We start from the raw sequence: 51,805 nt of genomic DNA on the forward strand, positions 1-51,805 counted from the left end.
CGGGCTCCCCGCCTCCCGCACGCATCACGCTGCAGGCCGTGCAAGGCCGCAGCGGCCTGCGGGTGCAGGCGGACGGACAGGCGGACGCCGGCCTGGCGGCATTCGCGTCCCAGCCAGTCCCGCCCCTGGATGCCGCTGCGCTGCTCTGCCTGGCGCGGCATGGCGGCGCGCATGTGCAATGCGGCGCAGGCTGGGTGGAGCTGGACGCGGCACCTGCACGACCAGACGTTACGCCGTGACGATCCAGCCCTCCAGCGGGTCCATGTCGGGCGGCAGGCCGTAGCGCAGGTCGCCCTGCTGCCGGCAGCGCCATGCCCATGCGGCCTGCAGCAGGCACAGCACCGCATCCAGGCGGTCGCCGCTGCCGTCGTCCAGCAGTGCCGTGCGCTGCGCGGCATCCACTGTCAGGCGCAGGCCCAGGCGGGTGTCGCCGCACTCCAGGCGGCGCAGCAGTTCCGTGCGCGCCGCGTGCCGGTCGGCCGTCTGGCGCGCACGCGCGTCGCTCTTGTAGCTGCGCCGCCCGATCAGCTCGCGCGCCAGCAGACCGGGGTAGGCCTCCAGCGCCACGCGCCGCGGGTCCCCGGCATGCAGGCCAGGCAGGTGCACGCCGGCCTCCAGCAGCAGCGGCACGCCCGCATGCAGCATGTAGGCCACGGGTGGGTTCACCCATTTCATCGACGGGCTGGAGCCCGCGGGACGGTCCGTGGCGCGGTGGGCCAGCTTGGCGCCGGCAGGGCGCGCGGCGCAGAACGCGGCAAAGGTTTCACGCACTTGCGCGCGCGTGAGGCCGCGGTAGTGCGCGATGCTGCGCGCCCATTCGAGCGGCCAGCCGAGTCCGGTGAGGAGTTCGCGGGGCAGGCCGAAGGGCAGATCGAAGCCGCCCACCCACGCGCGCGGCGCGGCCAGCCATCGGCCGAAGGCGGCGAGCGTATCCAGCGGCTGCAGGTCTTGCAGCACCACGCTGCCGCCTTGCAGCGCGCCCAGCGCCAGCACGATGGGCTTGCGCCGACTGGGACTGCTGGAAAAATCGCACCCTACCAGCAGCATTGCAGCCAGGGCCTGTTCACACTATTTTTGCCAGTGCGAAGGGCGTGAAAACCGCGCCAATCTAGGCGCGTGACGACGCCAAGGCCGGGGCCTTGGCTAGGAGGGCAAGGACGCGTGGCGCGGTTCTCACTCCGGTCCCTTCGGGTTGCGATCAAAACGGGACATTCGCGGCGTTGCCAAGCCGCGCTGGGGTCACACCCCAGCTTCGTTTGGCGCCTTGCGCCTGGCCCCTTTTGATCGCAACGCATCTGGCAAAAACAGTGTGAACAGTCCCTAGCCCAGCGCCAGCGCCACCACGCCGGCGGCAATCAGCAGCGCCCCCGCCAAGCGCGCGGCGCGGTCGCCCTCGTCCAGCAGGTGCCCGCCGATGAGCGCCGCGAACAGCATGGAGACCTCGCGCGCTGGCGCCACGTGGGCCATGGGCGCCTCCTGCATGGCAAACAGCACCAGCACGTAGGCGATCGGGCTCACCACGGCCACCAGCAGCGCAAAGCGCCACTGCCCGGCCCACAGGCGCGCCGTCTCGGCGCGGTTGCGCAGGGCCACGGGGGCGAGCACTGCCACGCGCACGAAGTTGCCCATGTAGTCCACCAGCACGGGCGACAGCAGCATGGCCTTGACGGCGTAGCCGTCCACCACGGTATAGCTGGCGATGAAGATGCCGGTCAGCACGCCGTAGCGCAGGCCCGCGCGCACACGCAGGCGCGCCTGGGGGTCGTGCGCCGCGCGTAACAGCCCGGGGCCGCCCGCAATCAGGAAGACGCCGCCCACCACCGCCACGATGCCCAGCACGCCCCAGGCGGACAGCCGCTCGCCCAGCAGCGTGACGGCCACCAGCGCGGTCAGCAGCGGCCCCGTGCCCCGCGCCAGGGGGTAGACCACGGTGAGGTCGGCCTTGCGGTAGCCGCGCAGCAGGATCACGTAGTACAGCACGTGCAGCACGCCGCTCAGGGCCACGATGGCCCACTCGCGCGCGCCCCACAGCGGCACGGCGTCGCGCCCAAGCCACCAGCCCAGCGGTGCCCACACCAGCATCATGAGCACCGAGGTGAAGAAGGCGAAACGCGCATCGCCGCCGGCCTTCTTGGCGGCGATGTTCCAGCCGGCGTGGATCAGGCCGGCGAGGAGGATGAGTGCGAAGGCGTTGAGCGACATGAAGGGCCCGCCGCCGCAGCGCCTCGCGGCCGGCTGCGGCGTTCAGGAGGTGGTCGGCGGCATCAGTGCGCCACGGCGGCACCGGCATGCGCCAGACGTGCGCCGCCCGGCAAGCGCCTGGACCGGCAGCACCGCCCCGCCATACTGACGGCGCCCCCGTCCCGCACGTCGCGCGGGAGTCGGGGACTGCGGCGCAAGCCGCTCAGGGGGCTGTCCACCCTCAGGCCCGGCCGATGATGCTGGCCGTGGCCATGAGTTCTTCGAGCAGCGCGAACGACACCTTGCCCGAGGCTGCATAGGGGTCGAACTCGGGCCGCTCGGAATACTTGAGCACGATGGAGTGGTTGAGCTTGGTCAGGTTGACCTGGCCCATGGTCCAGCCGCCAAAGCGGCGCTCGGTGATTTCCTCGAAGGCCAGCAGCTCCACGTCCTTGTGGCGCGGGTCGCGCTGGATGTGGCCGTACAGGTCGCTGACGGCAGAGCGCCCGCCTTCGATGGCCTGCAAGAAGATGCCGCCGCCGTAGCACAGCACGCCCGTGATGCCACTGGCGGGGTTGTGCTGGCGCGACTGGGTGAGGATGGCCTCGATGGCCTCGGACGAGGTATCGACGGCACGGCTGACGTAGAGAAGACGGACCAGCATGGGTCAGCTCCTTCGGGGAATGAGGGCCAGGAATTCGCGGCGCAGCGTGGGATTGGTGAGGAACACCCCGCGCATCACCGAGTTGATCATCTTGCTGTCCATCTCGCGCACACCGCGCCAGGACATGCAGAAGTGGCTGGCCTCCATGACGATGGCCAGCCCGTCGGGCTGGGTCTTTTCCATGATGAGGTCGGCCAGCTGCACCACGGCCTCCTCCTGGATCTGGGGACGCCCCATGACCCAGTCCACGAGGCGCGCGTACTTGGACAGGCCGATCACGTTGGTGTGCTCGTTGGGCAGCACACCGATCCAGATCTTGCCGATCACCGGGCAGAAGTGGTGGCTGCAGGCGCTGCGCACGGTGACGGGGCCGACGATCATCAGCTCGTTCAGGTGCTCGGCGTTGGGAAACTCGGTGATCGCCGGCGGCTGCACGTAGCGGCCCTTGAAGACCTCGTTGAGGTACATCTTGGCCACCCGGCGCGCCGTGGCCTGCGTGTTGTGGTCGCCCGCTGTGTCGATGACCATGCTGTCGAGGACGCCCTGCATCTTGGCCTCGACCTCGTCCAGCAGGCGCTCCAGCTCGCCGGGCTGGATGAACTCCGCAATGTTGTCGTTGGCATGGAAGCGCCGGCGCGCCGCGTTCAGCCGTTCGCGAATCTTGACGGAGACGGGCGTACCCTCGTCGGGCGCGGCACCGCTCAGGGGTGCTGGGGGTTCTGAAGACATGGCGGCATGGTACCAGCGAATGCCGATCCAGGCTTTATAAGCTTTTTATGCCTCTAGCGCTTATGGGGCAAGCGCGAGCAGCTATCTAAACAATAGCAATATCATCCCACCGGCAGGGGCGCGGCATTCAGTAGCGGTTGCCCGTCACCCACAGGGCCGCGCGCATGATGCCGAAGGCGATGCGGTCCAGCGCGCGCTCGCGCCAGGGGCGTTCGGCGTAGCGCTGCGGGTCAAGCTGGCGGCCCTCGTGGGCCATGGCGTGGCGCAGCCGCTTGCGCAGGTCCTGGGCAAAGGGGGCGTCGCGCACGATCACATTGGCCTCGCGCGCCAGCAGCAGCGACAGCGGGTCCAGGTTGGACGAGCCCACCGTGGCCCAGGCGCGGCGGCTGTCCGCGTCGATCACCGCCACCTTGGCGTGCAGGAAGCTGGGCGCGTATTCATGAATCTCCACGCCCGCCGCCAGCAGCGTGCCGTACACCGGCCGCGCTGCGTGGTATTGCATGAAGTATTCGTACCGCCCCTGCAGCAGCAGCTGTACGCGCACACCGCGCCGCGCCGCCAGCACCAGCGCGCGGCGCAGCTTGCCACCGGGCACGAAGTAGGCGTTGGCGATGATGACCTCATGCCGCGCGCGGGCAATGGCGCGCAGGTAGGCGCGCTCGATGCGTGCACGGTTGCGCACGTTGTCGCGCAGCACCAGCTCGGCGCGCATGCCCCGCGCACGGCTCTCGGCGCGCCGCGCCGCCAGGCGTGCGGCGCTGGCGGCGCGCAGGTCGGCCAGCGCCAGCGACAGGCGGCGCTGGCGTACGTCGCGCACCGCGCGCATGCGCCACCACAGTTGCTCCATGGTCTCGCTGGCCTGCTGCACCAGGCTGCCCTCGGCGCGCACGGCAAAGTCAAAGCGCGGCGCGGTGAGCGCGCCGTGGTTGGGGTCGTGGAAGTCGTCCAGCACGTTGATGCCGCCGCAGTACAGCACGCAGCCATCCACCACGCACAGCTTGCGGTGCAGCCGGCGCCAGCGCATCGGCAGCAACAGGCCCAGCGGGCCGAGCGGCGAATACACCTGCACGTGCACGCCGGCCTGCACCATGCGGGTGCGCCAGGGCTCGGGCAGCCGCCCTGTGCCCACGCCGTCCAGCGCCAGGTGCACGCGCACGCCTCGCCGGGCTGCGCGCATCAGCGCCTCGGCCACGTCGGCGCCCGCGCCGGTGCAGTCAAAGATGTAGGTCTCAAACTGGATATCGGACAGCGCCGCATCCATCTCGGCGATCAGCGCCGGGAACAACTCCTGCGTGCCCTGCAGCAGCTGGATCTGGTGGTCTCGGCCGGTAGCGTGCGCGCGCGTGGGGGCGACCATGGAGTCAGAGCTTGAACTCTGCGATCAGCGGCAAATGGTCCGACATGCGCCACCAGATCCGCCCACGTGGCACCTGCAGCCCCAGCGGGGTGAGGCCCCGCACGTACACATGGTCCAGCTGCACCATGGGCAGGCGGGCGGGGTAGGTGAAGGCCTGGGGCGCATCGTCGTACTCGAAGAGCCCGAAGCCCGCAAGCATGCGCTTGATCTGCAGCCCCCAGTCGTTGAAGTCGCCCGCAACGACCAGCGGGGCATCCTCGGGCACCTCGCGCGCGATGAAGCGCTGCAGCTGCGCCACCTGGCGGATGCGGCTGCCGGGCACCAGGCCCAGGTGCACCACGATGGCATGCACCCGGCGGCCTTGTATCTCCACCTCCACATGCAGCAGGCCGCGCTGCTCGAAGCGATGGTCGGAGATGTCCTCGTGCTGGTGGCCGATCACCGGCCAGCGCGTGAGCAGCGCGTTGCCGTGCTCTCCGTGGCGCGTGAAGGCATTGGTGCGGTAGATGGCTTCGTAACCTTCGGGGGCCAGGTACTCGGCCTGCGGCACATGGGGCCAACGCTCGAAGTAGCTGGCCTCCTTGCGGTTCATCCTGCGCACCTCCTGCAGGCAGACGATGTCTGCATCGAGCTGCTCGACCGCCAGGCCCAGGTTGTGGATCTCCAGCCGGCGCGCGGGGCCCAGCCCCTGCACACCCTTGTGGATGTTGTAGGTCGCTACGCGCAGGATGCCGGAATGCTCGGCAGGCAGTTCGATCGGTGTTGCGGTCATCGTCCAACGAATCGTGGCAGCCAGAGTATGGCCTCGGCATTGGAAGGCGAGTAGCAGCGGTCCGCGGCTTCGCGCCAGCCCATCCAAGCATATGCCGTGTGTTCGCGCGGATTCAAGGCCACTGGCGTCTGCGCCGGCACGCACAGGCCGAAGACACGCTCGGTATTCAGGCAGACATCCGGCGCGTAGCGGTGCTGCCATTGCGGGTAGATGCTGTAGATGTTCTCCATGCCCCAGTCGCGCAGCGCGCAGCCCGCAGCGGCCGCCTGGATGCCGGTTTCCTCCGCCGCCTCGCGCGCGGCGGTGACGGCCCAGTCCTCGCCCGCAAAATCCTTGCTGCCGGTGACCGATTGCCAGAAATCTTCGGCCGAGTCGGCACGGCGCAGCAGCAGCACGTCCAGCGCAGGCGTGTGCACCACCACCAGCACGGATTCGGGAATTTTGTACATGGCGCCGTCCCTGTGCACGCGCGCTGCGTTAGCGGCTCGGCACCGGCGGCGGCAGGGGCTTGGCTTGCAGCGCCCGCACCTGCTCCACCAGGGCGTTGTGCGTATCCAAGAAGGCGGCGGCAACCACCTTGGCTTCGTTGGTGTTGCTCCAACCTGCCCCGGATGCGCCCCCCAGCCGCCCGATCATGATGCCGCCGATGCCCAGATCGGTGGTGCGGGCCGCGCCCGTAGCGGCAGCCACCTGTTCGGTGGTTTCGTTGTCCGACAGCAGTAGCGCCGTCTGCGCCTCCTTGAACTTCACCTGTTCGGCCAGGCCGATCAGGCCGGCCAGATCGCGCAGCACCGGAATCATGCCCATGATGCCTGCCAGGCCGCGCCCGGCATCGCTTTCGCTGAAGGTCAGGCTGGGAGTGAGCGTGTACTGCGCCTCATAGCCACGCCCCTTGGCCACGGTCGAGTTGGGGCGCAGCACGCCCGATTCACGCAATTCGCTCTCCTGTACCGTACCACGCAGCCCCGCGCCACGATCCATCACGCGAAAGCAGCCGCTTTGTTGCACCATGAGCTTGATCAGGGGCACGGGCGAGGTGGGCAGGTTGTAACCACCCGTGGCATAGCCGTGGGGACTCTCGGCCAGCGCCACGGTGGCCACGGGGCTGTCGCAGCGCAGCAGCTCGCGCGCGGCGTTGCGCGGGCCCTGGGGCCCGGCCGAGCCAGTGACCACCGAACCGCCTTCGCCCAGCTCGGTTTTCTTCTCGCCGCAAGCCGATACCCCCAGCGCCACGCACAGCAGCAAACCGGTATGGGACAGCCGTCGGAACAGCATGCGCATGGTCTCCCTCCAAGAGCTTGTGGACACGTTATGGCAAACAAAAACGGCAGGCACGTGAACGCGCCTGCCGCTTAGGTGTCGGAGCCCGCGCGCCCCTCAGTGGGCTGCAGGCAGCGGGTTGCGCAGGCGGATGTGCAGTTCGCGCAGCTGCTTTTCGTCCACAGGCGAAGGGGCCTGGGTCAGCAGATCCTGGGCACGCTGGGTCTTGGGGAAGGCGATCACGTCGCGGATGGACTCGGCTCCCGTCATCAGCGTGATCAGGCGGTCCAGGCCGAAGGCCAGGCCGCCGTGCGGAGGCGCGCCGTACTGCAACGCGTCCAGCAGGTAGCCGAACTTGGCGCGCTGGTCTTCCGGGCCGATATTGAGCGCCGCAAACACCTTGGCCTGCACATCAGCGCGGTGGATACGCACCGAGCCGCCGCCCAGCTCCCACCCGTTCAGCACCATGTCGTAGGCCTTCGCAATGCACTTGCCGGGGTCGGTGTCCATGAGGTTCTCATGGCCGTCCTTCGGCGACGTGAAGGGGTGGTGCACGGCCACCCAGCGGTCTTCTTCCTCGTCATGCTCGAACATGGGAAAGTCCACCACCCACAGCGGCGCCCAGCGGTTCTCGAACAGACCATTCTTCTTGCCGAATTCGCTGTGGCCGACCTTCAGGCGCAGTGCGCCGATGGCGTCGTTGACGATCTTTTCCTTGTCGGCGCCAAAGAACAGCAGGTCGCCGTCCTGCGCGCCCGTGCGCTGGAGCACTTCGGCCAGTGCGGCGTCATGGATGTTCTTGACGATGGGCGACTGCAGGCCGTCACGGCCCTTGGCCTTGTCGTTGACCTTGATGTAGGCCAGACCCTTGGCGCCGTAGATCTTCACGAACTCGGTATAGCCGTCGATCTCGCCGCGCGACAGGCCGCCCTCTTCACGGGCGCCACCGGGCACGCGCAGGGCCACCACACGGCCGCCCTTCATGTTGGCGGCGCCGGAGAAGACCTTGAAGTCCACGTCTTTCATGACATCGGTCAGCTCGGTGAATTCGAGCTTCACGCGCAGGTCGGGCTTGTCGGAGCCGAAGCGGTGCGCCGCTTCCTGGTAGGTCATGGTGGGGAATTCACCCAGGTCCACGCCCAGTTGCTGCTGGAACACTTCCTTGATCATGCGCTGGAAGATGGCGCGGATCTCTTCCTCATTCAGGAACGAGGTCTCGCAGTCGATCTGCGTGAACTCGGGCTGGCGGTCGGCGCGCAGATCCTCGTCGCGGAAGCACTTGGTGATCTGGTAGTAGCGGTCGTAGCCGGCCACCATCAGCATCTGCTTGTAGAGCTGGGGCGACTGCGGCAGCGCGAAGAACTGACCGTCGTGCACGCGGCTGGGCACGAGGTAGTCGCGCGCACCCTCGGGCGTGCTCTTGCCCAGCATGGGTGTTTCGATGTCGATGAAGCCTTCCTTGTCCAGGAAGTTGCGCACCTGGATGGCCGTCTTGTAGCGCAGCATCATGTTGCGCTGCATGTACGGGCGGCGCAGGTCCATCACGCGGTGCGTGAGGCGCGTGGTTTCCGACAGGTTGTCGTCGTCCATCTGGAAGGGCGGCGTCACGGACGGGTTCAGGACGTTGAGCTCCTGGCACAGCACCTCGATCTTGCCGCTCTTGAGGCTGTCGTTGGTCGTGCCTTCGGGGCGCGCGCGCACCAAACCCTTGACCTGCACGCAGAACTCGTTGCGGACATCCTCGGCCACCTTGAACATCTCGGGACGGTCAGGGTCGCAGACCACCTGCACATAGCCTTCGCGATCGCGCAGGTCGATGAAGATCACGCCGCCATGGTCGCGGCGACGGTTCACCCAGCCCGACAGGGTGACGGTTTGGCCCAGAAGGGCTTCGGTCACAAGACCGCAGTAGTGGGAGCGCATGGCCATGGATCAGTCTTCCTGCGTCCTCGTGGGACGCGACGATGGTTGTTCTTTCCACCCACTCGGCGCACAGGCACAGGCGGGCGACGACGGTTTTCTTATGGAGCGGGTTCCGTGGCAACGGGGTCGGGTGGCGACACCACCCCCATCGACACAATGTACTTGAGGGCCGCATCGATGCTCATGTCCAACTCGATGCAGTCGCTCCTGCGCATGAGCACGAAGTACCCGCCCGTGGGATTGGGCGTGGTGGGCACGTAGACGCTCACATACTCGTCACGCAGGTAAGCCGCCACCTCGCCGCTGGGCGCGCCGGTGATGAAGGCCACCGTCCACACCCCCTCGCGCGGCCACTGCACCAGCACGGCGGTGCGAAAGGCGTTGCCGCTTTCAGAGAACAGCGTGTCGGAAACCTGCTTGACACTGGAGTAGATCGAACGCACCACGGGAATGCGGCTGACCAGACGGTCGCCCCACTCCACCAGCTTGCGCCCCGCGAAGTTGCTCGCCAAGGCCCCCACCACCAGCAGGATGCTGAGCGTGAGCAGCACCCCGAAGCCCGGGATGTGAAAGCCCAGCAGTTTGTCCGGCTGCCAAGAGCCCGGCAGGATGGCGAGGGTCTGATCCAGGGTGCTCACGATCCAGCTCAACACCCATGCGGTGATGACGCCGGGCACGATGACCAGCAGACCCGTGAACAGCCACTTGCGCAAGGCAGCCATGCGAGTTATCCGAGGTTAAGAGTCAGAAGTGGCCGTAGCGCTTGCTGGAGCAGCGCTGGCAGCTTCTGTTTTAGGAGCATCCGATGCCGCAGCAGGCGCACTGGCACGGCCGCTGAAATCGGTGGCATACCAGCCCGTGCCCTTGAGTTGAAAGCCCGCGGCCGTCAGCTGCTTGGAAAAAGCCGGCGCACCGCAGGACGGGCAGACGGTGAGCGGCGCGTCGGAGATTTTTTGCAGCACGTCCTTGGCATGGCCGCAGGAACCGCATCGATAGGCGTAAATAGGCATTACGAAGAAGTGCGAAGAATGTGCAAAACCTTCAATTATAGGCATGCACCCCAGGCCGCACCGTGCGCCCGTGCGTCACTCCACCCCCACCACCCGGTGGTGCGGCGCATGGGAATTGCGCACCACCTGCGGCGCAAGCGAACCGGCAACCATGCCGACCATGGCGGCCAGCAGGCCGGCGAGTTGCTGGGGGAACGCCTCATGCAGCGCGGGGGTGACCATGAACACCAGCCACACGCCAATGCCCAGCGCCACCGCGCACAGCGCGCCTTGCGTGTTGGCACGCTTCCAGTACAGGCCGAATACCAGCGGCACAAACGCCCCCACCAGCGGCACTTGGTAGGCGCTGGACACCAGCTCGTAAATGGGCGTGCCTTCCATCTTGATGGAATAGGCCAGCACACCCACCGCGAACACCAGCACACTGATGCGCATGGCCAGCAGGTTCTCGCGGTCGCTGATCTTTTCAGGGCGGAACTGCCGCCAGATGTTCTCGGTGAAGGTGACGCTGGGCGCCAGCAGTGTGGCCGAGGCGCAGGACTTGATGGCCGACAGTAGCGCACCGAAGAACAGCACCTGCATGACGAGCGGCATCTTGTCCATCACCAGTGTGGGCAGCACCTTCTGCGGGTCATCCTTGAGCAGTTCGGCCGTCTCCTGCGGCATGATCAGCAGCGCGCTTGCCACGAGGAACATGGGAACGAAGGCGAAGAAGATGTAGGCCGTACCGCCGATCACCGTGCCATGCGTGGCGGCACGCTCGGTATTGGCCGACATGACGCGCTGGAACACGTCCTGCTGCGGGATGGAGCCCAGCATCATCGTGATGGCGGCACCGAAGAAGAAGATGATCTCGTGCCAGGTGGGTTCGGGCCAGAACTGGAACAGGTCGCGGCTGGTGGCCAGCTCGATCACCTTGCCCGCGCCCCCCGCCATGTCGCTGGCGAACCAGGCCAGCACCACCAGGCCGACGACCAGAATGATCATCTGGATGAAATCGGTCACCGCCACCGACCACATGCCACCCCACAGCGTGTAGACCAGGATGGACAGCACGCCGATGGCCATGCCCATGGGGATGCTCACCGCACCGCCGGACAGCAGGTTGAACACCAGCCCCAGCGCCGTGACCTGCGCCGACACCCAGCCCAGGTAGCTGAGCATGATGATGAGCGAGCAGATCACCTCCACTGCGCGGCCGTAGCGCTCGCGGTAGTAGTCGCTGATGGTCAGCAGCGTCATGCGGTAGAGCTTGGCCGCGAAGAACAACCCCACCAGAATCAAGCACATGCCGGCGCCGAACGGGTCTTCCACCACGGCCTTGAGCCCCCCTTCGATGAACTTGGCGGGCACGCCCAACACGATCTCGGAGCCGAACCACGTGGCGAACGTGGTGGTGATGATCATGTACATGGGCAGGTGGCGTCCGGCAATCGCGAAATCAGCCGTGTTCTTCACCCGTTGGGCAGCCCACAAGCCAATGCCGATGGTGACAAACAGGTAGGCAATCACCATGAAGAGCAACACGCTGGTACTCCTGAGGAATGAGAGAGGGAAGGAAGTTAGAATATGCGCACGCGCACGAAGAGCTGCATGACCAGCAGCCCCAGCACGAAGCCCAGGCCGCCATAGATGATGCTTTGCAGCAGCCGGTTGGTGCGCTTCTGGGTGGCCAGCAGTTCCTGCAGATCGCCCCGGTTGTCATGGGGCCGCTGGCGCAGGAAGTCGTGGAGCAGGCGTGGCAGGTCGGGCAGGATCTTGGCGTAGTGCGGCGCCTCGGCACGCAGCTCGCGCCACAGGCGTTGGGGACCCAGCTGATCGAGCATCCACTTCTCCAGGAAGGGCTTGGCCGTGCTCCACAGGTCCAGGTCGGGGTCCAACTGCCGGCCCAGCCCTTCGATGTTGAGCAAGGTTTTTTGCAGCAGCACCAGCTGCGGCTGGATCTCCACCTGGAAGCGCCGCGAGGTCTGGAACAGCCGCAGCAGCACCATGCCCAAAGAGATTTCCTTGAGCGGCCGGTCGAAGTACGGCTCGCACACGGTGCGGATAGCGGCTTCCAGTTCGTTCACGCGGGTATGGGCGGGAACCCAGCCGCTTTCGATGTGCAGTTCGGCCACGCGCTTGTAGTCGCGCCTGAAAAAAGCCGTGAAGTTCTGCGCAAGGTATTCCTTGTCGAACTCGGTCAGCGTCCCGACGATGCCAAAGTCCAGCGAGATGTAGCGGCCGAAGGTCTCGGGCGCCAGGCTCACCTGGATGTTGCCGGGATGCATGTCGGCATGAAAGAACCCGTCGCGGAACACCTGGGTGAAGAAGATGGTCACGCCGTCGCGGGCCAGCTTGGGAATGTCCACGCCCGCGCTGCGCAGGCGCTCCACCTGGTTGATGGGCACGCCCTTCATGCGCTCCATCACCAACACTTCGGCATGGCAGAAATCCCAGAACACCTCCGGGATGAGCACCAAGTCCAGCCCCTGCATGTTGCGGCGCAGCTGCGCCGCGTTGGCCGCCTCGCGCACCAAATCGAGTTCGTCGTGCAGGTAGTTGTCGAACTCGGCCACGACCTCGCGCGGCTTGAGGCGCTTGCCGTCGGCGGACAGGCTTTCCACCCACCCGGCCATCATGCGCATGAGCGCCAAATCTTTGTCGATCACCGGCAGCATGCCCGGGCGCAGCACCTTCACGGCGACTTCACGCGCGTGTCCCTGCCGGTCACGGATCACCGCGAAGTGCACCTGTGCGATGGACGCGCTGGCCACGGGCTGCCGGTCGAACGAGACGAACACCTCGCCGATCGGGCGGCGAAATGCGCGCTCGATGGTGGCGATCGCCACATCGGGGTCGAACGGCGGCACGCGATCCTGCAGCAGCGCCAGCTCGTCCGCAATATCCGGCGGCATGAGGTCGCGGCGCGTGGACAGGACCTGCCCGAACTTCACGAAAATCGGACCCAGGCTCTCCAAGGCCTCGCGCAGCCGCTGGCCGCGCGGCGCGTCCAGCTTGCGGCCGAAGGTGATGACCCGCGTGACGGCGCGCAGCCACGGCTGCCGGAAGGTCGACAGCACCAGTTCGTCGAGTCCATAGCGCAGCACCACCCAGACGATGGTGATGCCGCGGGCAAAGCGGCTCATGGCGGGGAGCGGTCCGGCAGCTCGCCCGCTGCGGGTGCGTGCGCCTGGCCGCCAGGCACGCGTGCGCCCACGAAGCTGCGCAACGCCTGCACGGCGCGCCCCACGACGGATGCCACGGCGCGGGCCGGGGCGTCGCCGATCACGCGCGCCAGGTCTTCCTCGACATCCCAGCGCACATGGTCTACCAGCCAATTGATCTCGGCCGCGAATTGCACGTCGCCTTCGATGCGGATGGTGGGCTTGTCGCCGCGCAGCGCACTGCCGGCCAGCGACAGCGGAGAGGTCTCGGACACTTCCAGCCGGAGGTCGGCCACGGCCTCTGCGGGCGCGAGATCGAACAGCCCGGCGGGCGTCACCTGCAGCGCCATCGAGAAGATGCGCCACTGCACTCGCGCGACGCGGCCGCGCTGGCGTGCCAGACGGTCCATGGCTTCCCGCTCCTGCATCAGCACATGGTTGAGGAACAGCACCGTGCGGTGCTGCACCTCATGCACCAGCCACGCGGGCGGCAGGGGGCCAGACATGACGCGTTCGAAGAGCCCGTCCAGGAAAGAAAAAGGGGACCGTGTTGCCATAGTCCCCGATTATTCCCCGAACTGGGCGCAGCGCAGCAGGCTTTTTCGCCGTGCGCCGCCCGGTTCCAGCGGCGCCATGCTTACTGCAGCGCCTGCACGCCCGCGACCAGCCAGCCGCTGGCGCCGTTCTTGGGCTTGGTCATGTTCCAGACCTCGCGGAACGGGCTCGGGCCGGCCGAAGGCTCCTCGCGGATCATGCCGGAGAACTCCACGCTGGCCATGTAGCCGTCGCCCAGGTCCTCGATGCCCAGCAGTTGCGCCTCGAGCATGATCACATCGGTCTGGTTGGGCTGCAGGTCGCCGCGGTGCGATTCGCGCTCGTTGAGCTGCGTGCGGATCTCGTCAACCATGCTGTCGGTCATCATGGAGCGCAGCGTGGCGACGTCGGAGCGATCCCAGGCGGCCTGCAGCGTAGTGAAGTTGCGCTTGGCGGCCGACAGGAAGCCTTCGGTGTCGAAGCCGGCCGGCACGCCCCAGTTCTGCGAACCCGACAGCGCCGAGCCGATGATCCCGCCGGTAGCGGCAGCGGCCGGCGCCTGGAAGGCCATGCCGCCGCGCTCCCACGGGCGGGCGGACGCGTCGTTACCCACCTTGTCCGGGCTGTACTGGCGCGGCATGCGCGCATCTGCGGCGGGCGCGGAACCCGCGCCCTGGAAGGCGAAGGGCGAGGCGTTCACCGGCGCACCTGCGGATTTGCGCGCACGCATGACCATGCCGACCACCACCATGACCACCAGTGCCAGCAGGGCGATCAGCAGGAACTGGCCGAACTCTGCGCCCAGGCCCAGCGAGCTGGCCAGCCAGGCCAGGCCCAGGCCCGCGGCCAGGCCGCCCAGCATGGCGCCCCAAGGCTTCCTGGGGGCGGCTGCGGCGGTATTGGGCGCCGCGGCGGGCTTGGCCGCAGTGGTGCCTGCCGCATTCTGCGTGGGTGCGGCAGGAGCGGCGGGGGGCGTCGCAGCGTCGCGCTGGGTCACGTTGCTGGACTGCTTGCCGATGGATTTGCCGCCCCCGAGACGGCGCGCATCCGCATCCAGATGCACGACCGCCAACATGGCGACCAAGACCACTGACCACAGTTTCATCATGGCTTCTCCGAAATATCGATAGTTTTCAATGAACTCTTTCAGCACTTGATTCCAACATGCAAGGCGACGATGCCGCCAGTCATGTTGTGATAGTCCACATGCCCAAAGCCACTTTGCTGCATGAGGGATTTGAGCTCTTCCTGGCCCGGGTGCATGCGGATGGACTCGGCCAGGTAGCGGTAGCTCGAATCGTCGCCCGCCACCAGCTTGCCCAGCCGCGGCAACACCTGGAACGAATACCAGTCATAGGCCTTTTCCAGCGGCTTGGCCACGCGGGAAAACTCCAGCACCAGCAGCCGGCCGCGCGGCTTGAGCACGCGGCACATCTCGCGCAGCGCAGCGTCCTTGTGCGTCATGTTGCGCAGGCCGAAGGCCACGCTCACCAGGTCGAAGTGGTTGTCAGGAAACGGCAGGTGCTCGGCATCGCACACCGTCGTGGGCAGCACCACGCCTTCGTTGATCAGCCGGTCGCGTCCCACGCGCAGCATGGCCTCATTGATGTCGGTATGCACGACGCGGCCCGTGGCGCCCACTTTCTTGGAAAAGGCCAGCGACAGGTCGCCCGTGCCGCCCGCGATGTCCAGCACCTGGTCGCCCTCGCGCAGGTTGGCCACCATGACGGTGTAGGCCTTCCAGGCGCGGTGCAACCCGGCCGACATCAGGTCGTTCATCAGGTCGTACTTGGGCGCGACAGAATCGAACACGCCGCGCACGTGGCGCGCCTTGTCCTCTTCCTGAACCGACTGGAATCCGAAATGCGTGGTACTCATACCACGATGCTAAGCGCCCACTGACCATGCGTACAGCGGCAACCCCGCATGCGCCTAGGTCATCTGTCGCTATTTAGGCTAAAGCGTGGCGCGGCGCGGCCACGCGGGCGGGCCGTGCTGCGCCTCAATGCCCGCCGCAGCCGTGGCCGCCGGCCTTGGGCGCCATGGGTGCATCACGGTCCACGCCGGCGGCGGCCAGCCGCTCGGCATAGTCTGCCCACAGCGCCTGCTCGTTACGGCCCAGTTCGTACAGGTAGTCCCACGAGAAGATGCCGCTGTCGTGCCCGTCGGAGAAGGTGGGCTGCACGGCGTAGTTGCCTACCGGCTCCAGCCGCGTCAACGTGACGTCGCGTTTGCCGGTCTGCAGCACCTGCTGGCCCGGCCCATGGCCCTGCACTTCGGCCGAGGGGGAATACACGCGCATCAGCTCGAACGGGATGCGAAAGTGTGCGCCGTCGGAAAACGTCACCTCCAGCACGCGCGACTGCTCGTGCACCGTGATGGATTGGGGCATGGGCGCGCCCGCCGTCAGACCTGCCATGGATTCACCTGCGCAATGAAAAGAAATGAACACCGGCGGCGGAGACCGCGCACCGCCGCCCTGCCGCTATTGTCCGCCGCCGGAGCCAAGGCGGCGCGATGCGAGCCAAATCAGCCCCCAGCGCCCAAGGGGAAAGCGCTGGCAGCTATCAATTGATGAGCATCACTGCTCACCCAGGTCGGCCCAGCGCTCCAGACGCTCGCGCATCAGCGCGTGCAGGGCGGGCAAGCGCTCGGCCACCAGCGTCTCACGCGCGGTGTCGCACTCGCGCTGGGGGTGCGCCCAGACGGGTGCGGGGAAGTGGCTGTCCCACTCGTAGCGCGCGATCACGTGCCAGTGCAGGTGCGGCACCACGTTGCCCAGGCTGGCCAGGTTGATCTTGGCCGGCGCCAGTTGCTCGCGCAGCGCCTGCTCCACCAGTGTCACGGCCTCCATGCAGTGCTGGCGGTCGGCGGGGGAGAGGTCCGAGAACTCCGCCACATGGTCCGCCCAGATCACGCGGTAGAAGGCCGGAAAGCCGGCCTCCTGCGCATGGATCACGCGCAGCTTGGCGCCGCGCCAGACCAACGCACCCGCGTCGGAGTCACACAGGGGGCACGCGCCAGCGCCACCCGTGGAAGGCGCGGACATGCCGGGCATGGCGACCTGGCTCATACCAGCACCCGCTCGATGCCGCCGGCGTTGGCGCGTTGCACGTACTCGGGCAGCCAGTTCTCGCCCAGGATCTGCTTGGCCATCTCGATGACGATGTAATCGGCTTCCAGCAGGCCGGTGGACAGGTCGTCCTGGTAGCGCGAGATGCCCTGCAGGCAGCTGGGGCAGCTGGTCAGGATCTTGATGTTGTCCTGCGCGCCCACCGCGCCGCTGGAACGCAAGGCCGCCTCGCCCTTGCGGATTTCCTCGGTCTTGCGAAAGCGCACCTGGGTGGAAACATCGGGGCGCGTCACGCCCAGCGTGCCCGACTCGCCGCAGCAGCGGTCGCTCTTGAGCACCTTGTCGCCCACCAGGGCGCGCACGGTCTTCATCGAGTCGCCCTGCTTCATCGGGTTGTGGCAGGGCTCGTGGTACAGGTAGCCGCCCTGCCCCGCGGGCAGGGTGATGCCCTTTTCCAGCAGGTACTCGTGGATGTCGATGATGCGGCTGCCGGGGAAGATCTTGTCGAACTGGTAGCCCTGCAACTGGTCGTAGCAGGTGCCGCACGAGACCACCACGGTCTTGATGTCCAGGTAGTTCAGCGTGGTGGCCACGCGGTGGAACAGCACCCGGTTGTCGGTGATCATCTTCTCGGCCTTGTCGAACTGGCCGCTGCCGCGCTGCGGATACCCGCAGCACAGGTAGCCCGGCGGCAGCACGGTCTGCACGCCGGCGTGCCAGAGCATGGCCTGCGTGGCCAGCCCCACCTGGCTGAACAGGCGCTCCGACCCGCAGCCGGGGAAGTAGAACACCGCCTCCGTGTCGGCCGACGTGGCGGCCGGGTTGCGGATGATGGGCACGTAGTCCTTGTCCTCGATGTCCAGCAGCGCGCGCGCCGTCTTGGTGGGCAGGCCGCCGGGCAGCTTCTTGTTCACGAAGTGGATCACCTGCTCCTTTACCGGCGCCGTGCCCACGGTGGCGGGTGGGTGCGCGGTCTGCTTGCGGCTCACGCTGCGCAGCACGTCCACGGCCATGCGCTGGGCCTTGAAGCCTACGTTGACCATGCCCGCGCGCAGCAGCTTGATGGTGTCGGGGTTGGTGGCGTTGAGCATCGCCATGGCCATCTTGTTGCCGGGGCGGAAGCTTTTCTTGCCCATCTTGCGCAGCAGGTTGCGCATGTTCATGGTCACGTCGCCGAAGTCGATCTTGACCGGGCACGGCGAGTAGCACTTGTGGCACACGGTGCAGTGGTCGGCCACGTCCTCGAATTCCTGCCAGTGGCGGATGGACACGCCGCGGCGCGTCTGCTCTTCGTACAGGAACGCCTCGGCCAGCAGCGAGGTGGCCAGGATCTTGTTGCGCGGGCTGTACAGCAGGTTGGCACGCGGCACGTGCGTGGAGCACACGGGCTTGCACTTGCCGCAGCGCAGGCAGTCCTTCACGCTGGCAACGATGTCGCCGATGTCGCTCTGCTGCATGATCAGCGACTCGTGCCCCATCAGCCCGAAGCTGGGCGTGTAGGCGTTGGTCAGGTCCGCGAACATCAGCGAGGTGCGCGAGCCTTTATGCGCCAAATGGGCCTGCAGTGCTTGCCCGTCCTGCGCGAGCAGCTCCTGATTGCGTAGCAGCTTGCCGCGGTTGAAGCGGCCTTGCGGGTCCACCTTGCGCTTGTACTCGGCGAACGGCGCCAGTTCCTCGTCGGTCAAAAACTCCAGCTTGGTGATGCCGATGCCGTGCTCGCCCGAGATCACGCCACCCAGGCTACGCGCCAGCACCATGATGCGCGCCACCGCCTCGTGCGCGGTCTGCAGCATGGCGTAGTTGTCGCTGTGCACGGGGATGTTGGTGTGCACGTTGCCGTCGCCGGCGTGCATGTGCAGCGCCACCCACACCCGGCCCTTGAGCACGCGCTTTTGCACGTCGCCCAGCGCCTGCATCAGCGGCTCGAAGTCGCTGCCGGTGAAGATGTTGCGCAGCGGATCGCGGATCTGCGTCTTCCAGCTGGCGCGCAGGCGGTGGTCCTGCAGCTGGGGGAACAGTTCTTCCACGCGCTGCAGCCAGTCCCGCCAGAGCGCGCGCGTCTCGCGCACCAGGGCCAGGGCCAGGGCCAGCTTTTCCTCCAGCAGCTCGGGCGAAGGCGGCTCGCCGCCCGCCTCGGGCTTGCCCAGCGGCAGGTTGCCGCGCGCGAGGAACTCCTCCAGCGCGTCGGCCAGCTCGATCTTGTTGCGCAGGCTGAGTTCGATGTTGATGCGCTCGATGCCGTCGGTGTACTCGGCCATGCGCGGCAGCGGGATCACCACGTCTTCGTTGATCTTGAAGGCGTTGGTGTGGCGGCTGATGGCGGCCGTCTTCTTGCGGTCGGCCCAGAACTTCTTGCGGGCCTCGGCGCTCACCGCCGTGAAGCCCTCGCCGCTGCGGCTGTTGGCGATGCGCACCACCTCGGCGGTGGCGCGGGCCACGGCATCAGGGTCGTCGCCCACGATGTCGCCCACCAGCAGCATCTTGGGCAGTCCGCCGCGCTTGGACTTGGTGGTGTAGCCCACGGCGCGCAGGTAGCGGTCGTCCAGGTGCTCCAGGCCCGCCAGCAGCACGCCGCTGCGCTTTTGCTCAGCGAACATGAAGTCCTTGATCTCCACGATGCTGGGCACGGCGTCCTTGGCGTTGCCAAAGAACTCCAGGCACACGGTGCGCGTGTGCTCGGGCATACGGTGCACGATCCAGCGCGCACTAGTGATCAGGCCGTCGGTGCCTTCCTTTTGCACACCGGGCAGGCCGCTGAGGAACTTGTCCGTCACGTCCTTGCCCAGGCCCTCCTTGCGGAAGGTCTTGCCGGGGATGTCCAGGCGCTCGGTGCGGATCGGCGTCTTGCCGTCGGCCTGGAAGTACTGCAGTTCGAAGCTGGCGACGTCTGCGTCGTGGATCTTGCCCAGGTTGTGCCCGATGCGCGTGACCTCCAGCCACTGCCCTTCAGGCGTCACCATGCGCCAGCTGGCCAGGTTGTCCAGCGCCGTGCCCCACAGCACGGCCTTCTTGCCACCCGCGTTCATGGCGATGTTGCCGCCGACGCACGAAGCCTCGGCGCTGGTCGGGTCCACGGCGAACACGAAGCCGGCGGCCTCGGCCGCGTCGGCCACGCGCTGGGTGACCACGCCGGCCTCGGTCCAGATGGTGGCCACCTCGGCGTCCAGGCCCGGCAGGCGGCGCATCTGCACCTCGGTCATGGCCTCGAGCTTTTCGGTGTTGATGACGGCGCTGCGCCAGGTGAGCGGAATGGCGCCGCCCGTGTAGCCGGTGCCGCCCCCACGCGGGATGATGGTCAGCTCCAGCTCGATGCAGGCCTTGACCAGCTGCGCCATCTCGGCCTCGGTGTCGGGCGTGAGCACCACGAACGGGTATTCCACGCGCCAGTCGGTCGCATCGGTCACGTGCGACACGCGCGACAGGCCGTCGAACTTGATGTTGTCCTTGGCGGTGTGGCGGCCCAGGCGGCGCGCCACCTTCTTGCGCAGGTCGCTGGCCTCGACCAGCGTGGCGTCGAACTCGTCGATGGCCCGGCGCGCTGCGTCCACCAGCACGCCCACGCGGCGGTCGCGCTCGGCGTCTTCCTGCGGCAGGCGGCGCTTTTCGATCTCGGCCATGCGGTGCTGCAGCGCATCCACCAGCAGCTTGCGCCGGGCGGGGTTGTGCAGCAGGTCGTCTTGCAGGTAGGGGTTGCGCTGCACGGCCCAGATGTCGCCCAGCACCTCATACAGCATGCGGGCGGATCGGCCCGTGCGGCGCTCGCGGCGCAACTGGTCCAGCACATCCCAGGCGGAGGCGCCCAGCAGGCGGATCACGATTTCCCGGTCGGAAAACGAGGTGTAGTTGTACGGAATTTCGCGCAAACGGGCAGGCTCGGCGCCTTGCGTCTGCAGGGCGGCCAGCGCAATCGGAACATTCATGGGATCAACCTGGGTTGGGCGTGCAGGGCGCCCTCGTGCCTCGGGGTCGGGATTTTAAGCCAGTGCCCGTTACCGCACTGTCCTGCCCGCAGAGCCCCGCCGCTGGCGCGGGGCGGCCAAGGACGGGCAAGAGCCAAATCAGGCCCCAGCGCCCGTCCATTCAGCGCAAGAAGCTATTAAAACAATAGCTATTTAATACAGCACGCGGCTGCGGATGGTGCCGGGCACCTGGGCCAGCTTCTCCAGCGCCAGGTCGGACGAGCGCGCGTCGAGGTCGATCACCACGTAGCCGATCTTCTCGTTGGTCTGCAGGTACTGCGCCGCGATGTTGATGTGGTTGTCCGACAGGATGCTGTTGATCTGCGAGAGCACGCCCGGCACGTTGTGGTGCACGTGCAGCAGGCGGTGCTTGCCCGCATGCTCGGGCAGCGCCACCTCGGGGAAGTTGACCGACGAAGTGCTGGTGCCGTTGTCGCTGTACCTGACGAGCTTTTCCGCCACCTCCAGGCCGATGTTGGCCTGCGCCTCCATGGTGGAGCCGCCGATGTGGGGCGTGAGGAGGGCGTTGTCCAGCCCGCGCAGCGGCGAGACGAACTCGTCCTTGTTGCTCTTGGGCTCCACGGGGAACACGTCCACGGCCGCGCCCAGCAAATTGCCGCCCTTCAGCGCCTGGGCCAGGGGGTCGATCTCCACCACCGTGCCGCGCGAGGCGTTGATAAGGATGCCGCCCGGCTTCATGGCCGCGATCTCGGCGGCGCCAATCATCCACTGGGTGGAAGGCAGCTCAGGCACGTGCAGGGTCACGATGTCGGCCTGGCCCAGCAGCTCGTGCAGCGAACCCACCTGGCGCGCATTGCCCAGCGGCAGCTTGTGCACCACGTCGTGGAAGATCACGTGCATGCCCAGCGCCTCGGCCAGCACCGACAGCTGGGTGCCGATGGAGCCGTAGCCCACGATGCCCAGCGTCTTGCCGCGGATCTCGTAGGCGTTCGTGGCGCTCTTGAGCCAGCCGCCGCGGTGGGCCGCGGCGTTCTTCTCGGGCACGCCGCGCAGCAGCAGGATGGCCTCGGCCAGCACCAGCTCGGCCACCGAGCGGGTGTTGGAATACGGCGCATTGAACACGGCGATGCCGCGCTCGCGCGCAGCGTTCAGGTCTACCTGGTTGGTGCCGATGCAAAAGCACCCCACGGCCACGAGCTTGTGCGCATGCGCGAACACGTCCGCCGTGAGCTGCGTGCGCGAGCGGATGCCAATGAAGTGCACGTCGGCGATCTTGCGGCGCAGTTCCTCGCCCTCCAGCGCCCCGGCCAGCACCTCGACCTGCGTATACCCCGCGGACCGCAACACTTCCACCGCAGAGGGATGGATGCCCTCCAGCAACAGGAACTTGATCTTGCTTTTATCCAGGGAAGTCTTGGCCATGGCGTGCAAATTGAGAGGAAATGAAAACACCCAGGCGGCGCGCGCCGCTGGACAGGAGAGGGGATCATTGTGCAATGCACAAATCCCTGTCGGCATCCATGCGATTGCCCGCGGCGGCCCATGCATGCCCCCAGCGCGGCCGGATGTTTGTCACAACATCGTCATGCCAGTGACACAATTCGTCACCCAAGCGCCGCGGGGTTTACCCCGTTGCTGCGCTTTTTGCAGTGTGCGAGAACGACACATTCCTGTCACGGAACGCGACCACCATCGCCGCTTTCCTGCCTATCGTCTATCAACGAGGAGTATTCATGCAGATCAAACACTTGGCGCTGGCCGCCGCAGTGGCCGCCACCAGCCTGGCCGCACAAGCTCAAACAGAGATCCAGTGGTGGCACTCCATGACGGCTGTCAACAACGAGTGGGTCAATGACCTGGCCAAGCAGTTCAACGAGAGCCAGAAGGAGTACAAGGTCATCCCTACCTTCAAGGGGTCGTATGACGAAAGCATGACGGCCGCGATCGCCGCGTTCCGCTCGGGCAATGCGCCGCACGTCCTGCAGGTGTTCGAGGTGGGTACGGCCACGATGATGGCCAGCAAGGGCGCCACCGTACCCGTGGGCAAGGTGATGAAGGACGCGGGCGCCGCCTTCGACCCGAGCGCGTACATCCCCGCCGTGGCTGCGTACTACACCGACCCCAACGGCCAGATGCTGAGCTTCCCGTTCAACAGCTCCACAACCATCTTTTATTACAACAAGGACGCCTTCAAGAAGGCCGGCCTGAACCCCGACAAGGCTCCCGCCACCTGGCCCGAAGTGTTCGAGGCTGCCAAGAAGCTCAAGGCCAGCGGCCACAGCTGCCCCATGACGCTGGCCTGGATGGGCTGGACGCAGCTCGAATCGTTCTCCGCCTGGCACAACGTGGAGTTCGCCACCGAGAAGAACGGCCTGTCGCCCAACGGCTACAAGGCCCGCATGAAGATCAATTCGCCGCTGCACGTGCGCCACATCGACAACCTGTCGCAGGCCGCCAAGGCGGGCGAGTTCGTCTACAAGGGCCGCGGCTCGGCGGCCCAGGCGTCGTTCACCTCGGGTGAGTGCGCCATGATCCAGACGTCGTCGGGCTTCTACGGCGACGTGGCCAAGAACGCCAAGTTCGCCTACGGCCTGGCGCCCCTGCCCTACTACCCCGACGTGAAGGGTGCACCGCAGAACACCGTGATCGGCGGCGCATCGCTGTGGGTCATGGCCGGCAAGAAGCCCGCCGAATACAAGGGCGTGGCCAAGTTCTTCGAGTTCCTGTCCGACACCAAGGTGCAGGCCGCCAGCCACCAGCGCACGGGCTACCTGCCCATCACCATGGGCGCGTATGAGCTGACCGACAAGTCCGGTTTCTACGCCAAGCACCCCGGCACCGACACGGCCGTGAACCAGATGGTGCGCAAGGTGACCGACAACTCGCGCGGCATCCGCCTGGGCAACTACGTGCAGATCCGCACCATCGAGGACGAAGAACTCGAGCAGGTCTGGGCCGGCAAGAAGACGGCCAAGGAAGCCCTGGACTCCATCGTGAGCCGCGGCAACGAACTGCTGGCGCGCTTCGAGCGCTCGTACAAGAAGTAAGCCCTGTCATCCGTGACGGGCGAGGCGTTCCCATGAACGCCCCTTCGGTCAGCGGCCCCTGCCTGGGGGCCGCTTTTCCTTTTCCCGCTGGTGCAGCCTTGCGCCAGCGGTTTTCTCGTTTGTGAACGTCATGGAAAAACGCGTACTTTTCCGCTCGGCGTGGCTGCCCTGGGTGTTGATCGCCCCGCAGTTGCTCATCATCGGCATCTTCTTCTTCCTGCCCGCGGGCCAGGCCATCCTGCAGTCCTTCCAGATGGAAGACGCGTTTGGCATGAGCACCGAGTGGGTGGGGCTGGACAATTTCAAGCAGCTTTTCGACGATCCGTCCTATCTGGAATCCTTCCAGCGCACGGCGCTGTTCTCGGTGCTGGTGGCGGGCATCGGCATCGTGGTGTCGCTGGCGCTGGCCATCTTCGCGGACCGCATCGTGCGCTTTGCCATGGTCTACAAGACCCTGCTCATCGTGCCCTATGCCGTGGCCCCGGTGATCGCGGGCGTGCTGTGGGTGTTCCTGTTCTCGCCCTCCATCGGCGTGGTGACCTACTACCTGGGTGAGCTGGGCTACGGCTGGAACCACATGATGAACGACAACCAGGCCATGACGCTGATCGTCATCGCCTCGGTGTGGAAGCAGATCTCCTACAACTTCCTGTTCTTCCTGGCGGGCCTGCAGTCGATTCCGAAGGCGCTGATCGAGGCGGCCTCCATCGACGGCGCGGGTGCATGGCGGCGCTTCTGGAACATCCAGCTGCCGCTCTTATCGCCCACCACCTTCTTCCTGCTGGTGATCAACATCGTGTACGCCTTCTTTGACACCTTCGGCATCATCGACGCGGCCACGCAGGGCGGGCCGGGGCAGTCCACGTCCATCCTCGTCTACAAGGTGTATCAGGACGGCTTCAAGGCGCTGGACCTCGGCGGCTCGGCGGCACAGTCCGTGATCCTGATGCTGATCGTCATCGCGCTCACCGTGGTGCAGTTCCGCTACGTCGAGAAGAAAGTGCAGTACTGACCATGATCGACCGTAACCCCTGGCTCAATTTCATCTCGCACGCCGTGCTGATCCTCGGCGTGGCCATCGTGGCCTTCCCGCTGTACCTGGCGCTGGTGGCCTCCACCCACACGGCGGATGCCATCGTGCAGTCGCCCATGCCGCTGCTGCCGGGCAGCCATCTGTGGGAGAACTACCAGGCCGCGCTGTTCGGCTCGGGCAAGCTGGGCTCCAACACCAACGTGGTGCACATGATGTGGGTGAGCTTCGTGGTGGCCATGGTCATCACCGTGGGCAAGATCGCCATCTCGCTGCTGTCGGCGTTCGCCATCGTGTACTTCCGCTTCCCGTTCAAGATGCTGTGCTTCTGGGCCATCTTCGTGACGCTGATGCTGCCGGTGGAAGTGCGCATCCTGCCCACCTACAAGGTGGTGGCAGACCTGGGCCTGCTCAACAGCTACGCCGGCCTCACGCTGCCGCTGATCGCCTCGGCCACCGCCACATTCCTGTTCCGCCAGTTCTTCCTGACAGTGCCCGACGAGCTGGTGGAGGCTGCGCGCATCGACGGCGCCGGGCCCATGCGTTTTTTCAAGGACGTGCTGGTGCCGCTGTCGCGCACCTCGATCGCGGCGCTGTTCGTGATCCAGTTCATCTACGGCTGGAACCAGTACCTGTGGCCGCTGCTGATGACCACCTCCGAAGACATGTACCCGGTGGTGATCGGCATCAAGCGCATGCTGGCCGGCGGCGAGGCCGCCGTGGACTGGAACATCGTGATGGCCACCGCCATCGTTGCCATGCTGCCGCCGACGGCCGTGGTGATCCTGATGCAGAAGTGGTTCGTCAAGGGCCTGGTCGACACCGAGAAATAAACATCAAAACCGGCTGTAGCGCCCACCCTTCAAGCGCAAACAGCTATTGATTAAATAGCACATATGGCATCCCTTACCCTCACCAACGTCGTCAAGCACTACGGCAGCGGCAAGCAGATCGTGCCCGTGATCCACGGCGTCAACGCCGAGATCCGGGACGGCGAGTTCATCGTCATCGTCGGCCCCTCGGGCTGCGGCAAATCTACCCTGCTGCGCATGGTGGCCGGCCTGGAGGAAATCACCGGCGGCACCATCGCCATCGGCGAGCGCGTGGTCAACAACCTGGAGCCCGCCAGGCGCGACATCGCCATGGTGTTCCAGAACTACGCCCTGTACCCGCACATGAGCGTGTTCGACAACATGGCCTACGGCCTGAAGATCGCCAAGGTGGCCAAGGACGAGATCAAGGCGCGCGTGGACAAGGCCGCCAAGATCCTGGAGCTGGGCCACCTGCTGGAGCGCAAGCCGCGCCAGCTCTCGGGCGGCCAGCGCCAGCGCGTGGCCATGGGCCGCGCCATCGTACGCCAGCCCCAGGTGTTCCTGTTCGACGAGCCGCTGTCCAACCTGGACGCCAAGCTGCGCGCGCAGACCCGTATCGAAATCCAGAAGCTGCACCGCGAACTGGGCATCACCAGCCTGTTCGTGACCCATGACCAGGTGGAGGCCATGACGCTCGCGCAGCGCATGATCGTCATGAACGCCGGCAACATGGAGCAGTTCGGCACGCCCGAGGAGGTCTACCACACACCGGCCTCCACCTTCGTGGCCAGCTTCATCGGCTCGCCGCCGATGAACCTGCTCAACCACGCCCCGGGCGCCCAGCCCGGCACCACGCTGGGCATCCGCCCCGAGCACCTGGACATCACCGCCGACGGCGGTTGGGCCGTGCAGGTAGAGACGGTGGAGCTGCTCGGCGCCGAGCGCCTGGTGTATGGCCGCGTGGGCGACGAACAGCTCATCGTGCGCATCGAGGAAGGCGCCCCCGCGCCACAGCCGGGCGACACCATCCACGTCACGCCGCGCGCCCACCGCCTGCACACCTTCGATGCCGGCACCGGCAAGCGCCTGTAGCACCCGACCGCCTGGAGCACCGCGCATGACGACACCTTCCGCCTGGCCCTACCCCCGCTGGATCGCCCACCGCGGCGCCGGCAAGCTGGCGCCCGAGAACACGCTGGCCGCCTTCCGCCTGGGCGCGCAGCACGGCTACCGCATGTTCGAGTGCGACGCCAAGCTGAGCAGCGACGGCGTGGCCTTCCTGCTGCACGACGCCACGCTGGAGCGCACCACCAACGGCCACGGCACCGCTGGCGATCAGCCCTGGGGCACGCTGGCCCAGCTGGACGCCGGCGCTTGGCATTCGCGCACGTACGCGGGCGAGCCGCTGCCCACGCTGGAGCACCTGGCGCGCTGGTGCATCGCCAACGGCCACTTCCTCAACATCGAGATCAAGCCCACGCCCGGTACCGAAGCCGAAACCGGCCGCGCCGTGGCCGCGCTGGCGGCACGCCTGTGGCACGGCCAGAGCGTGCCACCGCTGCTCACCTCGTTCAAACCGCAGGCGCTGGCCGGCGCGCGCGAGACCGCGCCGCATCTGCCCCGCGGCCTGCTGCTGGACCAACTGCATGACGGCTGGCTGGACACCGCGCGCCAGTTGGGCTGCGTGGCCGTGGTCTGCAACCATGCGCTGTGGAGCGCCGCCACCGTGGCCGAGGTACACCTGGCCGGCATGCGCGCCCTGAGCTACACCGTGAACGACGACTGGGCCGCCCAGCGGCTGCTGGCGCTGCACACCGACGGCATCATCACCGACCGCGTGGACCTGTTCAGCCCCGCCGGGGCCTGACGCGGCGCCACCCGTCCACGCCGGCGGGCGGTGCCGGGCACGCCGCTCGCGCTGCCGTCTGGCAAGGCCGGGGCCGCTCGACAGCGGACAATGCGCGCATGCATCGCCTTCCCCGCACCGGCGCGCGCCCGCTGCGCCGCCGTCTCCCCGAGCAGAGCGCACGCCACCTTTGGCAGTGGTTGGTACTGGCCTGCTGCCTGTGGCTGGGCGGCACGCCCGCCCTTGCCCAGACCCGACCCGCTGCGGCCCCCGCCTCCACCGCGGCCAGCGCGGTGGACACGCTGGGTGAGGACAACGCCCCCCTGCCCTCGGTGGACGAACTGCGCAAGCAGCTCGACGCCATTCCCGCAAAGCTCGGCGAGGAGGACGACGGCCGCAAGCTGCTGACCGAGGTGGCCGCCATCGGCACCGCGGCCGAGCGCGTGGTCGCCCAGCGCACCAGCGACCTGGCGGACCTGGACCGCCGCCTGGAAGGCCTGGGCCCCACGCCCGAAAAGGGCGCACCTGCGGATGCGCCCGACGTGGCCGAGCAGCGCACCGCGCTGAACAAGCAGCGCGGCGTGATCGATGCGGAACTCAAGCTCGCCCGCCTGGTGGCCGTGGATGCCGAGCAGCGCAGCGCGGAGATCGGGCGCCAGCGGCGCGCGCTGTTCCAGGCGGCCCTCACGACGCGCGTCGATTCGCCACTGGCCCCCGCCTTCTGGCGCAGCCTGCGCTACGCCGCGCCCGGCGACAGTGCGCGGCTGCAGGCGCTGGGCGCCAACCTGCGCCGCGCCGTGCAGGCCACGCTGGACTCGCCGCGCCGCGGCACCTTCCTGGGTTACCTGGCCCTGGCCGTCGCCCTGGCCGTGGGGGGCACCTGGCTGGCGGAGCGTGTGCTGGTGCGCGCGCTGCCCGCGCGGTTGCCGGCCACCCGGCTGCGGCGCACGCTGCTGGCGGCGGCGGCGGTGGTGGCGAACGTGCTGATCGTCAGCGCTGCGCTGCAACTCGCGTGGAGCGGGGTCAAGCTCGGCGGCGTGCTGGACGAGGACGTGCGCGCGGTGCAGCAGGCCAGCCTGCGTGCCGCGGCCTACGCCACCTTCGTCATCACGCTGGGGCACGCGCTGCTATCGCGCCGGCGCAGTTCCTGGCGGCTGCTGCCCATCTCCGACGCGCTCGCCCGCCGGCTCAGCCCCTTCCCGTGGTGGATCGCGGCACTGTCGGCGCTGGGCGGGCTGGTCACACAGGTCAACGCCATCGTGGGCGCCAGCCTGGCGGCCGAAGTGCTGGTGCACGCCGTGTCCGCGGTGTTGCTGTCGGTGACGGTAGCCGTCGCGCTGGGCCGGCTGCGGGCAACGCCCCAGGCAGCGGACGCGGCCGATGGCGCCACCGACGCCGCGCCCGCGGAGAAGGCGGGCCGCCCCCTCTGGGTGGGGCTGATCCTAGCCAGCGCGGGCCTTGCCGCGGCCGCGGCCGCGCTGGCCGTGGTGCTGGGCTTCGTGGCGCTGGGCGGCACGCTGGCGCGGCAGATGGTGTGGTCGGGCGTGGTGTTTGCCACCACCTATTTGCTGATGCAGTTGGTGGACGACCTGTGCGACGCGTTGCTCTCCTCCCACGGCGGCCTGGGCGCGCGCATCCACGCCGCGCTGGCCATCGACGCCCAGTTGCTGGACCAGGCCGCGGTGCTGCTGGCCGGCGTGCTGCGTGTGGCGCTGTTCTTCTACATGGCGATCGCGCTGATGGCGCCGCTGGGCACCAACCCGGACGAGCTGTTCCGCCGCGGCAGCAAGCTGGACCACAGCCTGCAGATCGGCGACTTCACGCTGGCGCCCCAGGCACTGCTCACGGCGCTGGCGGTGATCTGTGCGGGCTTCCTGGCGATACGCATCGTCAAGCGCTGGCTCAGCGACCGCTACTTCCCCCACACATCGCTGGAGCCGGGCATGCGCAGCTCCATCGTCACGCTGCTGGGCTACGTGGGCGGCGTGGTGGTGATCGCTGTGGCGCTGGCGGGCCTGGGCATCAGCGTGGAGCGCATCGCCTGGGTGGCGAGCGCGTTGTCGGTGGGTATCGGCTTTGGCCTACAGGCCATCGTGCAGAACTTCATCTCGGGCCTGATCCTGCTGGCCGAACGGCCGGTGAAGGTGGGCGACTGGGTGGTGCTGGGCGACACCGAGGGCGACGTGCGCCGCGTGAACGTGCGCGCCACCGAGATCCAGCTGGGCGACCGCTCCACGGTGATCGTGCCCAACTCGGAATTCATCACCAAGACCGTGCGCAACATGACGCTGGGCAGCGCCCAGGGCCGGGTGCTGCTGCGCCTGCCCGCACCGCTGGACACCGACGCGCGGCGCATGCGCGAGCTGATCCTACAGGCCTTTCATGCGCACGAGGACATCCTGGAGAGCCCCGCGCCATCGGTGACGCTGGAAGGCATCCAGAGCGGCACGCTCACCTTCCTGGCGATCGGCTACGTGAGCAGCCCGCGCAACGCGGGAGGCGTGCGCAGCGACGTGCTGTTCGCCATTTTGGAGGCGCTGCGCGATGCGGGCCTATCGCTGTCGCCTCCAGCCACCACCTCGGTGGCGCAGGCGCCGCGCGACGCCGCCCAGGAGGCGCCGCCGCTGTCGGAGCGCGTCTGAACGGAACCCGATTCGCTCCTGTTTCAATAGCTGTTAGCGCTTATCAGACAAGCGCTACAGGCCAATTTTGCTTCAAACCGACAGCTGCGAACGCACATAGCCCGCCACCACTCCCAGCAACTGGTCCAGATGCTGCTGCAGCGGTGCAAAGCCGGCGTTGGGCGCACGCGTGTCCTCGTCCATGTACACCGGGCGGCGGATCTCGATCTGCAGGCTGTGGCGCCCCAGGTGCGGCTGGCCGATGCGGCCGATCAGCTCCACACCCTTGTAGGGCTCGTTCAGCGCCACGCTGTAGCCAAAGCCGCGCAGCTGCTCGGCGATCAGGTGCACGAACTCGGGTGCGCAGGTGGTGCCGTCGCGGTCGCCCAGCACGAAGTCGGCCAGCGGCGGCGCGTCCGTGCGGCCCAGGCGCAGGTATACGTCATTGGGCATCGAATGCAAATTCAGGTGCCACACGCGGCCAAAGCGCTGCACGCTCGCGTCGATCGCCTGCTGCAGCTGCGCATGGTAGGGGCGCCAGTAGCCCTCGATGCGCCGCTGCACCTCGGCCACCGTGCGCGCACGCGCATACAGCGGCGTGGCCACGCCGTCCTTGCTGATCTGCTGCCAGACCAGTCCCAGGCCCTGGCGCGTCTTGGGGCCGGGGGCGAGCGGCACGGGCCACGCGCCGTCGATCTGCGCGGGATCCAGGTCGTTGTCGGCCCGGTTCACGTCGATGTAGGTGCGCGGGAAGGTCGCGGCGATCAGCGTGGCACCGTGCGCGGGCGCGGTATGCCAGAGGCGGTGCACGTGCGTGTCCTCGCCGCGGCGCAGCAGCGCCAGCGGCACGGCGTGGCCGAAGTCTTCGGGATAGGCCGTGCCGCTGTGGGGCGAGTCGCACACCAGCGGCAGCGGCTGCCCCGTGGGTTGCCAGACCTCGACCGGGGTGTCCGGCCGGGGGCTCAGGTCGTCATGCAACGCTGTCAAAGGCGCACCATCAGTCCAGCTTGATGTTGGCGCGCTTGGCCACGGCCGTGTAGCGCGCGATGGCGGCGTCGATCTGCTTGGCAAACTGTGCGGGCGTGTTGGCCATGGATTCGCCGGAGATGCTCTTTTGCTTCTCCAGGTAGTCGGGCTGGGCCATGGCCTTGTGCGCGGCGGCGTTCAGCTTGGCGATGATCTCCTTGGGCGTGCCCGCGGGCGCCACCAGGCCGAACCAGCCGCCGTCACCCATGCCGGCGTAGCCCAGCTCGGTGTAGGTGGGCACGTCGGGCAGCACGGGGCTGCGCTTCAAGGCCAGCACGGCCAACGGGCGCAGCTTGCCCGACTGGATGTTGGCCAGCGTGGAGGGCAGGTTGTCCGTCATCGCATTGACCTGGCCCGCCAGCGCATCGGTCGCGGCCTGGCCCGCGCCCTTGTAGGGGATGTGCAGCAGGTCGATGCCCGCCAGGTTCATGAAGTTCTCGATGTTGGCATGCCCCAGCGAGCCCGTGCCTGGCGAGGCGAAGGTGTACTTGCCGGGGTTGGCCTTGGCCAGCGCCACGAACTCCTGCATGGTCTTGGCGGGCACGCTGGGGTGCACCACGAAGACGCTGGGCACGCTCATCACGTTGGTGATGGGGGCGAAGTCCTTCACCGCGTCATACGGCAGCTTGGCGTAGATGGCGGGGTTGGCGCCGTGCGTGCTCACCGTGGCCATGCCGATGGTGTAGCCGTCGGGTGCCGCCTTGGCGATGGCGTCGGCGCCGATGGAGCCGCCGGCTCCGCCCTTGTTGTCCACCACCACGGCCTTGCCCAGGATGGGGCCCATCTTGTCGGCCAGAAGGCGGGCCACCATGTCGGTGGAGCCGCCGGGCGCGAACGGCACGATCAGCTTGATGGGGCGGTTGGGGTAGTCGCCCGCCTGGGCGTGCGCCAGCGGCGTGAAGGCTGCAGCGGCGGCGCAGGCGGCCAGGGTGGACAGCAGGGTACGGCGCAGTGCCATGGGGATCTCCTCGGTATTTGAATGAATGGGGGCAGCCCCATTCTTGAGCGCCTCCGCGTTGACGAAAAGCGACAAAATGGCGGCAATCCATTACCAACACTCATCAATCGACCGCCCATGCGCATCCACTCGCCGTCGCTGCCCGAACTGCACGCCTTTGCCGTCGCGGCGCGGCTGGGCAGCTTCTCGCAGGCGGCCGATGAACTCAGCGTGACCCAGGGCGCCATCAGCCGCGCCATCGCCCGGCTGGAGGAACACCTGGGCGTGGCGCTGTTCGCGCGCGAGGGCCGGCGCAGCGTGCTCACGCGCGCGGGGGCCGACTACCTGCAGGCCGTGGGCCCGTCGATCGCCACCATCGAATCCGCCACGCTGGCCGTGCGCACGCGGCGCAACCCGCGCCAGTTGCGCCTGTCGGTGGCACCCACGCTGTTCAGCCACTGGCTGATCCCGCGCCTGCCCGATTTCCACGCGCTCCACCCCGGCATCGCACTGTCGTTCGCACCCTACCGGCGCGACGACCCTCTGAGCGCACCTGAGATCGATGCCTGGATCCGCGTGGGCCGCACCGACTGGCCCGCGGGCATCGCGGCCGACTACCTGGTGGGGCGCGAGCTGGTACCCATCTGCCGCCCGGCCGATCTGCAGGGGCCCCAGGCCATCCGCGCACCGGCCGACCTGCTCGCGCGGCCGCTGCTGTTCCACACGAATTACCCGGACAACTGGGCGCACTGGTTCGCCGGTGTGGGCTGTGTCCACGGGCCGCTCACGCCGGCGGCGGACTTCGAGTTGGTGTCGCTGCTGGTGCAGGCGGTGATCGCCGGCCTGGGCGTGGCGGTGGTGCAGCGCGCGCTGGTGGAGCCGGAGCTGGCCGCCGGGCGCATCGCCATCGCCATCGACCACCCCGTGCTGCTGGACCGCGGCTACCACCTGTGCATTCCGACGGGGCGCGCGCCCAATCCGGCCCTGGACGACCTGCGCGGCTGGCTGCTGGCGCAGGCGTGCGGACAGGGCGGGGGTTGAATCAGCCGCGCCAGGCGCGCAGCAGCAGCCACTGGCTGGTGGCGCAGGCCGCCGCCAAGCCAGCGTAGGTGGCCATGCGGCCGTCGCGCCCCAGCAGCACCAACCCCGCCACGAGGACGCAACACCCCACTACAAAGTTGATAGCTATTGGCGCAATCCAGCCGTGCGCTCTGGCCAGTTTTCGCATAAAGACGTGGCTGCATGCCACCAGCAGCACGGCGACCGCCAGCGCGGGTGCGGTGAAGTTCAGTAGATGGTTGAGGGCGAGCAGCAGGTCCATGGAGTCATGATGCAGATCAAGCCATTGGCGCGGTGGCCTGCCTGAGTGCGCGGCGGATTTTATAATCCCACCCCATGGCAGTCTGGGCCCTCGGCATCAACCACCACACCGCTCCGCTCGATCTGCGGGGCCGGTTCGCGTTCGCCCTGGACCAGATCGCACCCACGCTGCACGGGCTGCGCGATTCGCTGTCCAGCGGCTCGGGCCGCCACCCGGGCGTGGAGACGGCCATCATCTCCACCTGCAACCGCACCGAGATCTACTGCGCAGCCGAGGCCCCGGCGCTGGACCACACGCTGGACTGGCTGGCCCACAGCGGCGGCGTGAGCCCCGCGCTGCTGCGTTCGCACTCCTACAGCCTGGAAAACGGCCTCGTCGCCCGCCACGCCTTCCGCGTGGCCAGCGGGCTTGATTCCATGGTGCTGGGCGAGGCCCAGATCCTCGGCCAGATGAAGGACGCCGTGCGCGCCGCTGAAGGCGCAGGAGCGCTCGGCACCACGCTCAACCAGCTCTTTCAGCGCAGCTTTGCCGTGGCCAAGGAAGTGCGTACCAGCACCGACATCGGCGCACACAGCATCAGCATGGCCGCCGCGGCCGTGCGGCTGGCCGGCCAGTTGTTCGAAGACCTGACGAAGATCCGCGTGCTGTTCGTGGGCGCGGGCGAGATGATCGAGCTGTGCACCACGCACTTCGCGGCCAAGACGCCCCAGCAGATCACGATCGCCAACCGCACGCTGGAGCGCGGAGAAAAGCTCGCCACGCGCTTTGGCGGCGAGGTCATGCGCCTGGCCGACCTGCCCGACCACCTGCACGAGTTCGACGCGGTCATCAGCTGCACCGCGAGCACGCTGCCCATCATTGGCCTGGGCGCCGTGGAGCGCGCACTGAAGAAGCGCCGCCACCGCCCCATCTTCATGGTGGACCTGGCCGTGCCGCGCGACATCGAGCCCGAGGTCAAGCAGCTCGAAGACGTGTACCTGTACACCGTGGACGACCTGGCCAGCGTGGTACAGACGGCACAGGCGCATCGCCAGGCCGCCGTGGCGCAGGCCGAGGCCATCATCGACGCGGGCGTGCAGAGCTTCGTGCACTGGATGGAGCTGCGCAGCCCCGCCACGCAGAACGGCGGCGTGGTGCCGCTGATCCAGCAACTCAACTCCCAGGCCGACGAATGGCGCGCCCTGGAGATCGCCCGCGCCAAGAAGCGCCTGGCCAAGGGCGAGGACATCGAGACCGTGCTTGAGGCGCTGTCGCGCGGCCTCACGCAAAAGATGCTGCACGGCACCATGGCCGAGCTGCGCGCGGGCGATGCCGAAGCGCGCGCCCAGACCGCACAGGCCGTCTCGCGCCTGTTCCTGCGCTCGCACAGCAAAAACGGGCTGTAGCGGCGCTCGCTCGCGCACCCCTGACTTCTTAAGTCAAACCGGCCAACAGCGCTTACCAGACAAGCGCAAGCAGCTACCAGACTGGTAGCAAAACCCTTCTTCACACCCCTTGATGAAACCCTTTCTCCGCAGCCAGCTGGAACGCTACGCGCAACGCCTGCAGGAACTCGACTTCCTGCTCTCGCGCGAAGACATCATGGCGGACATGCAGCAGTACCGCAGCATCTCGCGCGAGCACGCCGAGGTCACCCAGGTCGCGGGCCGCTACGCCCGCTACCAGCAGCGCGAGGCCGACCTGGCCGGCGCGCGCGAAATGCTCGAAGACCCCGACATGGCCGAGATGGCGCAGGAGGAAATCCACGCCGCAGAGACCGAACTGGTGCAGTTGGAGGACGAGCTGCAGCGCCTGCTGCTGCCCAAAGACCCCGACGACGAGCGCAACGCCTTCATCGAAATCCGCGCCGGCACGGGCGGCGACGAATCCGCCCTGTTCGCGGGCGACCTGGCGCGCATGTACACGCGCTACGCCGCCACCGTGGGCTGGAAAGTCGAGGTCATGAGTGCCAACGAGAGCGAGATCGGGGGCTACAAGGAAGTGGTGCTGCGCATCGAGGGCCAGCCCGGGACGGGCCCCTCCGGTAGCGGTGTGTACGGCGCACTCAAGTTCGAATCCGGAGGCCACCGCGTGCAGCGCGTGCCCGCCACCGAGACCCAAGGCCGCATCCACACCAGCGCCTGCACCGTGGCGGTGATGCCCGAGCCCGACGAGCACCAGGCCATCACGCTGAACCCGGCGGACCTGCGCATCGACACCTTCCGCGCCAGCGGCGCGGGCGGCCAGCACATCAACAAGACCGACTCGGCCGTGCGCGTGGTGCACTTGCCCACCGGCATCGTCGCCGAATGCCAGGACGGGCGCAGCCAGCACAGCAACAAGGCCAAGGCGCTGCAGGTGCTGCAGGCGCGCATCCAGGAGAAAGAGCGCAGCGAGCGCGCAGCCAAGGAGGCCGCGCTGCGCAAGGGGCTGATCGGCAGCGGCGACCGCAGCGACCGCATCCGCACCTACAACTTTCCGCAGGGGCGCCTCACCGACCACCGCATCAACCTCACGCTGTACAAGCTGCTGGCCATCATGGAAGGTGACCTGGGCGAGGTGCTGCAGGCCCTGCAGCATGCGCGCGAGGCCGAGCTGCTGGCCGAACTGGGTTTGGAGTGATTTTGGCCTCTAGCGCCCACACAGCAAGCGCCAACAGCTATCCATAGAGAAGCACCCATGCCTTCAATCACGCTGGCCCAGGCGTTGGCCCAGGCCCAAGCCGCAGGGCTGGGGCGCATCGACGCGCAGATGCTGCTGCTGCATGTGCTGGGGCGTGCGCCGACCGACCGCGCCTGGCTGCTGGCGCACGACGGCGACACGCTACCCGCGGCGGTCATGGAACAGTACGCCGCGCTGTGCGCGCGCCGGGCCAAGGGAGAACCGGTGGCCTACCTTCTTGGGCGCAAAGAGTTCTGGGGCCTGCCGCTGTCCGTGGACGCGCGCGTGCTGGACCCGCGCCCGGACACCGAGACACTGGTGGCGTGGGCGCTGGAGGTGCTGGCCACCCGCGCCGCGCCCCGCGTGGCCGATCTGGGCACGGGCAGCGGGGCCATCGCCCTGGCCCTGCAGCATGAGCGCCCCGATGCCCAGGTGCTGGCCGTGGACGCCAGCGCCGGCGCGCTGGCCGTCGCCCGCGCCAATGCCGGGCAGTTGGGCCTGCCCGTGCGCTTCATCCAAGGCAACTGGCTGCATGGGGTGGATGGTCCGTTCGATGCCATCGTGAGCAACCCGCCCTACATCCCCGCGCAGGACCCGCACCTGGCCGCGCTCACCCATGAGCCGCTGTCCGCGCTGGCCAGCGGCGCCGACGGCCTGGAGGACATCCGCACCATCGTGGCGCAGGCGCCCGCGCGGCTGGCGCCCGGCGGCTGGCTGCTGCTGGAGCATGGGTGGGACCAGGCCGAGGCCGTGCAAACACTGCTGCGCGACGCAGGCTTTGACCAGGTGCAAAGCCGCCACGATCTGGCCGGCATAGCCCGATGCTCCGGCGGGTCAATGCCCGGCGGCGCCCCGCAGTGAAATAATCCCCCCATCGCCGCCCTGCCCCAGGGCGCCCCCCTTCAGGAGAACCCCATGAGCGACGTCCAGCAACGCATCGACCAACTGGTCAAGACCAACGACATTCTGCTGTTCATGAAAGGCAACGCCAGCTTTCCGATGTGCGGCTTCTCGGGCCGCGCCGTGCAGATCCTCAAGGCCTGCGGCGTGGACCCCAAGAATATCGCCACCGTGAACGTGCTGGACGACCAGGAAATCCGCCAGGGCATCAAGGACTACAGCCACTGGCCCACCATCCCCCAGCTCTACGTGAAGGGCGAGTTCATCGGTGGCTCGGACATCATGATGGAGATGTACGAATCCGGCGAACTGCAGCAGGTGCTGGGCACCGGCGACGCCGCCTGAAGCGCCGCGTCCTGCCGCCAATGGACCAACCGCCCACACCGGGCGGTTTTTTTATGTCCGCCGGCGCGCGCGGCGCCCCGCCACGCGGGCCCGCTACACTTGGCGGCACCTGGCCCCGTGTCTGCGTGCTTGGCACACCCCGCTGCACGACAGGCGCGCGGCATTGCATCCTCGCTCCATGCCTTTGTCCGAAAGCCTGATCGTCATCACCGCCCTCATCGGGGCCAGTGCCTTCTTCTCGCTGGCCGAGATTTCCCTTGCGGCATCGCGCCGCCTGCGGCTGCGCCAGCTGGCCGACGAGGGAGACCACCGCGCCGACCGCGTGCTGCGGCTGCAGGAAAACCCGGGCGACTATTTCACCGCCGTGCAGATCGGTCAGAACGCCGTGGCCGTGCTGGGCGGCATCGTGGGCGAAGGCACCTTGAGCCCGCACTTCTCCGGCTTCTTCGGTATGTGGCTGGGCGCATCGCATGCGCAGACGGCGGGTTTCCTGCTGTCATTCACCGTCATCACGTCGCTGTTCATCCTGTTTGCCGACCTGTTCCCCAAGCGCATGGGCATGGCGGAGCCCGAGCGCCTGGCGCTGCGCGTGGTGGCGCCCATGCAGGCCACCATGGCGCTGTTGCGGCCCGTGGTGTGGCTGTACAGCCGCTGCGCGGACCTGCTGTTCCGCGTGCTGGGCATGAACGCGCTGCGCGACGACCGCGTCACCTCCGATGACATCCTGGCCATGATGGAAGCTGGCGCACGCGCCGGTGTGCTGGCCGCGCGCGAGCAGCAGGTGATCGAGAACGTGTTCGAGCTGGACACGCGCAGTGTGGCGAGCAGCATGTCGCCGCGCGACCGCGTGGCCTACTTCCTGCGCGACGATCCCGACACGGTGATCCGCGCGCGCATTGCGGCCGAGCCGTTTTCCACCTACCCCGTGTGCGAAGGCGACATCGACCACGTGGTCGGCTACGTGGACGCCAAGGACCTGTTCCAGCGCGTGCTGAACAACCAGCCCATCTCGCTGGCCGACGAAGGCCTGGTACGCAAGGTGCTCATCGTGCCGGACCGGCTGTCGCTGGCCGAAGTGCTGGAGCAGTTCCGCCAGGTGCATGAGGACTTCGCCGTCATCGTCAACGAATACAGCCTGGTCGTGGGCGTGGTCACACTCAACGATGTGATGAGCACGGTGATGGGTGACCTGGTGGGCCCGGCGGATGAGGAGCAGATCGTGCGTCGCGACGAGAATTCCTGGCTCATCGATGGCACCACTCCCGTGTCCGACGTGCTGCACGCCCTGGGCCTGGACGAGCTGCCGCACGCCGATGAGTACGAGACCCTGGCGGGCTTTCTGATGGTGATGCTGCGCCGGGTGCCGCGCCGCACCGACAGCGTGACCTTCGGGGGCTACAAGTTCGAAGTGCTGGACGTGGACAGCTATCGCATCGACCAGGTGATGGTGTCAAGGCTGGAAGGCGCGTCCAAACCAGTGCTGCCCGTTGAATAAGGGGCGGCACTGCTGACAAGGGCAGCACCAGCCGGCGTGTGTGGCCATCCGCAAGACGTGGTATGGCCCGCTGGCCGACGGCAGATCAGGCGTCCGAAGTACGCTCCTGGAAGAACCAGTTGCGCTGCGCTGCGAACACAGCGCTCGGATACGGCGCCTTGCCCCGGCTGCCGTTGTAGCGGCCCAGCGCCATGTACAGGTCGCCCCGCTCGCGGTCGAGGTAGTGGCGCAGGATCACGCAGCCAAAGCGCAGGTTGGTCTGCATGTGGAACAGCTTGCCCGGGTCGCCGTCACCGATCACGCGGGTCCAGAATGGCATCACCTGCATATAGCCGCGCGCGCCCACCGGAGAGACGGCGAACTTGCGAAATGCGCTCTCCACCTGGATCAGACCCATGACCAGGGACACATCCAGCCCCGAGCGCTTGGACTCGTACCACACCGTCTGCAGGAAGTCGCGGCGCACTTCCCATTCGGGCTTGCGCCGGCGCAGGCGGTCGCTCATGGTGCCAAGCCAGCGCAGATACAGCAGACGTGCCTCGGTGGAGGCAAATAGCGGCTCGGGCGGTGCCAGGTCTGCCACGGCGGAGCTGAGCGCGGTGCGCACGGAATCGATCAACGGCTCCTCCAGCTGGCTCCCCGCATGCGCAGGTGCAGCCACGCCCAGCCATGCAGCCGGCCCCGCCGCCAGCGAAGCCAGGCAGGCGCGGCGCGACAGCCGGCCCTGCCGTTCGTCGCTCATTGGACCACCTCCCGCCGCGTTCATGCTGCCAGCCGTTCCTTCACATGCGCCAGGATGTCCGCCACGCCCACTTTGGTGGCAGATGCATCGCGGCGGTGCTGGTATTCGACCTGCCCTTCCTTGAGGCTCTTGTCGCCAATGGTCACGCGATGGGGCACGCCGATCAATTCCCAATCGGCAAACATGGCGCCCGGGCGCTCGCCGCGGTCGTCCAGGATCACGTCCACACCGGCGGCTAGCAGGTCGGCGTACAGCGACTCGGCCTGTGCCTTGACGGCTTCGCTGCGGTCCATGCCCACGGGGCAGATGACCACGGTGAACGGGGCGATGGCGTCGGGCCAGATGATGCCGCGCTCGTCATGGTTCTGCTCAATGGCCGCTGCCGGCAGGCGCGTGACGCCAATGCCGTAGCAGCCCATCTCGAAGAAGGCGGGCTTGCCGTCTTCGCCGAGGAAGGTGGCATTCATGGCTTTGGAATACTTGGTGCCGAGGTAGAACACGTGGCCGACTTCGATGCCGCGCTCGATGGCAAGTTCCCCCTGGCCGTCCGGCGACAGGTCGCCAGCCACCACATTGCGCAGGTCGGCCACCATGTCGGGCTCCGGCAGGTCGCGGCCCCAGTTCACGCCGGTGATGTGGTGACCTTCCTGGTTGGCTCCGCAGATCCAGTCGGCCATCACGGCCACGTCGCGGTCCACCACCAGCTTCACCGGCTTCTGCAGGTTCAGCGGGCCCAGGTAGCCCGGCTTGCAGCCAAAGTGGTCCGCGATCTCGGCCACGGTGGCAAAGCGGAAACCCGCGTCCAGGCCCGGCACCTTGGCCACCTTGATCTCGTTCATGTCGTGGTCGCCGCGCAGCAGCAGCAGCCAGACCTGGCTGCGGATGATCTCGCCCGCCGCATCGGTTTCGTCCGTGGCCAGCACCAGCGATTTCACCGTAGTGCTCAGCGGCACGCTCAGCAGTTCGGCCACGTCCGCGCAGGTGCTCTTGCCAGGCGTGGGTGTCACCGTCAGCGGCTGCTTGGCCGCGGGACGCGCGCCCGCGGGGGCCAGCGCTTCGGCCTTTTCCATGTTGGCCGCGTAATCGCTGGCGGGGCAGTAGACGATCGCGTCCTCACCCGTGGCGGCGATCACCTGGAACTCTTCGCTCAAGTCGCCGCCGATGGCGCCCGAATCCGCCGCCACGGCGCGGTAGCGCAGGCCGAAGCGGTCGAAGATGCGGCGATAGGCCTGCGCCATCACCTGGTAGCTCGCCTTGGCGCCGGCCTGGTCCCGGTCGAAGCTGTAGGCGTCCTTCATGATGAATTCGCGCCCGCGCATCAGCCCGAAGCGCGGGCGGCGTTCGTCGCGGAACTTGGTCTGGATCTGGTAGAGGTTCTTGGGCAGCTGCTTGTAGCTACGCAGTTCCTGGCGTGCGATGTCAGTGACCACTTCCTCGCTGGTGGGCTGGATCACGAAGTCACGCCCATGGCGGTCGTGAATACGCAGCAACTCGGGGCCCATCTTGTCGAAGCGCCCGGTCTCCTGCCACAGCTCGGCGGGCTGCACCACGGGCATGGTGCATTCCACGGCACCGGCGCGGTTCATCTCCTCGCGCACGATGGCTTCCACCTTGCGGATCACGCGCAGGCCCATGGGCATGTAGTTGTAAATCCCGGCACCCAACTTCTTGATGAGGCCTGCGCGCATCATGAGTTGGTGACTGACAACCTCGGCGTCGGCAGGCGCCTCTTTCAAGGTGGAAATGAAAAATTGGGAAGCTTTCATCGAACGGGCTTGACAACTGGGGCGGGTGCGCTTGCCGCACGCGAGGTAGCGTGCATAATGACCGCAGTTTTAAAAATTTGGGGTTAGATTATGCTCGACCGGGACGGATTCCGCCCAAATGTCGGCATCATCCTGCTCAACCAGAGAAACCAGGTATTCTGGGGCAAGCGCATACGCACCCATAGCTGGCAGTTCCCTCAAGGCGGCATCGACCGCGGAGAAACCCCCGAGCAGGCCATGTTCCGGGAACTGCACGAAGAGGTAGGACTGCTGCCGCCCCAGGTGCGTGTGATTGCCCGTACGCGGGACTGGTTGCGCTACGAGGTGCCAGACCGGTTCATCCGCCGCGATGCACGCGGACACTACAAGGGTCAGAAACAGATCTGGTACCTGCTGCAATTGCTGGGGCACGACTGGGACCTGAACCTGCGCGCCACCAACCATCCAGAGTTCGACGCCTGGCGCTGGAACGACTACTGGGTTCCGCTGGACGTGGTGGTCGAGTTCAAGCGAGGCGTATATGAGATGGCGCTGACTGAACTGGCGCGTTTTCTGCCGCGCCACGAACAGCGCAACCGCTATTTGCGCAGCGGCATGCGTACGCGCGAGCACGAAAGCAGCGGCCAAGCCTCGCTGCCTCGTACGAGTTCACTGTTGGTCAAGCCCGGGATGGAACTGCCTCCGGGCGCCAGCTTCGACCCTGACCCGCAAAACAGCGTGCCAGCGCCGTTGGAGGCGCTGCCTACCCTGCCCGCCCCCAAGAAACCACTGGACGCCTAGCGTGTGTAAGAAGGCACGCGTCCGCAAGACGCACCCTTCTTAAGCGTCATCGCGCGCCGAGCACCACCATGTTGTCGCGGTGAACCATCTCCGGTTCGGCCGCGTACCCCAGCAGGCGCTCAAACTCTGCGGAAGGCTTGCGGCACAGCAGGCGCGCCTCGGCGCTCGCATAGTTGGCGAGACCGCGGGCGATCTCTGTGCCGCTGGCGTCGCGCACCGCGATCACATCGCCGCGCACGAAGTCGCCCTCCACCGCCACCATGCCGATCGGCAGCAGGCTCTTGCCGTCTTCGCGCAGCTTGGCCGCCGCGCCGGCATCCACCGTCACGGAGCCGCGCAGTTGCAGGTGGTCCACCATCCACTGCTTGCGCGCCTGGTTCTTCTGCGTCTGCGCCACGAGCAACGTGCCGATCGATTCGCCCCGGGCCAGCCGCAGCAGCACGTCCGGCTCCCGCCCCCACGCGATGACGGTGGAAGCACCCGAGCCCGCCGCACGTTTGGCCGCGAGGATCTTGGTGATCATCCCGCCCTTGCCGATGCTGGAGCCCGCGCCGCCGGCCATCGCCTCCAGCGCCGCATCGCCAGCCTGTGCCTCGTGGACGAACTGCGCCTGCGGGTCGCGCCGCGGATCGGCGGTGTACAGCCCCTTCTGATCGGTCAAGATCACCAGCGCGTCGGCTTCGACGAGGTTGGCGACGAGGGCCCCCAGAGTGTCGTTGTCACCGAACTTGATCTCGTCGGTGACTACGGTGTCGTTCTCATTGATCACCGGCACCACGCCCAAGCGCAGCAGCGTCAGCAGGGTGGAGCGGGCATTCAGGTAGCGCTCGCGGTCCGCCAAGTCGGCATGGGTCAGCAGCACCTGCGCACTGCCCATGGCTTGCTCGCGCAGCTTGGTCTCGTACATCTGCGCCAGCCCCATCTGTCCCACGGCAGCAGCGGCCTGAAGTTCGTGGATCTCGCCGGGGCGGCTGCTCCATCCCAGGCGCTTCATGCCTTCGGCGATCGCTCCGCTGGAGACCATGATGACCTCGCGCGGCTCGCCCCCCTGCCCCCGCACCAGCGCTGCCAGTTGGCGGCACCACTCCCCAATGGCCACCTCGTCCAGCCCCCGTCCCTCATTCGTGACGAGACTGGACCCTACCTTGACCACGATGCGACGCGCGTCGCGCAATACACTGGACACCATTTTTATAAGAAATTAGGCCCTAGCGCTTGTCAGGCAAGCGCCAACAGCTATAAATTAAATAGCAATCCTCGCATCACCCACGCGGTGGCTCACCTGCGAAGCGCGGGTCCACCTCAGCCGGCGCATTCTGCGCCAGCTGCTGGGCGTGCACGTGCTGGAAGATGGACTGCACCAGGTGCTCGCAGCCTTCGCGCGTCAGCGCGGAGATTTCGAACACAGGGCCCTTCCATTTGAAGCGCTTCACGAAGTCCTTCACCCGCGCAGCGCGCTCTTCGGATGGCACCATGTCCAGCTTGTTGAGGACCAGCCAGCGGGGCTTTTCATACAGTCCGGCATCGTATTTCTTCAGTTCGCCCACGATGGCCTTGGCCTGGGCCACCGGGTCCACCGCTTCGTCGAAGGGTGCCAGGTCCACCACGTGCAGCAGCAGCCGTGTGCGCTGCAGGTGGCGCAGGAACTGGTGCCCCAGGCCAGCGCCCTCGGAGGCCCCTTCGATCAGGCCGGGAATGTCGGCGACGACGAAGCTCTGCTCCGGCCCCACGCGTACTACGCCCAGGTTGGGGTGCAACGTCGTGAAAGGGTAGTCGGCAATCTTGGGCCGCGCGTTCGACACCGCCGCAATGAAAGTGGACTTACCGGCGTTCGGCATGCCCAGCAGGCCCACATCGGCCAGCACCTTCAGCTCCAGCTTGAGGTTGCGACGCTCGCCGGGCCAGCCGGGCGTCTTTTGCCGCGGCGCACGGTTGATCGCGCTCTTGAAACGCATGTTGCCAAAACCACCGTCGCCGCCCTTGGCGATGGTGATGACCTCGCCCGGCGTCAGCAGTTCGAACAGCACCTCGCCCGTGTCGGCATCGCTGATGATGGTGCCCACGGGCATCTTGAGCGTGATATCGGAACCCGCGGCACCGAACATATCGGAGCCCTTGCCGTGCTCGCCGCGCTTGGCCTCGTGTCGGCGTGAATAACGGAAGTCCACCAACGTATTGAGATTGGGATCCGCCACGGCGAACACGTGCCCCCCGCGCCCGCCGTCTCCACCGTCGGGCCCCCCGAACTCCTTGTATTTCTCGTGCCGGAACGAGACACAGCCGTTGCCACCGTCACCGGCGGCTACGTCAATAAAGGCTTCGTCGACGAACTTCATGGGTATCCAGTTTACAAAAAGCGCACCTGGGCGCCGGAGGGTGCGCAAAAGGGTGCCATCACGCATGCGCGCGGCTGCGCCAGGCGCTGAAAACAACAAAGCCCCGACGGGTCGGGGCTTTGTTGTCGCTTCAGCGGCGAAGGGCCTTAAGCAGGCGTCACGCTGACCGTGTGCTTGGACAGAGCGCCCTTCGTGCCGAACGACACGTGGCCATCCACCAGGGCAAACAGCGTGTGGTCCTTGCCCACGCCGACGTTCACGCCGGGATGGATGCGCGTACCACGCTGGCGCACGATGATGGAACCCGCGCTGATCAGCTCACCACCGTAAGCCTTCACGCCGAGCATTTTGGGCTTCGAGTCGCGCCCGTTTCGCGTAGAGCCGCCGCCTTTTTTCTGTGCCATGAGATCAGCTCCCTGATTTAAGCAGCAATCGCCTGGATCTGCAGTTCGGTGAACTGCTGACGATGGCCTTGACGTTTCTGATAGTGCTTGCGACGACGCATCTTGAAAATGCGCACTTTGTCGTGCTTGCCATGAGCCACGACCGTGGCCTTCACCGTTGCGCCGGACACCAGGGGCGTGCCAACCTTCAGTTCAGCGCCGTTGCCGACAGCCAGAACTTGGTCAATCACGATCTCCTGGCCTACTTCCGCAGCAATCTGTTCTACTTTGATTTTTTCGCCGGCAGCAACGCGATACTGCTTGCCACCGGTTTTTATGACCGCGTACATGTAAACCTCATCTGAGTTGGAGTTCTACGGACGGACTTCCGCAGAGCCGGCGATTCTAGCATGAGTCGTCAACTCCGCCTAGAGGCAGCAGCCTCCTGTGCTTCCCGCAGGCAGACAGCCCCGCCACCCTTCCTATAATCCTTCTTTCTTCTCCGCACCCGCACTCACCTTGGCCGCCAACTCCCCCAGCACCGCCGCCACCCTCGCCTTGATAGCCGACGACATGCAAGAGGTGGACAAGGTCATCGCATCCCGCCTGCAATCCGCCGTCCCGCTTGTCGGCGAAGTCGCCCGTTACATCATCTCCGCCGGCGGCAAGCGCCTGAGGCCGGCACTGCTTCTGCTGATGAGCGGCGCCCTCGGATATACAGGTTCGCAACGGTTCAATCTGGCGGCGGTAGTGGAATTCATTCACACGGCCACCTTGCTGCATGACGACGTGGTCGATGAATCTACGCTGCGACGCGGGCGACCGACAGCCAATGAAAATTTTGGCAATCCCGCCAGCGTACTTGTGGGTGACTTCCTGTACTCGCGCGCCTTCCAAATGATGGTGGAGACCAGTAGCCTGCGCGTGATGGAGATCCTGGCAGAGGCAACCAATGTCATTGCCGAGGGCGAAGTACAGCAACTCATGAATACACATGACGCGTCCCTGAGTGAATCAGGATATCTGAACGTCATACGTTCAAAAACGGCCAAGCTGTTCGAGGCCAGCGCGCGTCTCGCGGCCGTTCTAGCAGCCAGTCCGCCAGAAATCGAACACGCCTGCGCGAGCTACGGCCAAGCTCTGGGCACCGCGTTCCAAGTGATCGACGATGTGCTGGACTACGATGGAAATGCCCAGGAAATGGGCAAGAATCTGGGCGACGATCTGCGGGAAGGAAAAGTCACCCTGCCGCTGATCATCGCTATGCAGCGAGGCAATACCCAAGAGCAAGCATTGCTGCGCAGCATCATCGAGACGGGAAGCACCGACGAACTATCCTCCGTCATTTCCATTATCAAAAAGACCGGCGCCTTGGATGCCACGCGCCAGGCTGCCGCCACACAGGCACAACTCGCGATGGATGCAGCGGCTCACTTACCAATCAATCCGCACTCCAAAGGTTTGCTACAATTGGCGGCTCAGCTGTTGGAGCGTCGAACTTAGCATTGGCGATCGCGGCAGAATCGGGGTGTAGCTTAGCCTGGTAGAGCGCTACGTTCGGGACGTAGAGGCCGGAGGTTCGAATCCTCTCACCCCGACCAAAATTTCGTTGCAAATCAAGGACTTACAGAACCTTTGATCTACCAACGGAACAGCAGCAGTGGCAAATCAGTGGCAATTGCTGCCACTTCGCGAGCTACTCACGCATCATTTCGCCTCGCCTTGCCTATACGTTGTTCCTCCACTCGGAACATCGCATCATGGCATCCATCGAGAACCGCTCCAAGGTTCAAGTCTCGGTCAAGAACCGCGACGACCTCACCAAGACCTTCGAGTACTGCGCAGAAAAAGCCATCAAGGCTTACGTCGAACGGCTTAAGGCGCAAGGCTACAAGCCCAGGCTGGAAAGCCTCAACAACTACTACTGCGTTCGTGCCCGGCAAGTCGGCTACCCCACCCACATCGGTTCGGTTCTTCCTGCACGCTCGAACCCCATCGATCTGTAAAACTCGACGGCATCCCCATCGGCAGTGAGCATCTTCTGATGGAAGCCTTCATATCTCTCCATCAGTGCGCCCATCATCGCCCTGCCAACGCCTTGGCGCTGGAACTCGGGATGCACCAGCATGTGCGGGAAGTAAACCACGAGGTGACCGTCGGATATTGCGTTGCCCAGGCCGACCAGCCGCCCGGCGATGCGCGCCGTGACCAGTGCATGTGAGTTCCGGAGCGCGGCGAGAAGCTGCTGCGGTTTCTCCGCAGATGACCAAGCATTCGCCTTGTAAAGCGCGAGTACCTCCTCGTCGCTCAGCGAGTCATTCAGGGACACAGCTACAGACATCAGCTTCGCCTCGGGTCGGACGCCTAACGTTTAAGGTAAGGGGCGCCGCTTTAGCGGCGTCCCAGCGGAACGAAGTGGAGCGCTCTTGACCGCAGGGTTAGGGTTTTTTAGTTGCCGGATAAGAAGCCAAACGCCTATACCAAGGAACACTATTGAACCAGCGATCCAAACAGAAGTGGAGAGCCAGTAGCTTTGTGGGTCGTCAGCCAAATTTACAGTTGTTGGCCCCCACTTCGACAATGTTAGGGCTTTACCTGTGACGATTCCCTCAAGAGAAATGCCCAGGATGAAACAAGCAAGGCCACAGAACCCAACCAAGAAAATAGATAACGAAAGACGATTTTTGAGACGGAAGCCAAGAAGCAGCAGCATGGAAAGGAGGAGCGCGGGAATACCTACCCAGAAGGCCGTCAACATCAAGAGCTTGGAAAGGGATAGCAGTAGTGCGTCCATAAACCCTAACGTTAAGATTTGCGGCGCCGTTAGGCGTCCGCCAACATTACCTTGTTAGGCAACTTAATAAGTAAAGTGTGATATTGCCCGATACAAGACAACCAAAAAACCACACTTCGCCGAAAACCCAATTTACATTCAACTCATAGGCCTTTCAATACACGACAAACCTGACGCTTTTCAACAGTCGCTATGAACTGAAAACTACAACCTGGCATCTCAAACACGAACTTACTTTGAACGCTGTTTGTGCGGAATATAAATGAGCACCGCTAACAGAGTAAATTTTTTAGCAAGCCGACTTTAACGAAGGTACGTTTTCACAAAGGACTTATAAATATTTTTATATATGAGCAACACTCGTTTAGTCTTTCTTTGAAAAATAGTGATGGGCAAATAAGACCAGGAAGCCAACCGTTGCTATAAATACACAAAAGCCAATGGTTCCCGATGTACTCATCAGGCTGTCCGTGTATTTGCCAGCCGGCATCTGTCTGCCGAAAATAGCCATTCTCAAAAACATTGAGACACCGAATAAGATAAAACTTAAGCCAGCCATCTTGACGACTGCGGGATCGTTTTTTCCTGGCCAACCCGCCAACCACCAAGCAGCAATAAACGGCGATATTACAAATATGAAATCCAGCATTTCAAAGACTCTCGTTATTTTGAAAAACATGTGAGCGGTGTGCTTACATGAGAGGTGGCTGCAAATGACTTTTCTTCAATCACAATATTTGGATGCTCCTACCGCGCCTAACGCTAAGCACAACGGCAGTTTGTAAGTTGTGACTTTGTGGGTTACTTTTGCGCAGCAAAACCACTGGGACGCCTAGTTAAAACTACAACTTAAAACTGTCCAGCCACAAAGTGGCGATGCTTGAGCGACTTGTTATGTACCTAACCAATCTTGTTAAACCTTAGTACATCTTTGTGCAGTCCGTAGGCCATACCGACCCCAGCTTTTTCATTTATAAAAAACTGAATCCAGCCATTATTTATACCTTCTTCCCAGTCATTAATGCTTCCATGTCTCGCGAGGTAGGTTGTAACCTTTAAATTAATTCCTTCTTGGCTTTCTCTTCCTTGAGGGTCGTTATACCAAGAAGAATGTACAACCCCACTCTTGGAGTAGAATCCAAATTCCCACTCCAGCAAACCTACCTTATAGAAATCCTCGTTTTCTTGCTGGTATTTTTCAATATCAGCAGAAATGGAGCTGAGAATTTTTATCCCATCGTAAAGAGAAATCCCAAGCGGGATATGTGGTGGTATGAGTTGCATAATTCCCCTACACATAACGCCGAGCTAAGCGGTAGTTTTTAAGTTGCGGCTTTGTGAAATACTTTTGCGCAGCAAACCCACGGGGGCGCCTAGCTAAAGCCGCGATTTACAAACTGCCCAGCGCACGAAGTGCGCGGTGCTTGAGCGATTTTTTAGGCATATATTTAAGGCTCATGCCATTTAACAGTATGTCCAATACCAACCGCAGACTCAGCTTGTTTCATTGCCTCTTCAATTGATTGAAACCCGCCACCACCAGCATTATAAACTCCACGCTGAGTTGTTGAGCCATACTCTAAACAGAATGTGTCTTGGATTAGATCATTTTCTAGTTCCGGCGGATCTTCATGATCACCACTGCCATAACGTATTTTGCTGTAAACAATTCGTAAATCACATTCAATCGTTCCGCCATAAAGAAACGTTCCTTTTTTAACAACATTTGATTCATGATTTTCTACTTTCATGGTTTGCCTAACGTTGAAGTTCAGCGGCCGCCGAAGGCGGTCCGCTGCAATGCCCGGTTAGGTTTCTGACCACCGAAGACTCTTTTGTGCCAATACATGTGCGGCGCAGTAAACCACTCTTCGTTCTTGGGCGTCCGGAACTGAGCCAGTTGAGCCATCGGGATTTCATAGCGGTTGAACAGAGAGAGGATGTCTCGCAGCGAGGCCTCGGACAGGCGGGACCTGACGACCAATGTGTCTTGTTCCCAGCGCAAAAAACCTGGGATCTCAGCAGCCCATTCGAAGAGGTGCTTCTCGTCCAAGTACGAACCGAACCAGACGCCAGAGCAGTCCAAATGAACCATCAAGAAACCTAACGTTAGAGTTGACCGGCACGTAGTGGCATTGCGCCGCGAGGCGTACGCTCACCTGCACGACTCGCGGCGCAATGCCGCTGCGTGTCCGTGTCGAACGACCTGTTATACGGCACCGTACTCATGGCGGTTCGTCTCCACATATTCAGCAAGCTTCCGAAAAACGGATTCGTCCCCGCAAGCCCTCCGACTGAGGCGCACGAACTCGTGGGATTCGTCGTGCTTCACGCTTTCCAGCCACTGCTGCCGCTTCCCCTCATGCAAGTGCGGCTCGGGGAAAGGGAACATTCGGTACGTCACCTCGATGCACGAGGCGACCGACTCAGCCCCAATGCGACGAAACGTCTCGACGAAGAAGGAGTACGGAGGATTCCCCGGGAAGTCGCTCTCGTAGAAGTATTCCAAGCCACCGTTGTCGATGATCCCCTGCGCAGTGTCCACTACCACCACGGTCTGCACAGGCTCGGGCAAACGGCTTACGTCACCGCCTGCCTCCTGCACCAGCGCGTTGGAGTATGCGGTGGCTCGTTCGAGCGGGGTCTGGCTCATGCCGTATAACGGACTAGGTAAGCGGGCCGCCGAAGGCGGATCCGCTTGACCGCTGGGTTAGACACATCGGGTGAAAAGGTGCGTGGCAGCACAGGCAACGCGCTACGAAAACAAGAGCTGCTGGCGCAGGTGGGATAAGAACCTGAGGCCAAAAAGACCACAAAACCACGCGCCAGGCCCCGGCAAGAAAAAAGGCGAAGCCCGATGCAACGCCAAACACCCAGCGCAAAAGCGCTTGCGAAGGTGAATGGGGCTTGGATATTCATGGACTTGAATGAGCTGGATATTGGCGGGACTAACGCCCGCGCTAACAGGCGACTATCAGCGAAGCTGGTTGACGTCCTGTTGAACAACCAGTTAGGCATTCTTTGCGGTGAACCTGTAGGTGCCATTAGATTGACCGCATTCGCAAGTTACTCTGAGAGCACCGGCGCCATTGTCAGGTTTCCGCTTGACTGGTTTGACTGTGAGAGTGCCCCCGCATGTTCGGCATCGCGTATCCACTGGACTGCCACTGCGATAGCTAGATAGTGCTTGAAATATTGCGTCGGTGTCCGGAAGAGCATTCTCTGCTAACACCTCTGATGTTTCAGCTTTTCCAACACTTTTTGCAACAAGCATGGTGACCCAGAAGAGCGGGATGGCCAGCAGAGGATACGAAACGCTCCAGATATCGGTATCAGAGGTTGGCTCACATAACTTAAGAGTACGTTCACAAAACACATACGACAAGCTGGCTCCGAAGAAGAGAACCGCCCCCAAAAAGACTGATCCAAAAGCAAATGCAATCACCAACAGACAGCCATCGCTACCTCGACTAGACCTGCCAACCATTGCGGACGCAACCAGTCCAACAGCGACGGCAATACAGGCCAGAGCGGTAATTGATGCCATGTACGGACTAACGTAATGTAGACCGCACCAAGCCGCAGGCCATATCTGGCGCTTGCGGTCTAAATTGGCACGAAATGAACGCAGAAAGGGGCTTGTAGCCTGGCTTGACGGTGTGTATGCTGTATGAAAATACAGTACTAAATTCAGTCATGAAACCCGCCGCCCCTCCTGTGTTGCGCGCCACACGGTTGCTGGACCAAGTCCGTGAGCGAATTCGTTACAAACACTATAGCCTGCGCACCGAGCAGGCCTACGTGCAGTGGGTGCGCGTGTTTGTGAAATGGCACGGCTTGCGGCATCCGCGAGACATGGGGCAGCTGGAAATCGAAGGTTTTCTCGCCATGTTGGCCAACGAGCGGCGGGTGGCGGCTGCCACGCACAACCAGGCGTTGAGCGCACTGCTATTCCTCTACCGCGAGGTGTTGGGCACGGACCTGCCATGGCTCGATGGCGTGCAGCACCCGCGCACGCCCAAGCGCATTCCCTCGGTTTTGACGGTGGCCGAGGTGGCGGCTCTGCTATCGGCGTTGCCGACCGATATGGCCTTGCTGGCCCGCCTGCTGTACGGCACCGGCATGCGGCTGATGGAAGGCTTGCGCTTGCGGGTCAAGGACGTGGATTTTGATCGTGGGGTGGTCGTGGTACGCCAGGCCAAGGGCGACAAGGATCGGGTTGTGATGCTGCCGCGCAGCCTGGCAGCCTGGCAGCCGAGCTGCGCCAACAGGTGCTCGCTGCGCGTGCGCTGTGGGAGCAAGACCGGCAAGCGCAGTGCGGTGGCGTGGACGTTCCGCATGCACTGGAGACCAAATACCCCGGCGTGGGACAACGTTGGGGTTGGTTCTGGGTGTTCCCTGCTTCATCCCTGTCG

53 protein-coding genes and 1 tRNA gene (1 of these 54 cut by a window edge) are annotated in these 51,805 nt (G+C 65.3%); 18 read left to right on the forward strand and 36 right to left on the reverse strand.

What is annotated here, in order from left to right:
- Positions 1–239, forward strand: partial view of a hypothetical protein gene (locus AC1PPL_RS15710; RefSeq protein WP_011804327.1) — the 3' portion only. The gene continues 448 nt to the left of window position 1, outside the view; 239 of the gene's 687 nt are visible here — the last part of the coding sequence; its start codon lies beyond the left edge, outside the window; the stop codon is at positions 237–239.
- On the opposite strand, the gene AC1PPL_RS15715 is transcribed toward AC1PPL_RS15710, so the two are convergent.
- The 20 genes from AC1PPL_RS15715 to serA all read right to left on the reverse strand — a co-directional run bounded on the left by AC1PPL_RS15715 (position 229) and on the right by serA (position 21,991).
- Positions 229–1,047 carry a DUF429 domain-containing protein gene (locus AC1PPL_RS15715; RefSeq protein WP_479973673.1) on the reverse strand — a complete coding sequence of 273 codons (819 nt, stop codon included), beginning with the start codon at positions 1,045–1,047 and terminating at the stop codon, positions 229–231. The two genes, AC1PPL_RS15710 and AC1PPL_RS15715, sit on opposite strands and share 11 nt — an antisense overlap.
- A 273-nt stretch (positions 1,048–1,320) precedes the next feature.
- Positions 1,321–2,202, reverse strand: coding sequence for an EamA family transporter (locus AC1PPL_RS15720; protein ID WP_012655785.1), 882 nt, complete (start codon positions 2,200–2,202; stop codon positions 1,321–1,323).
- A gap of 220 nt (positions 2,203–2,422) precedes the next feature.
- On the reverse strand, positions 2,423–2,845 hold the full coding sequence (locus AC1PPL_RS15725; RefSeq protein ID WP_011804324.1) for a BLUF domain-containing protein: 423 nt from the start codon (positions 2,843–2,845) through the stop codon (positions 2,423–2,425).
- A gap of 3 nt (positions 2,846–2,848) precedes the next feature.
- Positions 2,849–3,574, reverse strand: a complete 726-nt coding sequence (gene folE, locus AC1PPL_RS15730; RefSeq protein ID WP_011804323.1) for a GTP cyclohydrolase I — start codon at positions 3,572–3,574, stop codon at positions 2,849–2,851.
- A gap of 127 nt (positions 3,575–3,701) precedes the next feature.
- Entirely contained in the window at positions 3,702–4,931 is a 1,230-nt protein-coding gene (gene clsB, locus AC1PPL_RS15735) for a cardiolipin synthase ClsB (RefSeq protein ID WP_012655783.1), read from the reverse strand.
- A gap of 4 nt (positions 4,932–4,935) precedes the next feature.
- The gene (locus AC1PPL_RS15740) at positions 4,936–5,703 is read right to left on the reverse strand and encodes an endonuclease/exonuclease/phosphatase family protein (protein WP_011804321.1); all 768 of its coding nucleotides are present in this window, start codon (positions 5,701–5,703) and stop codon (positions 4,936–4,938) included.
- A complete protein-coding gene (nudB, locus tag AC1PPL_RS15745; protein WP_479973674.1) occupies positions 5,700–6,152 on the reverse strand; it encodes a dihydroneopterin triphosphate diphosphatase in 453 nt (150 codons plus the stop codon). Before nudB ends, AC1PPL_RS15740 begins: the two co-directional genes overlap by 4 nt.
- Before the next feature lie 28 nt (positions 6,153–6,180).
- Positions 6,181–6,984: a curli production assembly/transport component CsgG gene (locus AC1PPL_RS15750; RefSeq protein ID WP_088887516.1), complete on the reverse strand. Its 804-nt coding sequence runs from the start codon at positions 6,982–6,984 to the stop codon at positions 6,181–6,183.
- A 96-nt stretch (positions 6,985–7,080) separates the two neighbouring features.
- The gene (aspS, locus tag AC1PPL_RS15755; RefSeq protein ID WP_011804318.1) at positions 7,081–8,892 is read right to left on the reverse strand and encodes an aspartate--tRNA ligase; all 1,812 of its coding nucleotides are present in this window, start codon (positions 8,890–8,892) and stop codon (positions 7,081–7,083) included.
- A gap of 92 nt (positions 8,893–8,984) precedes the next feature.
- Complete coding sequence (locus AC1PPL_RS15760) at positions 8,985–9,608, reverse strand: DUF502 domain-containing protein (RefSeq protein ID WP_011804317.1); 624 nt, start codon at positions 9,606–9,608, stop codon at positions 8,985–8,987.
- Between the two features lie 15 nt (positions 9,609–9,623).
- Positions 9,624–9,896 (reverse strand): FmdB family zinc ribbon protein, encoded by a 273-nt coding sequence (locus tag AC1PPL_RS15765; RefSeq protein WP_012655780.1) that lies wholly within the window; start codon positions 9,894–9,896, stop codon positions 9,624–9,626.
- 75 nt (positions 9,897–9,971) lie between these two features.
- The gene (locus AC1PPL_RS15770) at positions 9,972–11,423 is read right to left on the reverse strand and encodes a high affinity choline transporter 1 (protein ID WP_012655779.1); all 1,452 of its coding nucleotides are present in this window, start codon (positions 11,421–11,423) and stop codon (positions 9,972–9,974) included.
- A 35-nt stretch (positions 11,424–11,458) separates the two neighbouring features.
- Complete coding sequence (gene ubiB, locus AC1PPL_RS15775; protein ID WP_012655778.1) at positions 11,459–13,024, reverse strand: ubiquinone biosynthesis regulatory protein kinase UbiB; 1,566 nt, start codon at positions 13,022–13,024, stop codon at positions 11,459–11,461.
- Positions 13,021–13,599 (reverse strand): hypothetical protein, encoded by a 579-nt coding sequence (locus AC1PPL_RS15780; protein WP_479973675.1) that lies wholly within the window; start codon positions 13,597–13,599, stop codon positions 13,021–13,023. Before AC1PPL_RS15780 ends, ubiB begins: the two co-directional genes overlap by 4 nt.
- An 80-nt stretch (positions 13,600–13,679) precedes the next feature.
- Positions 13,680–14,684, reverse strand: coding sequence for a Tim44 domain-containing protein (locus AC1PPL_RS15785; protein ID WP_287805448.1), 1,005 nt, complete (start codon positions 14,682–14,684; stop codon positions 13,680–13,682).
- Between the two features lie 38 nt (positions 14,685–14,722).
- Complete coding sequence (gene ubiE, locus AC1PPL_RS15790) at positions 14,723–15,454, reverse strand: bifunctional demethylmenaquinone methyltransferase/2-methoxy-6-polyprenyl-1,4-benzoquinol methylase UbiE (protein WP_012655775.1); 732 nt, start codon at positions 15,452–15,454, stop codon at positions 14,723–14,725.
- 124 nt (positions 15,455–15,578) lie between these two features.
- Positions 15,579–15,995, reverse strand: coding sequence for a gamma-butyrobetaine hydroxylase family protein (locus AC1PPL_RS15795; RefSeq protein WP_088887521.1), 417 nt, complete (start codon positions 15,993–15,995; stop codon positions 15,579–15,581).
- Positions 15,996–16,157: 162 nt separating this feature from the next.
- Complete coding sequence (locus AC1PPL_RS15800; protein ID WP_287953281.1) at positions 16,158–16,649, reverse strand: HIT family protein; 492 nt, start codon at positions 16,647–16,649, stop codon at positions 16,158–16,160.
- The gene (locus AC1PPL_RS15805) at positions 16,646–20,569 is read right to left on the reverse strand and encodes a DUF3683 domain-containing protein (RefSeq protein WP_479973676.1); all 3,924 of its coding nucleotides are present in this window, start codon (positions 20,567–20,569) and stop codon (positions 16,646–16,648) included. The genes AC1PPL_RS15800 and AC1PPL_RS15805 overlap by 4 nt, the downstream gene beginning before the upstream one ends.
- Before the next feature lie 192 nt (positions 20,570–20,761).
- Positions 20,762–21,991 carry a phosphoglycerate dehydrogenase gene (serA, locus tag AC1PPL_RS15810; protein ID WP_041835901.1) on the reverse strand — a complete coding sequence of 410 codons (1,230 nt, stop codon included), beginning with the start codon at positions 21,989–21,991 and terminating at the stop codon, positions 20,762–20,764.
- Between the two features lie 311 nt (positions 21,992–22,302).
- On the opposite strand from serA, the gene ugpB reads away from it, so the two are divergent.
- The 6 genes from ugpB (at position 22,303) to AC1PPL_RS15840 (ending at position 29,946) form a co-directional block, all read left to right on the forward strand.
- Positions 22,303–23,616, forward strand: coding sequence for a sn-glycerol-3-phosphate ABC transporter substrate-binding protein UgpB (gene ugpB, locus AC1PPL_RS15815; RefSeq protein WP_287743326.1), 1,314 nt, complete (start codon positions 22,303–22,305; stop codon positions 23,614–23,616).
- Between the two features lie 130 nt (positions 23,617–23,746).
- Positions 23,747–24,628 (forward strand): sn-glycerol-3-phosphate ABC transporter permease UgpA, encoded by an 882-nt coding sequence (gene ugpA, locus AC1PPL_RS15820; RefSeq protein WP_012655769.1) that lies wholly within the window; start codon positions 23,747–23,749, stop codon positions 24,626–24,628.
- 2 nt (positions 24,629–24,630) lie between these two features.
- Positions 24,631–25,479: a sn-glycerol-3-phosphate ABC transporter permease UgpE gene (ugpE, locus tag AC1PPL_RS15825; protein ID WP_287743323.1), complete on the forward strand. Its 849-nt coding sequence runs from the start codon at positions 24,631–24,633 to the stop codon at positions 25,477–25,479.
- 63 nt (positions 25,480–25,542) lie between these two features.
- Positions 25,543–26,550 (forward strand): sn-glycerol-3-phosphate import ATP-binding protein UgpC, encoded by a 1,008-nt coding sequence (locus AC1PPL_RS15830; RefSeq protein ID WP_012655768.1) that lies wholly within the window; start codon positions 25,543–25,545, stop codon positions 26,548–26,550.
- 25 nt (positions 26,551–26,575) lie between these two features.
- Complete coding sequence (gene ugpQ / locus AC1PPL_RS15835) at positions 26,576–27,325, forward strand: glycerophosphodiester phosphodiesterase (RefSeq protein WP_287743320.1); 750 nt, start codon at positions 26,576–26,578, stop codon at positions 27,323–27,325.
- A gap of 98 nt (positions 27,326–27,423) precedes the next feature.
- A complete protein-coding gene (locus tag AC1PPL_RS15840) occupies positions 27,424–29,946 on the forward strand; it encodes a DUF3772 domain-containing protein (protein ID WP_312301187.1) in 2,523 nt (840 codons plus the stop codon).
- A gap of 72 nt (positions 29,947–30,018) precedes the next feature.
- Here the strand turns inward: AC1PPL_RS15840 and AC1PPL_RS15845 are convergent, their stop codons facing one another.
- Positions 30,019–30,912 carry an N-formylglutamate amidohydrolase gene (locus AC1PPL_RS15845; RefSeq protein WP_479973677.1) on the reverse strand — a complete coding sequence of 298 codons (894 nt, stop codon included), beginning with the start codon at positions 30,910–30,912 and terminating at the stop codon, positions 30,019–30,021.
- 10 nt (positions 30,913–30,922) lie between these two features.
- Positions 30,923–31,909, reverse strand: coding sequence for a tripartite tricarboxylate transporter substrate binding protein BugE (locus AC1PPL_RS15850; RefSeq protein WP_479973678.1), 987 nt, complete (start codon positions 31,907–31,909; stop codon positions 30,923–30,925).
- A 117-nt stretch (positions 31,910–32,026) separates the two neighbouring features.
- On the opposite strand from AC1PPL_RS15850, the gene AC1PPL_RS15855 reads away from it, so the two are divergent.
- A complete protein-coding gene (locus AC1PPL_RS15855) occupies positions 32,027–32,929 on the forward strand; it encodes a LysR substrate-binding domain-containing protein (RefSeq protein ID WP_479973679.1) in 903 nt (300 codons plus the stop codon).
- 1 nt (position 32,930) lies between these two features.
- Here AC1PPL_RS15855 and AC1PPL_RS15860 read toward each other — a convergent pair whose 3' ends face one another.
- Entirely contained in the window at positions 32,931–33,209 is a 279-nt protein-coding gene (locus tag AC1PPL_RS15860; protein WP_012655762.1) for a hypothetical protein, read from the reverse strand.
- Positions 33,210–33,283: 74 nt separating this feature from the next.
- Here AC1PPL_RS15860 and hemA point away from each other — a divergent pair, with 74 nt between their 5' ends.
- The 5 genes from hemA (at position 33,284) to paeA (ending at position 38,589) form a co-directional block, all read left to right on the forward strand.
- The gene (hemA, locus tag AC1PPL_RS15865) at positions 33,284–34,594 is read left to right on the forward strand and encodes a glutamyl-tRNA reductase (protein WP_479973680.1); all 1,311 of its coding nucleotides are present in this window, start codon (positions 33,284–33,286) and stop codon (positions 34,592–34,594) included.
- Positions 34,595–34,706: 112 nt separating this feature from the next.
- Entirely contained in the window at positions 34,707–35,810 is a 1,104-nt protein-coding gene (prfA, locus tag AC1PPL_RS15870; protein WP_012655760.1) for a peptide chain release factor 1, read from the forward strand.
- A 57-nt stretch (positions 35,811–35,867) separates the two neighbouring features.
- Positions 35,868–36,710 carry a peptide chain release factor N(5)-glutamine methyltransferase gene (gene prmC / locus AC1PPL_RS15875; RefSeq protein WP_479973681.1) on the forward strand — a complete coding sequence of 281 codons (843 nt, stop codon included), beginning with the start codon at positions 35,868–35,870 and terminating at the stop codon, positions 36,708–36,710.
- Between the two features lie 54 nt (positions 36,711–36,764).
- The gene (grxD, locus tag AC1PPL_RS15880) at positions 36,765–37,094 is read left to right on the forward strand and encodes a Grx4 family monothiol glutaredoxin (RefSeq protein WP_011804293.1); all 330 of its coding nucleotides are present in this window, start codon (positions 36,765–36,767) and stop codon (positions 37,092–37,094) included.
- A 178-nt stretch (positions 37,095–37,272) separates the two neighbouring features.
- The gene (gene paeA / locus AC1PPL_RS15885; protein WP_047349970.1) at positions 37,273–38,589 is read left to right on the forward strand and encodes a polyamine export protein PaeA; all 1,317 of its coding nucleotides are present in this window, start codon (positions 37,273–37,275) and stop codon (positions 38,587–38,589) included.
- Positions 38,590–38,674: 85 nt separating this feature from the next.
- On the opposite strand, the gene AC1PPL_RS15890 is transcribed toward paeA, so the two are convergent.
- Positions 38,675–39,355 carry a lytic transglycosylase domain-containing protein gene (locus tag AC1PPL_RS15890; RefSeq protein WP_041835899.1) on the reverse strand — a complete coding sequence of 227 codons (681 nt, stop codon included), beginning with the start codon at positions 39,353–39,355 and terminating at the stop codon, positions 38,675–38,677.
- A complete protein-coding gene (locus tag AC1PPL_RS15895) occupies positions 39,352–41,097 on the reverse strand; it encodes a proline--tRNA ligase (RefSeq protein WP_011804290.1) in 1,746 nt (581 codons plus the stop codon). Before AC1PPL_RS15895 ends, AC1PPL_RS15890 begins: the two co-directional genes overlap by 4 nt.
- 90 nt (positions 41,098–41,187) lie before the next feature.
- Here AC1PPL_RS15895 and AC1PPL_RS15900 point away from each other — a divergent pair, with 90 nt between their 5' ends.
- Positions 41,188–41,877, forward strand: coding sequence for an RNA pyrophosphohydrolase (locus AC1PPL_RS15900; RefSeq protein ID WP_220638583.1), 690 nt, complete (start codon positions 41,188–41,190; stop codon positions 41,875–41,877).
- A gap of 46 nt (positions 41,878–41,923) precedes the next feature.
- Here AC1PPL_RS15900 and proB read toward each other — a convergent pair whose 3' ends face one another.
- The 4 genes from proB to rplU all read right to left on the reverse strand — a co-directional run bounded on the left by proB (position 41,924) and on the right by rplU (position 44,946).
- Complete coding sequence (gene proB / locus AC1PPL_RS15905; RefSeq protein WP_454536274.1) at positions 41,924–43,066, reverse strand: glutamate 5-kinase; 1,143 nt, start codon at positions 43,064–43,066, stop codon at positions 41,924–41,926.
- Positions 43,067–43,139: 73 nt separating this feature from the next.
- Positions 43,140–44,213, reverse strand: a complete 1,074-nt coding sequence (cgtA, locus tag AC1PPL_RS15910) for an Obg family GTPase CgtA (protein WP_287743294.1) — start codon at positions 44,211–44,213, stop codon at positions 43,140–43,142.
- 146 nt (positions 44,214–44,359) lie between these two features.
- Positions 44,360–44,617 (reverse strand): 50S ribosomal protein L27, encoded by a 258-nt coding sequence (rpmA, locus tag AC1PPL_RS15915; RefSeq protein WP_011804286.1) that lies wholly within the window; start codon positions 44,615–44,617, stop codon positions 44,360–44,362.
- 17 nt (positions 44,618–44,634) lie between these two features.
- A complete protein-coding gene (gene rplU / locus AC1PPL_RS15920; protein WP_012655753.1) occupies positions 44,635–44,946 on the reverse strand; it encodes a 50S ribosomal protein L21 in 312 nt (103 codons plus the stop codon).
- A gap of 169 nt (positions 44,947–45,115) precedes the next feature.
- On the opposite strand from rplU, the gene AC1PPL_RS15925 reads away from it, so the two are divergent.
- From AC1PPL_RS15925 to AC1PPL_RS15935, 3 genes are all read left to right on the forward strand, one after another.
- Positions 45,116–46,099 (forward strand): polyprenyl synthetase family protein, encoded by a 984-nt coding sequence (locus tag AC1PPL_RS15925; protein WP_479973682.1) that lies wholly within the window; start codon positions 45,116–45,118, stop codon positions 46,097–46,099.
- Between the two features lie 21 nt (positions 46,100–46,120).
- Positions 46,121–46,197, forward strand: a tRNA-Pro gene (locus AC1PPL_RS15930).
- Between the two features lie 159 nt (positions 46,198–46,356).
- Complete coding sequence (locus AC1PPL_RS15935) at positions 46,357–46,602, forward strand: hypothetical protein (protein WP_479973683.1); 246 nt, start codon at positions 46,357–46,359, stop codon at positions 46,600–46,602.
- On the opposite strand, the gene AC1PPL_RS15940 is transcribed toward AC1PPL_RS15935, so the two are convergent.
- The 7 genes from AC1PPL_RS15940 to AC1PPL_RS15970 all read right to left on the reverse strand — a co-directional run bounded on the left by AC1PPL_RS15940 (position 46,545) and on the right by AC1PPL_RS15970 (position 50,043).
- The gene (locus AC1PPL_RS15940; protein ID WP_479973684.1) at positions 46,545–46,937 is read right to left on the reverse strand and encodes a GNAT family N-acetyltransferase; all 393 of its coding nucleotides are present in this window, start codon (positions 46,935–46,937) and stop codon (positions 46,545–46,547) included. The genes AC1PPL_RS15935 and AC1PPL_RS15940 overlap by 58 nt on opposite strands.
- Positions 46,938–46,967: 30 nt before the next feature.
- Positions 46,968–47,390, reverse strand: coding sequence for a hypothetical protein (locus tag AC1PPL_RS15945; RefSeq protein ID WP_148665179.1), 423 nt, complete (start codon positions 47,388–47,390; stop codon positions 46,968–46,970).
- Between the two features lie 364 nt (positions 47,391–47,754).
- Positions 47,755–48,039 carry a hypothetical protein gene (locus AC1PPL_RS15950; RefSeq protein ID WP_479973685.1) on the reverse strand — a complete coding sequence of 95 codons (285 nt, stop codon included), beginning with the start codon at positions 48,037–48,039 and terminating at the stop codon, positions 47,755–47,757.
- Between the two features lie 251 nt (positions 48,040–48,290).
- Entirely contained in the window at positions 48,291–48,674 is a 384-nt protein-coding gene (locus AC1PPL_RS15955) for a hypothetical protein (RefSeq protein ID WP_479973686.1), read from the reverse strand.
- 164 nt (positions 48,675–48,838) lie between these two features.
- Positions 48,839–49,141, reverse strand: a complete 303-nt coding sequence (locus tag AC1PPL_RS15960; RefSeq protein WP_287965243.1) for a hypothetical protein — start codon at positions 49,139–49,141, stop codon at positions 48,839–48,841.
- Between the two features lie 20 nt (positions 49,142–49,161).
- A complete protein-coding gene (locus AC1PPL_RS15965) occupies positions 49,162–49,443 on the reverse strand; it encodes a hypothetical protein (RefSeq protein WP_479973687.1) in 282 nt (93 codons plus the stop codon).
- A gap of 156 nt (positions 49,444–49,599) precedes the next feature.
- Entirely contained in the window at positions 49,600–50,043 is a 444-nt protein-coding gene (locus tag AC1PPL_RS15970) for a DMP19 family protein (protein WP_312844488.1), read from the reverse strand.
- A gap of 1,043 nt (positions 50,044–51,086) precedes the next feature.
- On the opposite strand from AC1PPL_RS15970, the gene AC1PPL_RS15975 reads away from it, so the two are divergent.
- On the forward strand, positions 51,087–51,805 hold a 719-nt coding region (locus AC1PPL_RS15975; RefSeq protein WP_479973688.1), incomplete at its 3' end, for a phage integrase N-terminal SAM-like domain-containing protein.

Source organism: Diaphorobacter sp. B2A2W2, from assembly GCF_056730635.1.

What these genes read in the sequence shown, in the direction of transcription:
- AC1PPL_RS15715 (WP_479973673.1), bottom strand. Translation starts at nt 1,047, where the DNA reads ATGCTGCTGGTAGGGTGCGATTTTTCCAGCAGTCCCAGTCGGCGCAAG.
- AC1PPL_RS15720 (WP_012655785.1), bottom strand. Translation starts at nt 2,202, where the DNA reads ATGTCGCTCAACGCCTTCGCACTCATCCTCCTCGCCGGCCTGATCCAC.
- AC1PPL_RS15725 (WP_011804324.1), bottom strand. Translation starts at nt 2,845, where the DNA reads ATGCTGGTCCGTCTTCTCTACGTCAGCCGTGCCGTCGATACCTCGTCC.
- folE (WP_011804323.1), bottom strand. Translation starts at nt 3,574, where the DNA reads ATGTCTTCAGAACCCCCAGCACCCCTGAGCGGTGCCGCGCCCGACGAG.
- clsB (WP_012655783.1), bottom strand. Translation starts at nt 4,931, where the DNA reads ATGGTCGCCCCCACGCGCGCGCACGCTACCGGCCGAGACCACCAGATC.
- AC1PPL_RS15740 (WP_011804321.1), bottom strand. Translation starts at nt 5,703, where the DNA reads ATGACCGCAACACCGATCGAACTGCCTGCCGAGCATTCCGGCATCCTG.
- nudB (WP_479973674.1), bottom strand. Translation starts at nt 6,152, where the DNA reads ATGTACAAAATTCCCGAATCCGTGCTGGTGGTGGTGCACACGCCTGCG.
- AC1PPL_RS15750 (WP_088887516.1), bottom strand. Translation starts at nt 6,984, where the DNA reads ATGCGCATGCTGTTCCGACGGCTGTCCCATACCGGTTTGCTGCTGTGC.
- aspS (WP_011804318.1), bottom strand. Translation starts at nt 8,892, where the DNA reads ATGGCCATGCGCTCCCACTACTGCGGTCTTGTGACCGAAGCCCTTCTG.
- AC1PPL_RS15760 (WP_011804317.1), bottom strand. Translation starts at nt 9,608, where the DNA reads ATGGCTGCCTTGCGCAAGTGGCTGTTCACGGGTCTGCTGGTCATCGTG.
- AC1PPL_RS15765 (WP_012655780.1), bottom strand. Translation starts at nt 9,896, where the DNA reads ATGCCTATTTACGCCTATCGATGCGGTTCCTGCGGCCATGCCAAGGAC.
- ubiB (WP_012655778.1), bottom strand. Translation starts at nt 13,024, where the DNA reads ATGAGCCGCTTTGCCCGCGGCATCACCATCGTCTGGGTGGTGCTGCGC.
- AC1PPL_RS15780 (WP_479973675.1), bottom strand. Translation starts at nt 13,599, where the DNA reads ATGGCAACACGGTCCCCTTTTTCTTTCCTGGACGGGCTCTTCGAACGC.
- AC1PPL_RS15785 (WP_287805448.1), bottom strand. Translation starts at nt 14,684, where the DNA reads ATGATGAAACTGTGGTCAGTGGTCTTGGTCGCCATGTTGGCGGTCGTG.
- ubiE (WP_012655775.1), bottom strand. Translation starts at nt 15,454, where the DNA reads ATGAGTACCACGCATTTCGGATTCCAGTCGGTTCAGGAAGAGGACAAG.
- AC1PPL_RS15795 (WP_088887521.1), bottom strand. Translation starts at nt 15,995, where the DNA reads ATGGCAGGTCTGACGGCGGGCGCGCCCATGCCCCAATCCATCACGGTG.
- AC1PPL_RS15800 (WP_287953281.1), bottom strand. Translation starts at nt 16,649, where the DNA reads ATGAGCCAGGTCGCCATGCCCGGCATGTCCGCGCCTTCCACGGGTGGC.
- AC1PPL_RS15805 (WP_479973676.1), bottom strand. Translation starts at nt 20,569, where the DNA reads ATGAATGTTCCGATTGCGCTGGCCGCCCTGCAGACGCAAGGCGCCGAG.
- serA (WP_041835901.1), bottom strand. Translation starts at nt 21,991, where the DNA reads ATGGCCAAGACTTCCCTGGATAAAAGCAAGATCAAGTTCCTGTTGCTG.
- ugpB (WP_287743326.1), top strand. Translation starts at nt 22,303, where the DNA reads ATGCAGATCAAACACTTGGCGCTGGCCGCCGCAGTGGCCGCCACCAGC.
- ugpA (WP_012655769.1), top strand. Translation starts at nt 23,747, where the DNA reads ATGGAAAAACGCGTACTTTTCCGCTCGGCGTGGCTGCCCTGGGTGTTG.
- ugpE (WP_287743323.1), top strand. Translation starts at nt 24,631, where the DNA reads ATGATCGACCGTAACCCCTGGCTCAATTTCATCTCGCACGCCGTGCTG.
- AC1PPL_RS15830 (WP_012655768.1), top strand. Translation starts at nt 25,543, where the DNA reads ATGGCATCCCTTACCCTCACCAACGTCGTCAAGCACTACGGCAGCGGC.
- ugpQ (WP_287743320.1), top strand. Translation starts at nt 26,576, where the DNA reads ATGACGACACCTTCCGCCTGGCCCTACCCCCGCTGGATCGCCCACCGC.
- AC1PPL_RS15840 (WP_312301187.1), top strand. Translation starts at nt 27,424, where the DNA reads ATGCATCGCCTTCCCCGCACCGGCGCGCGCCCGCTGCGCCGCCGTCTC.
- AC1PPL_RS15850 (WP_479973678.1), bottom strand. Translation starts at nt 31,909, where the DNA reads ATGGCACTGCGCCGTACCCTGCTGTCCACCCTGGCCGCCTGCGCCGCC.
- AC1PPL_RS15855 (WP_479973679.1), top strand. Translation starts at nt 32,027, where the DNA reads ATGCGCATCCACTCGCCGTCGCTGCCCGAACTGCACGCCTTTGCCGTC.
- AC1PPL_RS15860 (WP_012655762.1), bottom strand. Translation starts at nt 33,209, where the DNA reads ATGGACCTGCTGCTCGCCCTCAACCATCTACTGAACTTCACCGCACCC.
- hemA (WP_479973680.1), top strand. Translation starts at nt 33,284, where the DNA reads ATGGCAGTCTGGGCCCTCGGCATCAACCACCACACCGCTCCGCTCGAT.
- prfA (WP_012655760.1), top strand. Translation starts at nt 34,707, where the DNA reads ATGAAACCCTTTCTCCGCAGCCAGCTGGAACGCTACGCGCAACGCCTG.
- prmC (WP_479973681.1), top strand. Translation starts at nt 35,868, where the DNA reads ATGCCTTCAATCACGCTGGCCCAGGCGTTGGCCCAGGCCCAAGCCGCA.
- grxD (WP_011804293.1), top strand. Translation starts at nt 36,765, where the DNA reads ATGAGCGACGTCCAGCAACGCATCGACCAACTGGTCAAGACCAACGAC.
- paeA (WP_047349970.1), top strand. Translation starts at nt 37,273, where the DNA reads ATGCCTTTGTCCGAAAGCCTGATCGTCATCACCGCCCTCATCGGGGCC.
- AC1PPL_RS15890 (WP_041835899.1), bottom strand. Translation starts at nt 39,355, where the DNA reads ATGAACGCGGCGGGAGGTGGTCCAATGAGCGACGAACGGCAGGGCCGG.
- AC1PPL_RS15895 (WP_011804290.1), bottom strand. Translation starts at nt 41,097, where the DNA reads ATGAAAGCTTCCCAATTTTTCATTTCCACCTTGAAAGAGGCGCCTGCC.
- AC1PPL_RS15900 (WP_220638583.1), top strand. Translation starts at nt 41,188, where the DNA reads ATGCTCGACCGGGACGGATTCCGCCCAAATGTCGGCATCATCCTGCTC.
- proB (WP_454536274.1), bottom strand. Translation starts at nt 43,066, where the DNA reads ATGGTGTCCAGTGTATTGCGCGACGCGCGTCGCATCGTGGTCAAGGTA.
- cgtA (WP_287743294.1), bottom strand. Translation starts at nt 44,213, where the DNA reads ATGAAGTTCGTCGACGAAGCCTTTATTGACGTAGCCGCCGGTGACGGT.
- rpmA (WP_011804286.1), bottom strand. Translation starts at nt 44,617, where the DNA reads ATGGCACAGAAAAAAGGCGGCGGCTCTACGCGAAACGGGCGCGACTCG.
- rplU (WP_012655753.1), bottom strand. Translation starts at nt 44,946, where the DNA reads ATGTACGCGGTCATAAAAACCGGTGGCAAGCAGTATCGCGTTGCTGCC.
- AC1PPL_RS15935 (WP_479973683.1), top strand. Translation starts at nt 46,357, where the DNA reads ATGGCATCCATCGAGAACCGCTCCAAGGTTCAAGTCTCGGTCAAGAAC.
- AC1PPL_RS15940 (WP_479973684.1), bottom strand. Translation starts at nt 46,937, where the DNA reads ATGTCTGTAGCTGTGTCCCTGAATGACTCGCTGAGCGACGAGGAGGTA.
- AC1PPL_RS15945 (WP_148665179.1), bottom strand. Translation starts at nt 47,390, where the DNA reads ATGGACGCACTACTGCTATCCCTTTCCAAGCTCTTGATGTTGACGGCC.
- AC1PPL_RS15950 (WP_479973685.1), bottom strand. Translation starts at nt 48,039, where the DNA reads ATGCTGGATTTCATATTTGTAATATCGCCGTTTATTGCTGCTTGGTGG.
- AC1PPL_RS15955 (WP_479973686.1), bottom strand. Translation starts at nt 48,674, where the DNA reads ATGCAACTCATACCACCACATATCCCGCTTGGGATTTCTCTTTACGAT.
- AC1PPL_RS15960 (WP_287965243.1), bottom strand. Translation starts at nt 49,141, where the DNA reads ATGAAAGTAGAAAATCATGAATCAAATGTTGTTAAAAAAGGAACGTTT.
- AC1PPL_RS15970 (WP_312844488.1), bottom strand. Translation starts at nt 50,043, where the DNA reads ATGAGCCAGACCCCGCTCGAACGAGCCACCGCATACTCCAACGCGCTG.